The sequence below is a fragment of the Streptomyces longispororuber genome (assembly GCF_024448165.1).
Classification (GTDB): domain Bacteria; phylum Actinomycetota; class Actinomycetes; order Streptomycetales; family Streptomycetaceae; genus Streptomyces; species Streptomyces longispororuber_A.
The window spans coordinates 57,672-113,475 of record NZ_JAMOLN010000003.1; the positions used below are offsets into that span (position 1 = coordinate 57,672).

52 protein-coding genes (2 of these 52 only partly in view) are annotated in these 55,804 nt (G+C 72.8%); 29 read left to right on the forward strand and 23 right to left on the reverse strand.

Features of this window, described 5'->3' with window-relative positions; all coding sequences use genetic code 11:
- The 4 genes from M4J07_RS47790 to M4J07_RS01725 form a co-directional block, all read left to right on the forward strand.
- Window positions 1-1,216 carry the 3' portion of a LuxR C-terminal-related transcriptional regulator gene (locus M4J07_RS47790; RefSeq protein WP_308284722.1) on the forward strand. It extends 833 nt beyond the left edge of the window, so the window shows 1,216 of its 2,049 coding nt (coding positions 834-2,049); the start codon falls outside the window, past its left edge; it ends in the stop codon at window positions 1,214-1,216.
- 132 nt (window positions 1,217-1,348) lie between these two features.
- Window positions 1,349-2,581: a PucR family transcriptional regulator gene (locus M4J07_RS01715; protein WP_255966274.1), complete on the forward strand. Its 1,233-nt coding sequence runs from the start codon at window positions 1,349-1,351 to the stop codon at window positions 2,579-2,581.
- Between the two features lie 90 nt (window positions 2,582-2,671).
- Window positions 2,672-3,274 (forward strand): ArsR/SmtB family transcription factor, encoded by a 603-nt coding sequence (locus M4J07_RS01720; RefSeq protein ID WP_255966275.1) that lies wholly within the window; start codon window positions 2,672-2,674, stop codon window positions 3,272-3,274.
- 10 nt (window positions 3,275-3,284) lie between these two features.
- Complete coding sequence (locus M4J07_RS01725; protein WP_255966277.1) at window positions 3,285-4,529, forward strand: MFS transporter; 1,245 nt, start codon at window positions 3,285-3,287, stop codon at window positions 4,527-4,529.
- A gap of 8 nt (window positions 4,530-4,537) precedes the next feature.
- Here M4J07_RS01725 and M4J07_RS01730 read toward each other — a convergent pair whose 3' ends face one another.
- Together M4J07_RS01730 and M4J07_RS01735 are read right to left on the reverse strand one after the other, a co-directional pair.
- On the reverse strand, window positions 4,538-4,933 hold the full coding sequence (locus M4J07_RS01730) for a VOC family protein (protein ID WP_255966279.1): 396 nt from the start codon (window positions 4,931-4,933) through the stop codon (window positions 4,538-4,540).
- A 30-nt stretch (window positions 4,934-4,963) separates the two neighbouring features.
- Window positions 4,964-5,599 carry a TIGR03085 family metal-binding protein gene (locus M4J07_RS01735; RefSeq protein ID WP_255966281.1) on the reverse strand — a complete coding sequence of 212 codons (636 nt, stop codon included), beginning with the start codon at window positions 5,597-5,599 and terminating at the stop codon, window positions 4,964-4,966.
- Window positions 5,600-5,682: 83 nt separating this feature from the next.
- On the opposite strand from M4J07_RS01735, the gene hisI reads away from it, so the two are divergent.
- The 11 genes from hisI to lgt all read left to right on the forward strand — a co-directional run bounded on the left by hisI (window position 5,683) and on the right by lgt (window position 14,393).
- Window positions 5,683-6,069, forward strand: coding sequence for a phosphoribosyl-AMP cyclohydrolase (gene hisI / locus M4J07_RS01740; protein ID WP_255966283.1), 387 nt, complete (start codon window positions 5,683-5,685; stop codon window positions 6,067-6,069).
- A gap of 19 nt (window positions 6,070-6,088) precedes the next feature.
- Window positions 6,089-7,570 (forward strand): anthranilate synthase component I, encoded by a 1,482-nt coding sequence (locus tag M4J07_RS01745; RefSeq protein ID WP_255966285.1) that lies wholly within the window; start codon window positions 6,089-6,091, stop codon window positions 7,568-7,570.
- Between the two features lie 64 nt (window positions 7,571-7,634).
- Entirely contained in the window at window positions 7,635-8,288 is a 654-nt protein-coding gene (locus M4J07_RS01750) for a TIGR02234 family membrane protein (protein WP_255966287.1), read from the forward strand.
- A 95-nt stretch (window positions 8,289-8,383) separates the two neighbouring features.
- Entirely contained in the window at window positions 8,384-8,635 is a 252-nt protein-coding gene (locus M4J07_RS01755; RefSeq protein WP_255966289.1) for an HGxxPAAW family protein, read from the forward strand.
- 175 nt (window positions 8,636-8,810) lie between these two features.
- Window positions 8,811-9,203 carry a DUF2752 domain-containing protein gene (locus tag M4J07_RS01760; protein WP_255966413.1) on the forward strand — a complete coding sequence of 131 codons (393 nt, stop codon included), beginning with the start codon at window positions 8,811-8,813 and terminating at the stop codon, window positions 9,201-9,203.
- Window positions 9,204-9,333: 130 nt separating this feature from the next.
- Entirely contained in the window at window positions 9,334-10,143 is an 810-nt protein-coding gene (trpC, locus tag M4J07_RS01765) for an indole-3-glycerol phosphate synthase TrpC (RefSeq protein ID WP_255966291.1), read from the forward strand.
- A gap of 8 nt (window positions 10,144-10,151) precedes the next feature.
- Complete coding sequence (gene trpM / locus M4J07_RS48425; RefSeq protein WP_372343283.1) at window positions 10,152-10,340, forward strand: tryptophan biosynthesis modulator TrpM; 189 nt, start codon at window positions 10,152-10,154, stop codon at window positions 10,338-10,340.
- 63 nt (window positions 10,341-10,403) lie between these two features.
- Complete coding sequence (trpB, locus tag M4J07_RS01770; RefSeq protein WP_255966293.1) at window positions 10,404-11,693, forward strand: tryptophan synthase subunit beta; 1,290 nt, start codon at window positions 10,404-10,406, stop codon at window positions 11,691-11,693.
- Complete coding sequence (gene trpA, locus M4J07_RS01775; RefSeq protein ID WP_255966295.1) at window positions 11,690-12,505, forward strand: tryptophan synthase subunit alpha; 816 nt, start codon at window positions 11,690-11,692, stop codon at window positions 12,503-12,505. The genes trpB and trpA overlap by 4 nt, the downstream gene beginning before the upstream one ends.
- A 72-nt stretch (window positions 12,506-12,577) precedes the next feature.
- The gene (locus M4J07_RS01780; RefSeq protein WP_255966298.1) at window positions 12,578-13,354 is read left to right on the forward strand and encodes a thioredoxin domain-containing protein; all 777 of its coding nucleotides are present in this window, start codon (window positions 12,578-12,580) and stop codon (window positions 13,352-13,354) included.
- A gap of 61 nt (window positions 13,355-13,415) precedes the next feature.
- Complete coding sequence (lgt, locus tag M4J07_RS01785; RefSeq protein WP_255966300.1) at window positions 13,416-14,393, forward strand: prolipoprotein diacylglyceryl transferase; 978 nt, start codon at window positions 13,416-13,418, stop codon at window positions 14,391-14,393.
- Between the two features lie 91 nt (window positions 14,394-14,484).
- Here the strand turns inward: lgt and M4J07_RS01790 are convergent, their stop codons facing one another.
- The 10 genes from M4J07_RS01790 to M4J07_RS01835 are packed head-to-tail and all read right to left on the reverse strand — an operon-like array spanning window position 14,485 to window position 25,618.
- Window positions 14,485-15,369: an HpcH/HpaI aldolase/citrate lyase family protein gene (locus M4J07_RS01790; RefSeq protein WP_255966302.1), complete on the reverse strand. Its 885-nt coding sequence runs from the start codon at window positions 15,367-15,369 to the stop codon at window positions 14,485-14,487.
- A complete protein-coding gene (locus tag M4J07_RS01795; RefSeq protein ID WP_255966304.1) occupies window positions 15,366-16,577 on the reverse strand; it encodes a CaiB/BaiF CoA transferase family protein in 1,212 nt (403 codons plus the stop codon). The genes M4J07_RS01790 and M4J07_RS01795 overlap by 4 nt, the downstream gene beginning before the upstream one ends.
- Window positions 16,574-17,932: an ADP-ribosylglycohydrolase family protein gene (locus tag M4J07_RS01800; protein ID WP_374214977.1), complete on the reverse strand. Its 1,359-nt coding sequence runs from the start codon at window positions 17,930-17,932 to the stop codon at window positions 16,574-16,576. The genes M4J07_RS01795 and M4J07_RS01800 overlap by 4 nt, the downstream gene beginning before the upstream one ends.
- Window positions 17,929-19,077, reverse strand: coding sequence for an ADP-ribosylglycohydrolase family protein (locus M4J07_RS01805; protein WP_255966308.1), 1,149 nt, complete (start codon window positions 19,075-19,077; stop codon window positions 17,929-17,931). Before M4J07_RS01805 ends, M4J07_RS01800 begins: the two co-directional genes overlap by 4 nt.
- Window positions 19,074-20,318 (reverse strand): ADP-ribosylglycohydrolase family protein, encoded by a 1,245-nt coding sequence (locus M4J07_RS01810; protein WP_255966310.1) that lies wholly within the window; start codon window positions 20,316-20,318, stop codon window positions 19,074-19,076. The genes M4J07_RS01805 and M4J07_RS01810 overlap by 4 nt, the downstream gene beginning before the upstream one ends.
- Window positions 20,315-21,415, reverse strand: coding sequence for an ADP-ribosylglycohydrolase family protein (locus tag M4J07_RS01815; RefSeq protein WP_255966312.1), 1,101 nt, complete (start codon window positions 21,413-21,415; stop codon window positions 20,315-20,317). Before M4J07_RS01815 ends, M4J07_RS01810 begins: the two co-directional genes overlap by 4 nt.
- Window positions 21,416-21,464: 49 nt before the next feature.
- Complete coding sequence (locus M4J07_RS01820) at window positions 21,465-22,778, reverse strand: ABC transporter substrate-binding protein (RefSeq protein WP_255966314.1); 1,314 nt, start codon at window positions 22,776-22,778, stop codon at window positions 21,465-21,467.
- Window positions 22,778-23,626 carry a carbohydrate ABC transporter permease gene (locus M4J07_RS01825; RefSeq protein WP_255966316.1) on the reverse strand — a complete coding sequence of 283 codons (849 nt, stop codon included), beginning with the start codon at window positions 23,624-23,626 and terminating at the stop codon, window positions 22,778-22,780. The genes M4J07_RS01820 and M4J07_RS01825 overlap by 1 nt, the downstream gene beginning before the upstream one ends.
- The gene (locus M4J07_RS01830) at window positions 23,623-24,582 is read right to left on the reverse strand and encodes a carbohydrate ABC transporter permease (protein ID WP_255966319.1); all 960 of its coding nucleotides are present in this window, start codon (window positions 24,580-24,582) and stop codon (window positions 23,623-23,625) included. Before M4J07_RS01830 ends, M4J07_RS01825 begins: the two co-directional genes overlap by 4 nt.
- Before the next feature lie 19 nt (window positions 24,583-24,601).
- Entirely contained in the window at window positions 24,602-25,618 is a 1,017-nt protein-coding gene (locus M4J07_RS01835) for a LacI family DNA-binding transcriptional regulator (RefSeq protein ID WP_255966329.1), read from the reverse strand.
- Window positions 25,619-25,904: 286 nt separating this feature from the next.
- On the opposite strand from M4J07_RS01835, the gene M4J07_RS01840 reads away from it, so the two are divergent.
- From M4J07_RS01840 to M4J07_RS01850, 3 genes are all read left to right on the forward strand, one after another.
- On the forward strand, window positions 25,905-26,636 hold the full coding sequence (locus M4J07_RS01840) for a VIT1/CCC1 transporter family protein (protein WP_255966331.1): 732 nt from the start codon (window positions 25,905-25,907) through the stop codon (window positions 26,634-26,636).
- A 342-nt stretch (window positions 26,637-26,978) separates the two neighbouring features.
- Window positions 26,979-31,592 (forward strand): glutamate synthase large subunit, encoded by a 4,614-nt coding sequence (gltB, locus tag M4J07_RS01845; protein ID WP_255966333.1) that lies wholly within the window; start codon window positions 26,979-26,981, stop codon window positions 31,590-31,592.
- A complete protein-coding gene (locus tag M4J07_RS01850) occupies window positions 31,585-33,048 on the forward strand; it encodes a glutamate synthase subunit beta (RefSeq protein WP_255966335.1) in 1,464 nt (487 codons plus the stop codon). Before gltB ends, M4J07_RS01850 begins: the two co-directional genes overlap by 8 nt.
- 126 nt (window positions 33,049-33,174) lie before the next feature.
- On the opposite strand, the gene M4J07_RS01855 is transcribed toward M4J07_RS01850, so the two are convergent.
- The 5 genes from M4J07_RS01855 to M4J07_RS01875 form a co-directional block, all read right to left on the reverse strand.
- A complete protein-coding gene (locus M4J07_RS01855; RefSeq protein WP_255966338.1) occupies window positions 33,175-34,179 on the reverse strand; it encodes a hypothetical protein in 1,005 nt (334 codons plus the stop codon).
- Window positions 34,180-34,215: 36 nt separating this feature from the next.
- Window positions 34,216-38,925 (reverse strand): DUF6531 domain-containing protein, encoded by a 4,710-nt coding sequence (locus tag M4J07_RS01860; protein WP_255966340.1) that lies wholly within the window; start codon window positions 38,923-38,925, stop codon window positions 34,216-34,218.
- A 147-nt stretch (window positions 38,926-39,072) separates the two neighbouring features.
- Window positions 39,073-39,582 carry a lamin tail domain-containing protein gene (locus tag M4J07_RS01865; protein WP_255966342.1) on the reverse strand — a complete coding sequence of 170 codons (510 nt, stop codon included), beginning with the start codon at window positions 39,580-39,582 and terminating at the stop codon, window positions 39,073-39,075.
- A gap of 103 nt (window positions 39,583-39,685) precedes the next feature.
- Complete coding sequence (locus tag M4J07_RS01870) at window positions 39,686-40,591, reverse strand: chitosanase (RefSeq protein WP_255966344.1); 906 nt, start codon at window positions 40,589-40,591, stop codon at window positions 39,686-39,688.
- 70 nt (window positions 40,592-40,661) lie between these two features.
- Complete coding sequence (locus M4J07_RS01875; protein WP_255966346.1) at window positions 40,662-41,576, reverse strand: rhomboid family intramembrane serine protease; 915 nt, start codon at window positions 41,574-41,576, stop codon at window positions 40,662-40,664.
- A gap of 140 nt (window positions 41,577-41,716) precedes the next feature.
- Here M4J07_RS01875 and M4J07_RS01880 point away from each other — a divergent pair, with 140 nt between their 5' ends.
- The 3 genes from M4J07_RS01880 (at window position 41,717) to M4J07_RS01890 (ending at window position 44,252) form a co-directional block, all read left to right on the forward strand.
- Window positions 41,717-42,268, forward strand: coding sequence for a HutD/Ves family protein (locus M4J07_RS01880; RefSeq protein ID WP_255966348.1), 552 nt, complete (start codon window positions 41,717-41,719; stop codon window positions 42,266-42,268).
- Window positions 42,269-42,355: 87 nt separating this feature from the next.
- The gene (locus tag M4J07_RS01885; protein ID WP_255966350.1) at window positions 42,356-43,279 is read left to right on the forward strand and encodes an NAD-dependent epimerase/dehydratase family protein; all 924 of its coding nucleotides are present in this window, start codon (window positions 42,356-42,358) and stop codon (window positions 43,277-43,279) included.
- Between the two features lie 43 nt (window positions 43,280-43,322).
- Entirely contained in the window at window positions 43,323-44,252 is a 930-nt protein-coding gene (locus M4J07_RS01890) for an RNA polymerase sigma-70 factor (protein ID WP_255966415.1), read from the forward strand.
- On the opposite strand, the gene M4J07_RS01895 is transcribed toward M4J07_RS01890, so the two are convergent.
- The gene (locus M4J07_RS01895) at window positions 44,233-45,129 is read right to left on the reverse strand and encodes an aldo/keto reductase (protein WP_255966352.1); all 897 of its coding nucleotides are present in this window, start codon (window positions 45,127-45,129) and stop codon (window positions 44,233-44,235) included. The genes M4J07_RS01890 and M4J07_RS01895 overlap by 20 nt on opposite strands.
- A 76-nt stretch (window positions 45,130-45,205) precedes the next feature.
- Here M4J07_RS01895 and M4J07_RS01900 point away from each other — a divergent pair, with 76 nt between their 5' ends.
- Window positions 45,206-45,607: a MerR family transcriptional regulator gene (locus M4J07_RS01900; protein WP_255966355.1), complete on the forward strand. Its 402-nt coding sequence runs from the start codon at window positions 45,206-45,208 to the stop codon at window positions 45,605-45,607.
- Here M4J07_RS01900 and M4J07_RS01905 read toward each other — a convergent pair.
- From M4J07_RS01905 to M4J07_RS01915, 3 genes are read right to left on the reverse strand one after another with little or no spacing between them, the layout of a single operon-like run.
- The gene (locus M4J07_RS01905; RefSeq protein ID WP_255966357.1) at window positions 45,531-46,496 is read right to left on the reverse strand and encodes an acyl-CoA dehydrogenase; all 966 of its coding nucleotides are present in this window, start codon (window positions 46,494-46,496) and stop codon (window positions 45,531-45,533) included. The genes M4J07_RS01900 and M4J07_RS01905 overlap by 77 nt on opposite strands.
- Entirely contained in the window at window positions 46,496-47,635 is a 1,140-nt protein-coding gene (locus M4J07_RS01910) for an acyl-CoA dehydrogenase family protein (protein WP_255966359.1), read from the reverse strand. Before M4J07_RS01910 ends, M4J07_RS01905 begins: the two co-directional genes overlap by 1 nt.
- The gene (locus tag M4J07_RS01915) at window positions 47,632-48,489 is read right to left on the reverse strand and encodes an enoyl-CoA hydratase (protein WP_255966362.1); all 858 of its coding nucleotides are present in this window, start codon (window positions 48,487-48,489) and stop codon (window positions 47,632-47,634) included. Before M4J07_RS01915 ends, M4J07_RS01910 begins: the two co-directional genes overlap by 4 nt.
- A 142-nt stretch (window positions 48,490-48,631) precedes the next feature.
- On the opposite strand from M4J07_RS01915, the gene M4J07_RS01920 reads away from it, so the two are divergent.
- From M4J07_RS01920 to M4J07_RS01950, 7 genes are all read left to right on the forward strand, one after another.
- Window positions 48,632-49,423 (forward strand): SDR family oxidoreductase, encoded by a 792-nt coding sequence (locus tag M4J07_RS01920; protein ID WP_255966364.1) that lies wholly within the window; start codon window positions 48,632-48,634, stop codon window positions 49,421-49,423.
- Window positions 49,420-50,028, forward strand: coding sequence for a TetR/AcrR family transcriptional regulator (locus M4J07_RS01925; RefSeq protein WP_255966366.1), 609 nt, complete (start codon window positions 49,420-49,422; stop codon window positions 50,026-50,028). Before M4J07_RS01920 ends, M4J07_RS01925 begins: the two co-directional genes overlap by 4 nt.
- A 6-nt stretch (window positions 50,029-50,034) precedes the next feature.
- Entirely contained in the window at window positions 50,035-51,192 is a 1,158-nt protein-coding gene (locus M4J07_RS01930) for an acetyl-CoA C-acetyltransferase (RefSeq protein ID WP_255966368.1), read from the forward strand.
- 49 nt (window positions 51,193-51,241) lie between these two features.
- Window positions 51,242-52,036 carry a glucose 1-dehydrogenase gene (locus tag M4J07_RS01935; RefSeq protein WP_255966371.1) on the forward strand — a complete coding sequence of 265 codons (795 nt, stop codon included), beginning with the start codon at window positions 51,242-51,244 and terminating at the stop codon, window positions 52,034-52,036.
- A 46-nt stretch (window positions 52,037-52,082) separates the two neighbouring features.
- Window positions 52,083-52,712 (forward strand): TetR/AcrR family transcriptional regulator, encoded by a 630-nt coding sequence (locus M4J07_RS01940; protein ID WP_255966374.1) that lies wholly within the window; start codon window positions 52,083-52,085, stop codon window positions 52,710-52,712.
- 144 nt (window positions 52,713-52,856) lie between these two features.
- Window positions 52,857-53,060, forward strand: coding sequence for a cold-shock protein (locus M4J07_RS01945; RefSeq protein ID WP_005318814.1), 204 nt, complete (start codon window positions 52,857-52,859; stop codon window positions 53,058-53,060).
- Between the two features lie 94 nt (window positions 53,061-53,154).
- A complete protein-coding gene (locus tag M4J07_RS01950) occupies window positions 53,155-54,741 on the forward strand; it encodes a DEAD/DEAH box helicase (protein WP_255966377.1) in 1,587 nt (528 codons plus the stop codon).
- 1 nt (window position 54,742) lies between these two features.
- Here M4J07_RS01950 and M4J07_RS01955 read toward each other — a convergent pair whose 3' ends face one another.
- Window positions 54,743-55,711: an SDR family NAD(P)-dependent oxidoreductase gene (locus M4J07_RS01955; protein ID WP_255966379.1), complete on the reverse strand. Its 969-nt coding sequence runs from the start codon at window positions 55,709-55,711 to the stop codon at window positions 54,743-54,745.
- Between the two features lie 50 nt (window positions 55,712-55,761).
- Window positions 55,762-55,804, reverse strand: the 3' portion of a protein-coding gene (locus tag M4J07_RS01960; protein WP_255966382.1) for a tyrosine-protein phosphatase. 875 nt of this gene lie beyond the right edge of the window; 43 of the gene's 918 nt are visible here — the last part of the coding sequence; its start codon lies off the right edge, out of view — the gene reads right to left on this strand; the stop codon is at window positions 55,762-55,764.

A 55,804-nucleotide genomic window follows, 5' to 3' on the forward strand; every position in this document is an offset into this window, starting at 1 on the left:
GGACGTCCGGGACTACCGGCTCGGCATGTCCGCCGCCCTCGGGGACCGGTTCGGGGCCGGGCGGGCGGCGCTGGCCAGGGTGGTCGAGCGGGCTGCCGGGGAAGGGCGTCCCGACGCGCTGCTGCGGGCCGGCGCCGCCGCCCTCGTCGGCGGGGACGTGGACGCCGCCTGCCGGCTGGGCAGCCGCGCCCTGGCCGCCGCCCGCGCCCACGACGCGGGGCCCGAACCGCCCCGGGCCCTGGAACTCCTCGCCTACGCGGAACTGCGCTCGGGCCGCCACGCCCGCGCCCGGGCCCACGCCGAGGAGGGGCTGCGCTGCGCGCACGACACAGGGCAGCGCAACGTCCTCGCCCACCTGCACGCCGTCCTCGCCCTCGTCGCCTCCCTGGACTGCGCCGCCGACACCGTCGCCCGGCACGCCCGCGCCGCCCAGGATGTCGCCGCCCGGCACGGCCTCGCCCAGGCCGCGACCCTCGCCGAGTGGGCCCTCGCCCGCGCCGACCTGGCCCGCGGCCGGGCACCGGAGGCCGCGTCCCGGCTCGGCCCGCTCGTCCGCCCCGGCCCGGGCCGCGGCCACTTCGCCGTCCGCCTGCTCGCCGTACCGGACTTCGTGGAGGCCGTCGTCCTCGCGGGCGAACCCGGCGCGGCCCGCACCGCCGTCACCGAGTTCACGGCCTGGGCCGAGCGCGGCCACGACCCGCAGGCCCCGGCCCAACTGGCCCGCTGCCAGGCCCTGTCCGCCACCGGCGACCCGGCCGGCGCCGACGCCCGCTACGCCGAGGCCCTGGCCCGCCACGACCGGGCGGGCGGCGACTACGAGCGGGCCCGCACCGCCGCCCTGTACGGCAAGTGGCTGCGCCGCTCCCGCAGACCGGCCAGGGCCAGGGCACTGCTGCGCGACGCCCTGGTCGCCTTCGAGCGGTGCGGCGCCACGGTCTGGGCCGCGCAGACGGCGGCCGAACTGCGGGCCACCGGCGAGGCCCCAGGGCAGGCCGAACCCCCGGGCAGACTGGCGGAGTTGACACCGCAGCAGCTGCGGATCGCCCGCTGCGTCGCCGAGGGCGACACCAATCGCGAGGTGGCCCGCCGCCTGTCGGTGAGCCCGCGCACCGTCGACCACCACCTGCGCAACGTCTTCGCCCAGCTCGGTGTCCGCTCCCGGACCGAACTGGCCCGCCTGGTGGACCGCGCGGAGCGGGCCACGGCGCCCTCCTGACCCCGACCGGGCGGTAACGGGCTGAGCACGGCTTCGTCCGAAGGCTGGAGACCGACCAGACGGTATGCCATTCTTCGGGCTCCGGGGCGGGTCCGTCGTGCCCCGGCGCGAGCCGACCCGTGGAGGACCGTGATGCCCGCCCACCTGGCACGTCCCCGCCCCCGTCCCCGTGCCGCCGGCGCCCCCGCCGGGTCCGCGGCGGTCGCCGTGCTGCGCCGTGCCGCGTCACCGCTGCGGAGTCAACTCCCCGTGCTCGCCGACCGGTTGATGGCCGAGCTGTACGAGCAGGAGCCGGCCTACCGCGCCGCGATCGACGCCGATCCCGGCGACGTACGGGACGAGGTGCGCAGATCGCTGCGGCACAGCGTCGGCTCGCTGCTCGACCCCGGACCCGCCCGCGCCGCCGCCCGGGCCTGCTCGGCGCGGATCGGTGCCGAACGGGCGGCCCGCGGCCTGCCGCTCGACGCCGTGCTGCACGCCTTCCGGCTCGGCGGCGCCCTGGTCTGGCAGGCGCTCGTCGACGAGGTGACCCTGCGCCACCCCGAGGACGCCCACCTCCTCGTCCACCTCGCCTCCGACGTCTGGAACTTCGTCGACGAGCACTGCACCTGTGTCGCCGAGGCCTACCGGGACGCGGAGCGCGAGCTGACCTGGCGACGCGAGAACCGGCGTCGCCTGATGGCCGCCGCGCTCCTCGACGGCGCCACCCGCATCGCCGACCTGCCCGACGTCGCCGCCGCACTCGGCCTGCCCGAGCGCGGCCGGTACGCGGTGGTGCTCGTCGCGGACGGCCGGGGCACCGCGCCGCCGCGCACCCCGGCCGGGGTGCGGGCCGTGTGGCAGCCGGGGCCCGGCGCCGCGCGCGGGATCGTCCACCTCGGTGACCTCACGCCCGCCCGGCTGGCGGAGGCGCTGGGCGCGTCGGGCGGTTGTCCGGCCGGGGCGCGGATCGGCGTCAGTCCGGCCGTCGACGGGCTCGCCGCGGTCGGCGGCGCCCGGCGGCTCGCCGAGACCGCGCTGCGCATCTGCCCGGCGGCCGGCGGCACCGTGCTCCTCGACGAGGAGCTGCCCGCGGCCCTCGTCGCGGCGGCCCCGGTGCTCGGCGGACTCCTCGCCGACCAGGTCCTCGGGCCCCTGCTCGCCCTGCCGCCCGCCGACCGGACGCTGCTGCTCGACACCCTGGACGTCTGGCTGGACTGCGACGGCTCGGCCCAGCGCGCCGCGGCCCGCCTCTACTGCCACCGCAACACCGTCCTCAATCGCCTGCGCCGCTGCGAACAGCTCACCGGCCGCAGCCTCACCCGCCCCACCGATCTGGTGGAGCTCGCCCTCGCCCTGAGCGCGCACCGGCTGCGACACGGCTGACCTGCGCCGTTCGCGGAGCCGTCGAAGACCCGAAAGAAAGGTTGCGCAATTTATATTGCGCAACTTTTCTTTTCTGTCTACGGTCGAGACATGGCAGGCACAGAGGCAGGCAAAGAGAGAGACCGGCGCATCACCGACGTGGGCACGCTCAAGGCGCTCGCCCACCCCGTCCGCGCCCAGCTCTACCGCGAGCTGACCCTGCGCCGCGTCGCGACCGCGTCGCAGCTCGCCGACCGGGTCGACGAGGCCGTCGCCCTGGTCAGCTACCACCTGCGCAAACTCGCCGAGCACGGCCTCATCGAGGAGGCCGAGCCGCAGGGCACCGACGGCCGCGAGCGCTGGTGGCAGCCCGCGTCCGACGGCGTGCAGATCCGCGACGCGGACTTCCGCGACGCCCCCGAGAAGGCCGCCGCCCACACCGCGGCCAGCCGCCTCTTCCTGGAGCAGCGCGTCGCCATGTACCGCCGCTTCCTGGACGAGCGGATCACCTGGACCGACGCCTGGGCCACGGCCCACGAGTCCTCCGAGTCGATGCTGCGCCTGACCGCGGGCGAACTCACCGAACTGGTGGGGGAGATGCGCGAACTGCTGCGCCGCTACGACGAGCGGGGCCGGGCCGCCGAAGCCGCCGGGGACACCGACGGCCGGGAGAACGTCGCGGTGCACACGTACGCGTTCCCCTTCCACGACTGAGGAGCCGACCATGGCGGCAACCGTCGTACGGGGAAGGACCACCGGGCCTCCCGCCCCCGCCCACCGGGACGGCAACGTCCTGCGCTGGCTCGGCGCCTACACCTCCTCCGCGGTCGGCGACAACGTCTACTACTTCGCCCTGTCCTGGGCCGCCGTGCAGAGCGGCACCCCCGCCCAGGCCGGCGTCGTCACCGCCGTCAGCGCCGTGCCGCGCGCCGTCCTCATGCTCGGCGGCGGCGTGCTCGCCGACCGGTACGGGCCGCGCCGGGTGGTCATCGGCAGCAGCGCCGTGCGCGCCCTGCTCGTCGTCGCGGCCGCCACCCTGCTCCTCGCGACCAGCCCGGGACTGTGGGCACTCGGCGCCGTGGCCGTCGTCTTCGGCGTCGTCGACGCCGTCTTCCTGCCGGCCGCCGGAGCGCTGCCCGCCCGCATCACCGCACCCGGCCAACTCGCCCGCGTCCAGGGCCTGCGCGCCCTCGCGACCCGGCTCGCCAACGTACTGGGCGGACCGCTCGGCGGCCTCGGCATCGCGCTCGGCGGCACCGCGGGCGCCTTCGGCTGCGCGGCCCTCCTGATCGGGATCTCGCTGCCCCTGCTGCTCGCCGTCCGGGTGGGGGAGCTGCCGCCTGACCAGCGGCAGGAGCGCGGCGCCGTCGTCGCCGAACTCCGGGACGGACTGCGGCACATCGCCCGCCACCCCGTCCTGCGCCCCCTCGTGCTCTGCATCGCCCTCGGCGACCTCGGCTTCGTCGGCCCGATGAACCTCGGCCTCACCCTCCTCGCCCGGGACCGCGGCTGGGGCTCCGCCGGGATGGGCCTGGTCCTCGCCGGATTCGGCGCCGGCGCCGGACTCGCCGCCCTGCTGCTCACCGTGCGCGGCCGGGTGCCCAGGGCGGGCCTGGTCACCGGCTGCGTGGCCGTCGCCGGGTCGGTGGCGATCGGGGCGCTCGCCCGGGTGCCGTCCATGGCGGGCGCCGCCGCGGTGGCCCTCGCGATCGGCCTGCTCGTCGGGCTCGCCGGGACGCTGAGCGGGGCCCTGCTCCAGGCGCACGCGGGCCCCGCCTACATCGGCCGGGTCACCTCCGCCGCCACCCTGGTCAGCTTCGGCGTCGCACCGCTGACCTTCCCGGTGGTCGGGTGGGCGGTGCAGCAGTGGGGGACGGGGCCGGTGTTCGCGGTGTGCGCGGCGGTCTGTGCCTCGGGCGGCGCGGTGGCCCTCGCCTCCCGCGCCCTGCGCACCGCCGAACTCCCGTAGCCGGAGAGCTACTTGACCGGCTGCATCAGCTGCACGTAGTTGCCCACGGTGTCGTCGAGCACCGCCGTGATCACCGGCCCCTCCTCCTGCGGGCCCTGCGTGAACCGCACCCCCGCCGCGACCAGCCGCTCGTGCTCGGCCGCCACGTCGTCCACCGAGAAGACGACCACCGGCAGCCCCGCCTCGCGCAGGGCCGCACGGTACGGTTCCGCGATCGGGCCCTGGCCCGGCTCCAGGAGGAGCTCCACGTCCTCCTGGGCCCCGGCCGCACCCACCGTCACGAAGAGCGTGCCGTCGCCCAGGTCGATGTGCGTACGGGTCTCGAAGCCGAGCAGGTCCGTGTAGAACGCGTGGGCCCCGGCCACGTCGTCGACGTACACGCTGGTCATGGCGAGCTTGATCATGTGGGCCTTTCCGTGGTGCGTGCGCCGGGCCTACAGGCCCAGCGCCCGGGTCTCGCTGAGCCGCTCGATCGCGGCCTTGTCGCCTTCCATCTCCACGTTCGCCGCGTCCTGCCGGCCGAACGCGAACATCAGCAGCTCCGCCGGCTCACCGGTGACCGTGACCACCGGGGCGCCGCGATGGGCCACCGCCGTCTGTCCGTCGGGCCGGCGGAGCACCAGGCCGACGGGCGCCTTGCGGCCCATCACCCGCGCCATCCGCTCCAGCCGCGACCACAGCACGTCGGAGAAGACCGGATCGAGCTCGCGCGGCGTCCAGTCGGGCTGCGCGCGCCGCACGTCCTCCGTGTGGACGTAGAACTCGACGGTGTTCGCCGCCTCGTCCAGCTGCTTCAGGGAGAACGGCGAGAACCGCGGCGGACCGGTACGGATCAGCTGGATCAGCTCTTCGTAGGGCTTGTCGGCGAACTCGCCCTGCACTCGCTCCAGACGTCCGGCGAGCTGCTTGACGAGGGTGCCGCCCGCCGCGTCCGGGCGGCGCTCGCGCACCACCACGTGGGCCGCGAGGTCGCGGGTGGTCCAGCCCTCGCACAGAGTGGGGGCCTCAGGGCCCGTCGCCTCCAGGAGGTCGGCGAGGAGAAGTCGTTCACGCTTGGCATGGGTCGACATGGCCGCCAGCCTACGACCGCCCTCCCCGTCCGGACAGTGGACACCGGCCGAAGCGGCCCGACCGGCGCGGCACAATGGCACCCATGACCAGCGCGCCCCCGCCCTCCTCCGCCGACAGCAGCCTCGACCCGGCCGTCGCCGCCCGCCTCAAGCGCGGCGCCGACGGTCTGATCCCCGCCGTCGCCCAGCAGTACGACACCGGCGAGGTGCTCATGCTCGGCTGGATGGACGACGAGGCGCTGCACCGCACCCTCACCACGGGCCGCTGCACCTACTGGTCGCGCAGCCGCCAGGAGTACTGGGTCAAGGGCGACACCTCCGGCCACTTCCAGTACGTGAAGTCGGTCGCCCTCGACTGCGACGCGGACACGCTGCTCGTGAAGGTCGACCAGATCGGTCCCGCCTGCCACACCGGCACCCGGACCTGCTTCGACGCCGACCAGCTGCCCGTCACCGGCCCCGCCGCCTGAACCCCTAGGCTTCCTCCCCATGGATCTCGAGACCTTCCGCAAGCTCGCGACCGACCGCCGAGTGATCCCCGTCAGCCGCAAGCTCCTCGCGGACGGTGACACCCCCGTCGGTCTGTACCGCAAGCTCGCCGCCGAGCGGCCCGGCACGTTCCTCCTGGAGTCCGCGGAGAACGGCCGCTCCTGGTCCCGGTACTCGTTCGTCGGCGTCCGCTCCGCCGGCACCCTCACCGAGCGCGACGGACAGGCCCACTGGCTGGGCACCCCGCCGGTCGGTGTCCCCGTCGACGGCGACCCGCTCGCCGCCCTGCGCGCCACCGTCGAGACGCTGCACACCCCGCGCTACGAGGGCCTGCCGCCGTTCACCGGCGGCATGGTCGGCTACCTCGGCTACGACATCGTGCGTCGCCTGGAGAAGATCGGCCCCGGCGAGCGGGACGACCTGAAGCTGCCCGAGCTGACGATGCTGCTCACCAGCGACCTCGCCGTCCTCGACCACTGGGACGGCTCGGTCCTCCTCATCGCCAACGCGATCAACCACAACGACCTCGACACCGGCGTCGACGAGGCGTACGCCGACGCCGTGGCGCGGCTGGACGCCATGGAGGCGGACCTCGCCAAGCCGGTCCAGTCCGCCCCGGCCGCGCTCCCGCCGTCCGAACTCCCGGAATTCACCGCCCTGTGGGGCGGCAAGGACTACCAGGTCGCCGTCGACGACATCAAGGAGCGCATCCGCGCGGGCGAGGCCTTCCAGGTCGTCCCCTCCCAGCGCTTCGAAACCCCTTGCGGCGCAAGCGCGTTGGACGTCTACCGGGTGCTGCGGGCCACCAACCCGTCCCCGTACATGTACCTCTTCCGCTTCGACGGCTTCGACGTCGTCGGCTCGTCCCCCGAGGCCCTCGTCAAGGTCGAGGACGGGCACGCCATGGTCCACCCCATCGCGGGCACCCGGCCGCGCGGCGCCACCCCGCAGGAGGACCAGGCCCTCGCCGACGAACTCCTCGCCGACCCCAAGGAGCGCGCCGAGCACCTCATGCTCGTCGACCTCGGGCGCAACGACCTGGGCCGGGTCTGCGAACCGGGCTCCGTCGAGGTCGTCGACTTCATGTCCGTCGAGAAGTACTCGCACGTCATGCACATCGTCTCGACCGTCACCGGCCGGGTCGCCGAGGGCAGGACCGCGTACGACGTGCTCACCGCCTGCTTCCCCGCCGGCACCCTCTCAGGGGCGCCCAAGCCCCGCGCGATGCAGATCATCGACGAGCTGGAGCCGTCCCGGCGCGGCCTGTACGGCGGCTGCGTCGGCTACCTCGACTTCGCCGGGGACTCCGACACCGCCATCGCCATCCGCACGGCGCTGCTGCGCGACGGCACCGCGTACGTGCAGGCGGGCGCGGGCGTCGTCGCCGACTCCGACCCGGTCGCCGAGGACACCGAGTGCCGCAACAAGGCGGCCGCGGTGCTGCGCGCCGTCCACACGGCGAACCGGCTGCGGACGACGTGACGCACTGTGAAGTGACGCACGCCTCCGGCCCCCGGGGCACACACACCTGTACAGACAGGCGATAGTGGAGTACGTGACTGCCGTACCGCACCCCCGTACCGATGCCGCCGCCGACTCCGCCGGTTCCGCCAAGGGCGGCCGGCGCAGCCTCGCCGTCGCCCTGTTCTTCGGGGCCGTGGGAGCCGCGGTCGCGCTGCTCGCGTCCCGCCAGGAGTGGTGCTCGGGCGTCGCCGCCGTCGCGGGCGGCAAGCTGCCGCTGACCGCGAAGGGCAGCGACGTCACGGGCGTCCCCGCCGCCCTCGCCATAGTGGGCCTCGCGGCCCTCGTCGCCGTGTTCGCGGTGCGCAGGGCCGGCCGGATCCTGGTCGCCGCACTGCTCGCGCTCAGCGGCGCGGGCGCCGTCGCCGCCGCCGTGCTCGGCGCGGGCGACAGCGCCGCCCTCGACGAGAAGGCGGCCGAGGCCTCCGGCGACGCGGCCACCACCATCGACGCGCTCACCCACACCGCCTGGCCGTACGTCGCGGCCGCCGGCGGCGCGCTGATCCTGATCGCCGGGATCCTCGCCGTCATCTACGGCGCCGCCTGGCCCTCCATGGGCGGCCGCTACGAGCGCTCCGGCGCCCCGCGCACCCCCCGGGCCAAGCCCGTCGACCCGGACCGTCCTGAGGACCTGTGGAAGGCCCTCGACCGCGGCGAGGACCCGACAGGCACCGCCTGACCCCGGGTTCATCGCTGACGAGCGAGTACGGGACAATGGAAACGAACGTCGTACGCCGTGCGTACGCATAGGCCATAAGCAACGAGGAGCAAGCCATGGCGGACAGCAGCCACGGACACACCCCGGCCGCCTGGACCGGTGTCATCATCGCCTTCATCGGGTTCATCGTCGCGGGCGCCTTCATGGTGATGGTGGAGCCGGTCGGCTTCTGGGTCGGCATGGCTCTGCTCGCCATCGCCCCGATCGTCGGCGGCGCCATGAGCGCGGCCGGCCTCGGCAAGCCGAAGCGCGCCGAGCTGAAGCTGCCGGCCAAGGCGACCGCGCAGACGGTCGGCTCGGAGGCCTGACCCGTCCCGGTACGGACCGCGTGAGAGGGGCGGGGCGGCGACAGGATCGCCGCCCCGCCCCTTTCGCGCGCCTGGGAGGGCGGAGCGGGCGGCACCGGGGGAGAATCCACGGGTGACCGTCGAGACGACCGACACCGCCCCCACGGCCCCCGCCGCACCCCCGGCCAGGTCCGGCCTGCTGCGCCGGACCGCCGTCCCGCTCGGTGTTCTCGGCGGCGTCGCGGCCGCCTTCGCCTACGTCGGCGCCGTCGACCCGAACGAACCGGGCCACTACCCCGCCTGCCCCCTGCTGCGCGTGACCGGCCTGTACTGCCCCGGCTGCGGCGGACTGCGCAGCGCCCACGCGATCGTGCACGGCGACCTCACGGCGGCGCTCGGCGCCAACGCCCTCGCGGTCGTCGGCTACGCGCTCTTCGCGGTGCTGTGGACGGTGTGGGCGGTCCGCGCGGCGCGCGGCAGACCGCTCGGCGCCGGCCCGGGACGCGCCCACCTGTGGGTGCTCGGCGCGGTCGTCCTGACCTTCACCGTCGTCCGGAACCTGCCCTTCGGTGGCTTCCTGCACCCTTGACCGGCGGACCCGGCGGCTGTCCACGGAATGGGATCACCGTCAACCGGATGCGGAGCCTTCGCCCACCTCCGGATACCATCACAGTGACCAGTCGGTTGCCCAGTGAACTGTCAGAAGGGAGTCCGCTCGCGTGAGTGTGCTCGACGAGATCATCGACGGAGTCCGTGCCGACCTCGCGGAACGGCAGGCGCGCGTCAGCCTCGACGAGCTCAAGGAGCGCGCGGCCAAGGCTCCCGCGGCCAAGGACGGGGTCGCGGCCCTGCGCGGCGACGGCGTCAAGGTCATCTGCGAGGTCAAGCGGTCCAGCCCCTCCAAGGGCGCCCTCGCCATGATCGCCGACCCCGCCGCCCTCGCCGCGGACTACGAGGCGGGCGGCGCCGCCGTCATCTCGGTCCTGACCGAGCAGCGCCGGTTCGGCGGCTCCCTCGCCGACCTCGAAGCGGTCCGCGCCAAGGTCGACATCCCGGTCCTGCGCAAGGACTTCATCGTCACCTCGTACCAGCTGTGGGAGGCCCGCGCGTACGGCGCCGACCTCGCCCTGCTGATCGTGGCCGCCCTGGACCAGCCCGCCCTGGAGTCCCTCATCGAGCGCGCCGAGTCCATCGGCCTCACGCCGCTCGTGGAGGCGCACGACGAGGACGAGGTGGAGCGCGCGGTCGACGCCGGGGCCAAGGTCATCGGCGTCAACACCCGCAACCTCAAGGACCTCACGGTCGACCGCGGTACCTTCGAGCGCGTCGCCCCGGACATCCCGGACCACATCGTCAAGGTCGCCGAGTCCGGCGTGCGCGGCCCGCACGACCTGATCGCGTACGCCAACGCGGGCGCGGACGCCGTCCTCGTCGGCGAGTCCCTCGTCACCGGCCGCGACCCGAAGTCGGCCGTCTCCGACCTGGTCGCCGCGGGCGCCCACCCGGCGCTGCGCCACGGACGGAGCTGACCCGAGCCATGCCGATCTCCGCCCGCCTCGCCCCCGGCTGCCGCCCCCGCGGCTGCCGGGCTCCGGCGCGGCGCGTGCGGGGTCGCAGGGTGCGGTACCACATCGGCGCGGAGCCGGGCCAGATCAACGGCATGCGATGGCAAGCGCCCCTTCAGGGGGCGCGGAGCACGGCGCGAGCGACCACACCCAGCTGGTAGCCGCGTCACCACAGGCGCCCCACGGCGATGAGTCATCACCCGATCCCACCGTGAGGTTCACGCATGCCCAGCGACTACTTCATCCCTGACCCGGACGGTCAGATCCCCAGCGCCGAGGGCTACTTCGGCGCGTTCGGCGGCACGTTCATCCCGGAGGCCCTGGTCGCCGCCGTGGACGAGGTCGCCGTCGAGTACGACAAGGCCAAGAACGACCCCGAGTTCGCCCGCGAGCTCGACGACCTCCTGGTCCACTACACCGGCCGCCCCAGCAGCCTCACCGAGGTGCCCCGGTTCGCCGAGCACGCCGGCGGCGCCCGGATCTTCCTCAAGCGCGAGGACCTGAACCACACCGGCTCGCACAAGATCAACAACGTGCTCGGGCAGGCCCTGCTCACCAAGCGCATGGGCAAGACCCGCGTCATCGCCGAGACCGGCGCGGGCCAGCACGGCGTCGCCACGGCCACGGCCTGCGCGCTGTTCGGCCTCGACTGCACCATCTACATGGGCGAGATCGACACCCAGCGCCAGGCCCTGAACGTGGCCCGGATGCGGATGCTGGGCGCCGAGGTCATCGCCGTGAAGTCCGGCAGCCGCACCCTCAAGGACGCCATCAACGAGGCGTTCCGCGACTGGGTCGCCAACGTGGACAGGACCCACTACCTGTTCGGCACGGTGGCCGGGCCGCACCCCTTCCCGGCCATGGTCCGCGACTTCCACCGGGTCATCGGCGTCGAGGCCCGCCGGCAGGTCCTGGAGCGCGCCGGGCGGCTGCCCGACGCGGCGATCGCCTGTGTCGGCGGCGGCTCGAACGCCATCGGCCTGTTCCACGCGTTCATCCCGGACGCCGACGTCCGCCTCGTCGGCTGCGAGCCGGCCGGCCACGGCATCGAGACCGGCGAGCACGCCGCCACGCTGAGCGCGGGCACCCCGGGCATCCTGCACGGCTCCCGCTCCTACGTCCTCCAGGACGAGGAGGGCCAGATCACCGAGCCGTACTCGATCTCGGCCGGCCTCGACTACCCGGGCATCGGCCCCGAGCACGCCTACCTCAAGGACAGCGGCCGCGGCGAGTACCGGGCGGTCACCGACGACGCGGCGATGCAGGCCCTGCGCCTGCTCTCCCGCACGGAGGGCATCATCCCGGCGATCGAGTCGGCGCACGCCCTCGCGGGTGCGCTGGAGGTCGGCAAGGAGCTGGGCAGGGACGGGCTGATCGTCGTCAACCTGTCCGGGCGCGGCGACAAGGACATGGACACGGCCGCGCGCTACTTCGGCCTGTACGACGAGGGCACCGACGCCGAGGTGGCGGCCGACTCCGCCGACCTCGCCGAGATCGAGGGGGACGCCAAGTGAGCGGCAACATCCAGCTGTTGAACGACACCCTGGCGAACGCCAGGGCCGAGGGCCGCGCCGCCCTCATCGCCTACCTGCCCGCGGGCTTCCCGTCCGTGGACGGCGGCATCGAGGCCGTCAAGGCCGCTTTCGACGGCGGCGCCGACGTCGTCGAGGTGGGCCTGCCGCACTCCGACCCCGTCCTCGACGGCCCGGTCATCCAGACCGCCGACGACATCGCGCTGCGCGGCGGCCTGAAGATCAAGGACGTCATGCGCACGGTGCGCGAGGCGCACGAGGCCACCGGCAAGCCGGTCCTCGTCATGACGTACTGGAACCCGATCTACATCTACGGCGTCGAGCGGTTCACCACCGAGCTGGCCGAGGCCGGCGGCGCGGGCTGCATCCTGCCCGACCTGCCGGTGCAGGAGTCCGCCGAGTGGCGGCAGCACGCCGAGAAGAACGGCCTGGGGACGGTCTTCGTCGTCGCCCCCAGCAGCAAGGACGAGCGTCTGGCCACCATCACGGCGGCCGGTTCCGGCTTCGTCTACGCCGCGTCCCTGATGGGCGTCACCGGCACCCGCGAGTCCGTCGGCAACCAGGCGCAGGACCTCGTCCGCCGCACCAAGGCCACCACGGACCTGCCGGTCTGCGTCGGCCTCGGCGTCTCGAACGCCGTGCAGGCCAAGGAGGTCGCGGGCTTCGCGGACGGCGTCATCGTCGGCTCCGCGTTCGTGAAGCGGATCCTGGACGCCGAGGACGCGGAGGCGGGCCTCGCCGGCGTCCGCGAGCTCGCCGCCGAACTGGCCCAAGGGGTCAGGGGTAACGCTTAGTCACGTAACCCATATGGGTGGTATGTGGACCGGGGAGGCACGCTCGTGCCTCCCCGGTTCGTTGGCGCGGGTGTGAGTGAGAAGAACCGTGAGGGAAAGCGCGCGGCCCGCGAGCGGCTTGCCGTGGAGCGCGAGAAGCAGAAGGCCGCGGAGAAGCGGCGCCGGACACTGATCGTGGGCGCGGCCGTCGTCTGCGTGCTCGGCCTGGCCGCCGTGATCGGCGTCGTCGCGGCCAATTCCGGCGACGACAGTTCCAGCGAAACGTCGGGCGAGGTCGTCCCCCCGAAGGGAGCGACCGGCAAGGACGACCTGGCGATCCCCGTCGGCAAGGACAGCGCCAAGTCGACGCTCACGGTGTGGGAGGACTTCCGCTGCCCCGCGTGCAAGTCCTTCGAGGACACGTACCGGTCGACGATCCACGAGCTGACCGACTCCGGAGCGCTGCGCGTCGAGTACCACACGGTCACCCTCATCGACGGGAACATGGGCGGCAGCGGCTCCCTGCACGCGGGGAACGCGGCGGCGTGCGCGCAGACCGCCGGCAAGTTCCGCGACTACCACGACGTGCTGTTCGAGAACCAGCCGGAGGAGACGGACGACGCCTTCGCCAAGAACAGCAAGCTGATCGAGCTCGCAGGGAAGGTCGACGGGCTCGTCACCGACACCTTTAAGTCGTGCGTCGACGACGGCACGCACAACAGCTGGATCGCCAAGTCCTACAAGGCGTTCCAGGACGCCGGCTTCTCGGGCACGCCGACCGTCCTGCTCAACGGGAAGAACATCCTGGGCGACAACACCCTGACCCCGGACAAGCTGAAGAAGATGGTGGAGGACGCGAACAAGTCGTAATGGAGCCGTTGCCGGGCTGCCCGTCGTCCCCGTGGCCCGGCACGGTAGCGTCGACCCTGCCATGGAACTTGCCTACATTCCCAGCCCGTCGCGCGGGGTCATCCATCTCGGACCGATCCCGCTGCGCGGCTACGCGTTCTGCATCATCATCGGCGTCTTCGTGGCCGTCTGGCTCGGCAACAAGCGCTGGATCGCCCGCGGCGGGCGAGCGGGCACGGTCGCCGACATCGCGGTCTGGGCGGTGCCGTTCGGCTTGGTCGGCGGCCGGCTCTACCACGTGATCACGGACTACGAGCTGTACTTCAGCGCGGGCCGTGACTGGGTGGACGCCTTCAAGATCTGGGAGGGCGGCCTCGGCATCTGGGGCGCCATCGCGCTCGGCGCGGTCGGCGCCTGGATCGGCTGCCGCCGGCGCGGCATCCCGCTGCCGGCGTGGGCCGACGCGCTGGCGCCCGGCATCGCCCTCGCGCAGGCCGTGGGCCGCTGGGGCAACTGGTTCAACCAGGAGCTGTACGGCCGCGAGACCGACGTGCCGTGGGCGCTGAAGATCACCTCGGACACGGACGGGCGGGTGCCGGGCCTCTACCACCCGACCTTCCTGTACGAGTCGCTGTGGTGCATCGGCGTCGCGCTGCTGGTCATCTGGGCGGACCGCAGGTTCAAGCTGGGGCACGGACGGGCCTTCGCGCTGTACGTCGCGTCGTACTGCGCGGGCCGGTTCTGGATCGAGTACATGCGCGTCGACGACGCGCACCACATCCTCGGCCTGCGGCTGAACAACTGGACGGCGCTGCTGGTCTTCGTGCTCGCCGTGGTCTACCTGGTGGTGTCGGCGAAGGTGCGGCCGGGCCGCGAGGAGATCGTGGAGCCGGTCCCCGCCGGGGAGGCGCAGGAGGAATCCGCCGCGGCGAAGGACGGTTCCGGTGACGGTGAGGATGACGGTGCCGTGAAGCTGGACAAGTCCGAGGACGCGGATACCGAGGCCAAGGACGAGGCCAAGGACGAGGCCAAGGACGAGGCCGGGGCCAAGAAGACCTGAGGGTTTGTGGTCGTACGGGGACGAGGGCGCTGAACCGGTCGGTTCGGCGCCCTCGTTTCGTCCGGCGGTCAGGAGGTGCCGCTCGGGGCCGTCAGCCGACCGCGAGTCCGTCGTGACTGGTCGCGCAGTTCCCCGCGCCCCTGGTCGGCCCACCCGGCCTGGACGCCAGCGCCAGCGTCCGCTCGGCGCCCGCGACCACGGCCGCGTCCACGAAGCGGCCGTCCGACAGCGCCAGCGCACCCGCGTCGGTGGACGCCGCGGCGACGATCTCCTCGGCCGCCGTGATCTCGGCCGCCGTCGGGCGGAACGCCTCCTCGATCACCGGGAGCTGGCGCGGGTGGATCGCCGTGCGGCCCAGGAAGCCCAGGGCGCGGCCCTCGGCGCAGGAGCGGGCCAGGCCCGCCGTGTCGCGGACGTCCGGGTAGACGGACTGCGGCGGCGGAGGCAGCCGGGCCGCACGGGCGGCGACCACCGCGCGGCCGCGCACCCAGGCGAGGCCCGCCGCGTCCGCGATGCCGAGATCGGCCCGGAGGTCCGCCTCGCCGAGCGCGATGCCGTGCACGGACGGGTGGGAGGCGATCGCATAGGCCTGCTCGACGCCGAGGGCCGACTCCAGCAGGGCGTACAGGGGCGGCACTTCGACGGCCCAGTCGGCGACCCTGGCCAGGTCGGCCGGGTCGTGGACCTTGGGCAGGCGCAGCGCGTCGAGGCCCGGGAGCGGGGCGAGGCGGCGTACCTCGTGCTCGGCGAGGGGGCCGTCGAGCGCGTTCACCCGGACGTGCACCGGCACTCCGTGCCGGTCGGCGAGCAGTTCGGCCGTCGCGTCGAGCGCGTACGCCTTGCGGTCGGGGGCGACCGCGTCCTCCAGGTCGACCAGCACCACGTCGGCGCCCGAGCCCAGGGCCTTGGCGACCACGTCGGGGCGGTCCCCGGGCACGTACAGCCAGGTGACCCGCACAGCGTCCAAGGTGCTCATACCGCACCAGCCTCCCTCAGCGAGGCGATGTCCGCCTCCGACAGACCCAGGCCGTGGAGGATCTCGTCGGTGTCGGCGCCGTGCGGGCGGCCGGTCCAGGCGATGGCGCCCGGGGTCTCGGAGAGGCGGAAGAGCACGTTCTGCATCTTTACCGTGCCGAAGTCGGGGTCGGGGACCTCGGTGACCGAGTCCAGGGCCCGGTACTGCTCGTCGCGCAGCACGTCCCGGATGTCGTAGACCGGGGCGATGGCCGCCTCCGCCTGCTCGAAGGCCGTCACCACCTCGTCCCGGGTGTGGGCCGCGATCCAGCTGCCGACCGCCTCGTCCAGCTCGTCCGCGTGACCGGCCCGGCCCGAGCCCGTCGCGAACCACTCCTCGGCGATGAACTCGGGGCGCCCCACCAGGTGCATCACCCGCTCCGCGATCGACTGGGCCGAGGTGGAGACGGCGACCCACTTGCCGTCGGCGGTGCGGTACGTGTTGCGGGGCGCGTTGTTCGTGGAGCGGTTGCCGGTGCGCGGCTGGACGTAGCCGAGCTGGTCGTACCAGGTGGCCTGCGGGCCGAGGATCGCGAGCATCGGCTCGATGATCGCCATGTCGACGACCTGGCCGCGGCCCGTCGTGTCCCGGCCGCGCAGGGCCGCCATCACCGCGTACGACGTGGCCAGGGCCGCGATGGAGTCGGCCAGTCCGAACGGCGGCAGCGTCGGCGGCCCGTCGGGCTGGCCGGTGATCGCGGCGAACCCGCTCATCGCCTCGGCGAGCGTGCCGAACCCGGGGCGGTGCGCGTACGGGCCGAACTGGCCGAACCCGGTGATCCGGGCCAGCACGAGCCGGGGGTTGGCGGCGCTCAGCTCGTCCCAGCCGAGGCCCCACTTCTCCAGGGTGCCGGGGCGGAAGTTCTCGATGACGACGTCCGCGTCCGCCACCAGCTTGAGCAGGACGTCACGGCCGCCGGGGGAGGAGAGGTCGAGCGTGAGGTTCTTCTTGTTGCGGCCGAGCGTCTTCCACCACAGGCCGACGCCGTCCTTCGACGGGCCGTGGCCGCGGGACGGGTCGGGCCTGCGCGGGTGCTCGACCTTGACGACCTCGGCGCCGAAGTCACCGAGCATCGTGGCGCAGAGCGGGCCCGCGAAGAGGGTGGCCAGGTCGAGGACGCGCAGCCCGGTCAGAGGGCCCTGCGGTGGGCTTGATTGAGGGGTCGTCATGTGCGGGCCTCCAGGGTGAGCCGGGCCAGTTCGTCGAAGCCGATGCCGTCGAAGCCGGCCACGGTCGTGGCGAGCCGGTTCTTCAGCGGAGCCGTCCACCGCTCGCCCAGCGCGTCCGGGTGTCCGGCGAGCAGACCGGCGATCGAGCCCGCCGTCGCCCCGTTGGAGTCGGTGTCCCAGCCGCCGCTCACCGCCCGGCAGACGGAGCCGGAGAAGTCGCCGTCGGCGTGGGTGAGGGCGGCGGCCAGCAGCGCCGCGTTGGGCAGCACGTGCACCCAGTGGTGGTCGGCGTACTCGGCGTGCAGGGCGTCGACGACAGTGTCGAAGTCCTCGTGCGCACGGGCCAGTTCGACGCCGAGCCCGACGGCCCTGGCATAGCGCGAGCCGGGCGGTACGACGGTCAGGCCCGCCTCGATCGCACCGTGCACGTCCACCGTGCCGGAGGCGGCGGCCGCGACGGCGGCGGCCGTGAACATCTCCCCGTACACGCCGTTGGCGGTGTGGGTGAGCACGGCGTCGTGGTGGGCCTGCTCCGCGGCGCGCGCCGGGTCGCCCGGGTTGGTCCAGCCGAACACATCGGCGCGGATCTGCGCGCCGATCCACTCCCGGAACGGGTTGCGGTGCACGGCCGCCGCGGGCGGCTCCAGGCCGTCGAGCAGATTGCGGTACGCGACCCGCTCGGCGGTGAAGGTGCGGCCGGCGGGCAGCTCGTCGAGCCAGAGCCGCGCCACGTCCTCGGTGGTGAAGCCGGGGCCGTACCGCTGGAGCAGCAGCAGGGCGAGCAGCGGGTAGTTGAGGTCGTCGTCCTCCGGCATCCCGTCGATGTTCTCGGCGAGCGAGGTGGGTGCGCTGCGCCGGTTCCACGGGTAGGCGGCGGCGAGTTCCGGGTCGAGGCCGACCTCCGTGAACCAGCCGTCGAGCGGCCAGTTGCCGGTCGACCGGGCGAGGGCGCGGATGCCGGCGAGGGGCAGCTTCTCGACCGGCTTGCCGAGGAGGCAGCCGGCGGCCCGGCCCAGCCACGCCGCGTGCAGGGCGTCGTACGCGGCGGGGCGCGGCGTGGTGGCGTGCTGCGGCCAGGTCGCCCTGATCGCGGCCAGACCGGTGGGCTCGTCGGCGGCGAGCGGGGACGGCAGCGCCGCCAGCTCGTCCAGCAACTCCCCGGCCAGCGCCCGCAGTTCGGGCGTCGCCGGTGTCGCCGACGCCCCGGCCCGGTCCGGCGCCAGATGGCCGCCCGCGGTCACCCAGCGCCGCTCGACCGCACCGACCGCCGCCGCGTCGCGGCCGTCCTGGGCCGCCTGCCGCAGCTCGTGGCCGATCAGGTCCTCGGCCTGGACCCAGGTCAGACGCAGCATCACAGCCCCGCGACCGACGCGAACGCGGTCTCGTGGGCACGCCGGCGCTCCAGATCGCGGCCGTACACCTCGCGCGTGACCTGCGCGAGCGACGTCGCGGGGCCGTGCAGATCCAGCTTGCTGGCCCGAGCGATCTCGGCGCTCCACTCCTTGGGCACCGCGCCCTCCCCGTACAGCGCTCCCACGATCGCGCCGCTCATCGTGGCGATCGAGTCGCAGTCGCGGCCGTAGTTGACCGAGCCGAGCACCGTGTGCCGGAAGTCGCCGCGGCCCACGAGCAGCATGCCGAGGGCGACCGGGAGCTCCTCGATGGAGTGCAGCCGCGAGGGGCGGCGGGCGCCCAGCGACGGCTTGCGGTACTCCGGGCCGACCGTGTCGAAGGGGGCCACCGCCTCGCGCAGCGGCTTGAGGGCGTCCTCGAAGTCGTCGTAACGGGCGGCCACTTCGCAGACCGCCTCGATCGCCGCCTTCGTGCCGTCCTTGGCCAGCTCCAGCACGTCGTCGACGACCGACTCGGGCGTGGCACCCGGCTTGTACGCCGCCGCGACCGCCGCCGCGAACACTCCTGCGGCCTCCCGGCCGTACGAGCTCTGGTGCGCGCCGGCCACGTCCAGGGCCTCTTCGTACGCCTTGAGCGGGTTGCCCGCGTTGACCGCGCCGACCGGCGCCATGTACATCGCCGCACCGCAGTTGACGATGTTGCCGACGCCCGCCTCGCGCGGATCGACGTGCCCGTAGTGGATCCGGGCGACGATCCACTTCTCGGCGAGGAAGATCCGCTGCAGGGGCAGGGCCTCCGCCTCCAGCTCCGGGATCCAGCGTGGGGTCGTGATCAGGTCGGGGACCAGGTGGTCGGCGACGGAGTACGCGTCGAGGTGGTCGCGGACCTTCTCGTAGACGCGGACCAGCGCGTGCGTCATGAGGGTGTCGTCGGTGACGTGCCCGTCGCCCTTGTGGTACGGCGCGATCGGGCGGGCCGTCTTCCAGTCGTCCTTGTAGAACGGCTCCACGATGCCGCGGACCCGGCCGCCGTGCCGCTCCGCGATGGCCTCCGGCGTCCAGCCCTCGACCGGTCCGCCCAGCGCGTCGCCCACGGCCGCGCCGACCAGGGCGCCGGTGGTGCGGTCTTCCAGTGAAACGGTGCTCATGCCGAAGTTCCTTCCGGGGCGGGGGAGTTCGAGGTGGTGCGGGCGAGCCGGTCGGCCAGCTCGGTGAGGTCGGTGCCGGCCAGCCGCGGCAGGGCGCAGCCCGCGAGGGTCCGGCAGGCGTCCCGCCAGGTCTGCGGGAGGGCCTCCGCGCCGCCGAGCGCGCCGGTCAGCGCGCCGGCCAGGGCGGGGGCGCTGTCCGCGACGCGGGAGAGGCAGGCCGCGGTGGGCACCGCCTCGGTGACGGCGCCCGCGGCGGCCGTCGCCACGGCGAGCGCCACGGGCACGGTCTCCGCCGCCGCGATGCCGTAGCTGTAGACGTGGTCGACGATCTCGTGCTCCAGGACGGGCACGAGGGCGAACGCGTTGCCCGGCAGGCCGGGGCGGGCCGCGGCCGTGGTGCGGCCGAGCTCCACCGCGCGGTGCGCGTTGCGGTGGATCTCCGTGCCGGGCGGGAGCTGGGCGAGCGCCGCGTCCACGCACGCGTCGACCGGAGCCCCGCCGAGCGCCGCGGCGACCGCCGCCGCCATCGCCCGCGCGCCGTGCACACCGTCGCCGTCCTGGGTGTAGCGGGCGTCGAACTCGGCCAGTTCCGCGGCGAGTTCGGGCTGTCCGGGGTGGACGACCGCGAGCACGGCGGCCCGTACGCAGGCGGCGTCGTCGAAGTAGTGCGGGTTGTCGTGGCCGGTCGCGGGCGGGCGCAGGCCCGCCGCGAGGTTGCCGAGGCCCGCGCGTACGGAGATCCGGGCGCGCAGCGGGATCTGGGCGGACTCGATCTCGTCGGCGCGGGCCGCGGCCGCGGCGATCTCGTCGGCCAGGGTGTTCCAGGCGAGTGCGAGGGCCGAGCGGACGCGCTGGTCAGGGGGGAGGTCGCCGAGGCCGTCGGCGTAGGCGTCGAGCACGGCGTGCGCGGTGAACGCGGCCCACTCGGCGTCGTCGGACGGGCCGAGGCGCAGCGGCTCCGGCGGCTGGTTCAGGGCGATCGGGACGGGGAGGGTGGTCGTCGCGTTCTGCTCGGCGAACGTGTCCAGTTCGCGGGTGAGGCGACGGGTCCAGTCGGGGAGGCGGGCCGCGCGGTGTCGTCCCGACGGCCAGCCGGCCGCGTCTCCCGCGGCGATTCCCAGGAGGAGGCCCTCGATGCGGGTGGGGGGTGCCGTTGCCGTTGCGGCGGATGGTGTTGCGGTCGCGGGGCTCTGCCCCGGGCCCCGCTCCTCCATCGCCGGAGGGGCTTGGATCTCGCTCATGCGACCGCTCCCGTTCGGTCCGGCGGTGGAGGTGTCAGGCAGTCCGCCACGTCCAGGACGTGGCGGCCCGCCATGGAGGGGAGGCAGCTGCCCCTGACCGGGCCGATCGCCGAGGCCCAGGCCCCGGGGATCGCCGTCTCGCCGCACAGCGCTCCCGCCAGGGCGCCCGCGACCGCCGCCGTCGTGTCCGCGTCGCGGCCCATGTTGACCGCGGTGAGGACCGATTCGCGGAAGTCGCCGCGGGCCACCGCGAACGCGCCGAACGCCAGGCCGACCGCCTCGGGCGCCAGGTCCGTCCACGGGTAGCCGCCGATCACGACCGCCTTGCGGACCGCGCGCTCCATCGAGAGCTGGGTGCCGTCGGGGTCGCGGCGGGCGAGCCGGGCCGCCGACACCGCGCGGTGCAGGGAGCGCGCCGTCCAGGAGTCGTCGGGCACCACGGACAGCGCGGCCTGGACGACCGCGTCCGGGTTGTGGCTGACCATCGCGGCCGCCACTCCCGCGGCCACCGCCCGGCCGCCGTGGATGCCCTCGCCGTCGTGCGACACGGTGCCGTCGATCGCGACGAGCCGGGCCGCCTCGGCGGGGCGTCCGGCCGCGTGGACCCCGAAGGGCGCCGCGCGCATGGCGAGTCCGTCGCTCCAGGCGTGGCGGTGCTGGGCGGAGATGGGGGCGGCGAGGCCGCGGCGGAGGTTCTCCAGGGTGCCGCGTTCACTGAAGCCGGCGCCCTTGAACGGGCCCTCGTCGCGGTCGGCGATCCAGGTGTGCCAGGCCGACTCGACGTGCTCGACCGTCAGGGCGGCGCCGTGCTCCGCGAGCAGCAGGCCGGAGAAGATCGCGTACTCGGTGTCGTCCGTGCCGGCCGGGTCGGCGGAGACGAACCCCTCGATGCGGCCCCACCGTTCACGGATCTGGGACGGCTTCATGTTCTCGGCGGGCGCGCCGAGCGCGTCGCCGACGGCGAGTCCGAGGAGCGCGCCGCGGGCGCGGTCCCGCAGGGAGATCGCGCCCGGCGGCTGGGGGCACGGGACCGTGCGGAGTCTGCGGGGGCCCGCGGTGCCGTCCGCGGGAGGATCCGGGTCGACGCTGACGCTCATGGTGTGCTCGTGCTCTTTTCTGGGGTTGTGCTTGGGGCTCGCGCCCGGTTCAGCGCTGGTAGCGGTCGAGGATGCGGTTGCCGTCGCCCGCGAGCCGCTTGCGGAGTTCGGTGACGCCGAACGCGCCGTTGTAGTACTCCTGGTAGGCCGGAGTGGCGATCTTGTCCTTCCACTCCGCGTAGCCGCGCACCCCGAGCACGGGGGACGGGCGCAGCGCCGCCGCTATGTCGGCGCCGGTCTTCCAGCCGTACGTGTCCGTGGTGAGGGACGGGTCCTTCAGGGCTTTGGTGCTGGTGGGCAACAGCCAGTCGCCGCGCGCCAGTTGCACCTGGTGCTCGGCCTGGGTGAGGAACGCGACGAAGTCGGCCGCCTGCTGCTTGTGCCGGCTGTCCTGGGACACCGAGAGGGTCTGCGGGGCGGTGCCCTGCGCCGATCCGCCGGCGCCCGACGGCATCGGCAGGACCGACCACTCGAAGCCCTTGGGTGCCTGCTGCCGCACCTGCTGGCGGTAGGAGAAGTTGAGCGGCAGCATGGCGTAGCGGCCCGCGAAGAAGCCGGGCAGGGTGTCCGACCCCGACATGCCCAGGCCGGACTTGGGGGCGGTGCGGTCCTTGTTGACCTGCCGGTTGATGAGCTGCGCCACCGCGGAGTCCGCGGCGCCGTACCGGATGTCGTTCTTGCCGTCGGCGTCCTTGTAGAAGATCCGGCCGCCGGTCGACAGGGACAGGTTCACCGACTGGCTCACCGGTTCCTTCATCGACCAGGCGACGCCGTACTGATCGGTCCTGCCGTCCTTGTCCTTGTCCCGCGTCAGCTTCTTGCTGACGCGCTCGAACTCGTCCCAGGACCACGGGTGTCCGGCCGTCGGGATGCGGACGCCGGCCGCGTCGAGCAGCTTGGTGTCGGCGATGAGGACCCGCGGCTCCTGGAGGAAGGGGACGCCGTACGTCTTCCCCTCGTACGCCGTGGTGTCCCACGACGCCTTCGGGATGTCCGCCTTCAGGGACGCGGGCAGGTACGGGGAGAGGTCGGCGAGGTAGCCGCCGTTGGCGAAGTCCGTGAGGTCGGAGGCGTCGTCGTGGAAGATGTCCGGCGCCTCACCGCCCTCGAAGGAGGTGAGGAGCTGGTCGTGGATGTTGTCCCAGCTCCCCTGCACGTACTTGACCTTCACGTGGGGATGGGTGTCGTTCCACTGCTTCACCAGCGCCTTGTTGGCGTCGACGGACTCCTTCTGCCAGGCGAGGCTGAGGAATTCGAGGGTGACCGTGCCGTCGGCGGCGTCGGAGTCCGGGCCGCCGCAGCCCGCGACGAGGGCGAGGGAGAGTGCCGCGGCGGCGCTCGCGACGATTCGGCGGGTGCGCATCAGCCCTTCACCGCCCCGCTGAGCATGCCGCCCACCAGCCGGCGCTGGAGCAGCGCGAAGAAGACGAGGCTGGGGATCGTGGCGAGGACCGAGGCGGCCGCGAGCGGGCCCAGGTCGGCGACGCCCTCGGCGCCGAGGAAGCGGGTGAGGATGACCGACATCGTCTGGTTCTCCGGGGACTTGAGGAGGACGAGGGCGAAGAAGAACTCGTTCCAGGCCGTCACGAAGCTGAACATCAGGGTCGCCACCAGGCCGGGCGCGAGGAGCGGCAGCACCACGCTGGTGAGCGTGCGCAGCCGGCCCGCGCCGTCCATCGCCGCGGCCTCCTCCAGGGAGCGCGGCACCGACTTGACGTAGCCCTGGAGCATCCAGAGGGAGAAGGGCAGGTTCCAGACGACGTACACGATGATCAGGCCGAGCAGGCTGTCGATCATGTGCAGGTTCTTCAGGACCAGGAACAGCGGGATGATCACCAGGACGAACGGGAACATCTGGCTGACCAGGATCCAGACCGTGCCCGCCTGGCTGACCCGCGACCGGTAGCGGACCATCACGTACGCCGCGGGGACCGCGATCGCCACCGAGATCACCGAGGCGCTGACCGCGACGACCAGGCTGTTGAGCGCCGAGTGGAGCAGGGGCTGCGCGTCGAAGGCCGCCCGGTAGTTGTCCAGGCTCGGGTGCCGGGGCAGCCACGTCGGATCGATCGAGCCGAGCTCCTGCGGGGACTTGAACGACGTCGAGACCAGCCACAGGAGCGGGAAGGCCAGGAAGACCAGGTAGCCCAGGAGCGCCAGGTACTGGCCCGCCCGGCCCGCGGCGCGGGGGAGTGCGGTGCTCGCGCTCATGCGGCGTCCTCCTTGAGCTTGTTGCGCAGGAACAGCGTCAGCAGGACCGCGATCACCGCGACCATGACGAGACCCATCGCGGCGGCGTACCCGAACTGTCCGTACTTGAAGGCCTCTTCGTACGCGAAGAGCATCGGGAGCCGGGTCTGGCCGCCGGGGCCGCCCTGCGTGAGGACGTAGACCAGGCCGAAGGAATTGAAGTTCCAGATGAAGTTGAGCGCGGTGACGGCCAGGACCACCGGCTTCAGCGCCGGCCAGGTGACCGTCGTGAAGCGCCGCCACAGTCCCGCGCCGTCCAGCTGGGCGGCCTCGCGCAGCTCGTGCGGCACGTTCTGCAGCCCGGCCAGCAGCACCACCGTGGTCTGCGGCATGCCCGCCCAGACGCCGACGACGATGACCGCGGGCAGCGCGTAGGACAGGTCCGCGAGCCAGTCGACGTTCTCGTGGAGGACACCGAGCTGGGTCAGCGTCTTGTTCAGGATGCCCGCGTCCGAGTGGTAGACGAGCCGCCACATGATGCCGACGACGACCTCGGGCATCGCCCACGGGACGAGGGCGAGGGTGCGGGCCAGCCAGCGGAAGCGCAGGTTCTCGTTGAGCAGCAGGGCGAGGCCGAGCGCGAGCACGAACTGCAGCGCCGTCACGCACACCGCCCAGACGAGCCCGATCCGGAACGACTCCCAGAACAGCGAGTCGTGGCGCAGGTCCAGGAAGTTGTCCGCGCCGACGAACTGCGTGGGTGACGTGCGGCCCGCCTGCGAGTCCGTGAACGCCAGCGCGACTCCGTACAGGAGCGGACCCACGCTGAGGACCAGGATCGGGATCAGGGCGGGCAGCAGCAGGAACCACGCGCCCCGGTCCAGGCCCAGCGCGCGCTTGCGCTGTCCCGGTGTACGGGGCGGCGGTGTGCCGCGGTCGCCCGGGACGGCTCTGTCCCGGGAGGCGGTGAGACTCATGGTGCGAACCTCGTGACTCTCAACTGTCGGTCGCCGCCGGGCCGGTGGAGGCGCGGACGACGAGGCGGGGAGGGGCGGTGGTGCTGCTGGGCGTGGCGGCCTCCGGCGTGTCCAGACGCCGGAGCAGGAGGTCGGCGGCGCGCCGGCCGCGCTCGGTGGAGCCGAGGTCGACGCTGGTCAGTGGGGGCCAGCCGGCCTGCGCGAGCACGCTGTCGTCCATTCCCGCGACGGCGACGTCCTCGGGTATCCGCAGGCCGCGGGCGTGCAGGGCGCGGGCGGCGCCGAGCGCCAGCTGGTCGTTGGCGCAGAAGACGGCGTCGGGCCGGGCGGCCAGGAGCCGGTCGGTGGCCTCGGCCCCCGACTCGATGCCGAAGTCGGTGTGCACGACGAGGTCCGGGTCGTATACGAGGCCGCAGTCGTCGAGGGCGGCCCGGTAGCCCGCGTCGCGGTTGCCGCCGGGGACCGTGTCGGAGGGGCCGTTGACGAAGGCGATCCGGCGGCGCCCGGTCTCGTGCAAGTGGCGTACGGCGAGCGCGGCACCCGCGACCGAGTCGGCACGCACGCTGTCCACCGGGACTCCGTCGGGCAGCGAACCTATGACCACGACCGGGCCCGCCGCGGTGCGCAGCGCCTCGACGTGGGCGTCGGTGATGCGGATGGGGCAGATGATCAGGCCGTCGCTGGTGCGGTCGCCGAGGCTGCGCAGCACGGCCAGCTCGTCCTCGACGACGGCGTCGGTGGAGTGCAGCAGCAGCCGGTAGCCGGCGGCCTTCGTGACGGCCTGGATGGCGCGGACCATCGCCACGTACACCGGGTTGCCGATGTCGGGCATCGCGAAGGTGAGCTGGCGGGTGCGGCCGCCCTTGAGGGAGCGGGCCACCGCGTTCGGCACGTAGCCCAGCTCGGCGGCGGCGCGCTCGACCCGCTCGACGGTGTCGCGGCGGGCCCCCACGCCGTTCAGCACCCGCGAGACCGAGGCGATCGAGACCCCCGCGCGCTCGGCGATGGAGAAGATCGTCGGCTGACCCGCGCCCATCCTTTTACCCCCATGCATCCGTGAAGGTCCGCTTTCTGTAAACGTTTCCCGGAACTGGAAACGTTTACGGATGTTGCAGCCATGTTTCCCAGGTCGTCAACGGACCGATCGCGTGATCCATCTCACGGGTGAGTTCGGGAAGGTCCAGGTCAGCCTCCGCCGTGGTCGTTGCGCAGGGCGCAAAACCGCAGGTAAGTACGGCCTTCCTTGCTAGCGGCGGTGATTTTCCGCGCGTAATTTCGAGGGCGTAGGAAGCGACACCGCACAGGGGACGGGGATCACCGGCATGGCCATCATCGAGACCGAGGCGACACTCCACGACGCGCACCGGGACAACCACACCCACCGCGACGTCAACGGGGGCTGGCTGCGCCCGGCGGTGTTCGGGGCCATGGACGGACTCGTCTCCAACTTCGCCCTCATGGCCGGTGTCGCGGGCGGTGCCGTCTCGCAGCAGACCGTGATCATCACCGGTCTGTCGGGGCTGGCCGCGGGCGCCTTCTCCATGGCCGCGGGCGAGTACACCTCCGTCGCCTCCCAGCGCGAGCTGGTCGAGGCCGAACTGGACGTCGAGCGCCGGGAGTTGAGGAAGCACCCGGCCGACGAGGAGCGCGAGCTCGCCGAGCTGTACGCGTCCCGCGGCGTCGAGCCCGGGCTGGCCCGCGAGGTCGCCCGGCAGCTGTCCAAGGACCCCGAGCAGGCCCTGGAGATCCACGCCCGCGAGGAGCTCGGCATCGACCCGGGCGATCTGCCGTCGCCGACCGTGGCCGCCGTCTCCTCCTTCGGGTCGTTCGCGCTCGGCGCGCTGATCCCCGTCCTGCCCTATCTGCTCGGCGCCAGCGCGCTGTGGCCGGCCGTGATCCTGGCGCTCATCGGGCTCTTCGCCTGCGGTGCCGTGGTGGCCAAGGTGACGGCGCGGTCGTGGTGGTTCAGCGGATTGCGGCAGTTGGCCCTCGGTGGTGCCGCGGCGGGTGTGACGTATCTCCTGGGCAGCATCTTCGGCACGGCGATAGGTTGACGGCCCGCCGGTCACGGCCGGATGATGGCTATACAGGGCCTTGCATAAGTAGTCGTTACTGGACGGTTTCGATTACTTGACCACGGGGCATGAGCCGTAAGCGCTGTGGGCAATGAGGCCCGCGGCGCACACCCGCAGCACCCCGCCCCCCGGTCACCGATCTGCCCGGCGAGGCCTCTTCCGCCGCCACCCGCGGTGTCCGCATGTTGGAACGAAGTATCCGGTTCCCGAGAATCGCTCCATCATGTAACCTGCACGAAATTTTGCCGCAGCACGTATTTCGCAGAGGGCCAACGTCGTCCCTCGGCATGCACCTTTGCCACGACGACGACGGGAGAGCCGATGCGTACGCCGCGCCAGCCGTCCCAGCACTCCAACAGCGGCCAGAACTGGTCGCACATGGATGCTCGCCCTGCCGCCCAGGGCATGTACGACCCGCGCAACGAGCACGACGCCTGTGGCGTCGGCTTCGTGGCCACCCTCACCGGTGAGGCGAGCCACACGCTGGTCGAGCAGGCGCTCACAGTCCTGCGCAACCTGGAGCACCGCGGTGCCACCGGCTCCGAGCCCGACTCGGGTGACGGCGCCGGCATCCTGTCCCAGGTTCCGGACGCGTTCCTGCGCGAGGCGGTCGACTTCGACCTGCCCGAGGCCGGTGCGTACGCCGTCGGTATCGCCTTCCTGCCCGGGGCCGACGCCACCGAGGAGGCCGAGAACGCGGTCTCGCAGATCGAGACGATCGCCGCCGAAGAGGGCCTGGACGTCCTCGGCTGGCGCGAGGTCCCGGTCGCCCCCGAGCTGCTCGGTGCCACCGCCCGCTCGACGATGCCGGCCTTCCGGCAGATCTTCGTGGCCGACGGCGCGTCGAAGGACATCGTCCTCGACCGCAAGGCGTTCGTGCTGCGCAAGCGTGCCGAGCGCGAGGCCGGGGTGTACTTCCCCTCGCTCTCCGCCCGCACCATCGTCTACAAGGGCATGCTGACCACCGGCCAGCTGGAGCCCTTCTTCCCCGACCTGTCCGACCGCCGCTTCACGTCGGCCGTCGCGCTCGTCCACTCGCGCTTCTCCACGAACACCTTCCCGTCGTGGCCACTCGCGCACCCGTACCGCTTCGTCGCGCACAACGGTGAGATCAACACCGTCAAGGGCAACCGCAACTGGATGCGGGCCCGCGAGTCGCAGCTCGCCTCCGAGCTGTTCGGCACGGAGAAGCTGGAGCGGATCTTCCCGATCTGTACGCCGGACGCCTCGGACTCCGCGTCCTTCGACGAGGTGCTCGAACTGCTGCACCTCGGCGGGCGTTCGCTTCCGCACAGCGTCCTGATGATGATCCCGGAGGCGTGGGAGAACCACGACTCCATGGACCCGGCCCGGCGCGCCTTCTACCAGTACCACTCCACGATGATGGAGCCCTGGGACGGCCCGGCCTGTGTCACCTTCACCGACGGCACCCAGGTCGGCGCCGTTCTCGACCGCAACGGTCTGCGCCCCGGTCGCTACTGGGTGACCGACGACGGCCTCGTCGTCCTCGGCTCCGAGGTCGGCGTCCTGGACATCGACCCGGCGAAGGTCGTCCGCAAGGGCCGCCTCCAGCCCGGCAAGATGTTCCTCGTCGACACCGCCGAGCACCGCATCATCGAGGACGACGAGATCAAGGCCGGCCTCTCCGCGGAGCAGCCGTACGCCGACTGGCTCGAAGCCGGTGAGATCGAGCTCTCCGACCTGCCCGAGCGCGAGCACATCGTGCACACGCACGCGTCCGTCACGCGCCGCCAGCAGACCTTCGGCTACACCGAGGAAGAGCTGCGCATCATCCTCGCGCCGATGGCCAAGGCCGGTGCCGAGCCGATCGGTTCGATGGGCACGGACACCCCGATCGCGGCCCTCTCGCAGCGCCCGCGCCTGCTCTTCGACTACTTCACCCAGCTGTTCGCGCAGGTCACGAACCCGCCGCTGGACGCGATCCGCGAGGAGCTCGTCACCTCGCTGCGCTCCTCGCTCGGCCCGGGCAGCAACCTGCTGGAGCCGACGGCCGCTTCCTGCCGGTCCGTGACCCTGCCGTTCCCGGTCATCGACAACGACGAGCTGGCCAAGCTCATCCACATCAACGCCGACGGCGACATGCCCGGCATGAAGGCCGTGACCCTGTCCGGCCTGTACCGGGTCTCCGGCGGCGGCGACGCGCTCGCCGCCCGGATCGAGGAGATCTGCGCCGAGGCCGACGCCGCCCTGGAGGCCGGCGCCCGGCTGATCGTCCTCTCGGACCGGCACTCGGACGCCGAGCACGCGCCGATCCCGTCGCTGCTGCTCACCGCGGCCGTCCACCACCACCTCATCCGCACGAAGCAGCGCACCGAGGTGGGCCTGCTCGTCGAGGCCGGTGACGTGCGCGAGGTGCACCACGTCGCGCTCCTGATCGGCTTCGGTGCCGCGGCCGTCAACCCGTACCTGGCGATGGAGTCGGTGGAGGACCTGGTCCGCGCCGGCACGTTCCTGCCGGCCGACGAGGACGGCGGCGCCGAGACGGCGATCCGCAACCTGATCTACGCGCTCGGCAAGGGCGTCCTCAAGGTCATGTCCAAGATGGGCATCTCGACCGTCGCCTCCTACCGCGGCGCGCAGGTCTTCGAGGCCGTCGGCCTCGACGAGGCCTTCGTCGAGAAGTACTTCAACGGCACGGCCACCAAGATCGGCGGCGCCGGTCTCGACGTCGTCGCCGAGGAGGTCGCCGCCCGGCACGCCAAGGCGTACCCCGCTTCCGGCATCGCGCCCGCGCACCGTGCCCTCGACATCGGCGGCGAGTACCAGTGGCGCCGCGAGGGCGAGCCGCACCTGTTCGACCCGGAGACGGTCTTCCGCCTCCAGCACGCGACGCGCTCGCGCCGCTACGACATCTTCAAGAAGTACACGGGCCGGGTGAACGAGCAGTCGGAGCGTCTGATGACGCTGCGCGGCCTGTTCGGCTTCAAGAGCGACCGCGAGCCCATCTCGATCGACGAGGTCGAGTCGGTCTCCGAGATCGTCAAGCGGTTCTCGACCGGCGCCATGTCGTACGGCTCCATCTCGCGCGAGGCCCACGAGACCCTCGCCATCGCCATGAACCAGCTGGGCGGCAAGTCCAACACCGGTGAGGGCGGCGAGGACCCGGAGCGCCTGTACGACCCGGCGCGCCGCTCGTCGATCAAGCAGGTCGCCTCCGGCCGCTTCGGCGTGACCTCGGAGTACCTGGTCAACGCCGACGACATCCAGATCAAGATGGCCCAGGGCGCCAAGCCCGGCGAGGGCGGCCAGCTGCCCGGCCACAAGGTCTACCCGTGGGTCGCCAAGACGCGTCACTCGACGCCGGGCGTGGGCCTCATCTCCCCGCCGCCGCACCACGACATCTACTCCATCGAGGATCTCGCCCAGCTGATCCACGACCTCAAGAACGCCAACCCGTCGGCCCGCATCCACGTGAAGCTGGTCTCCGAGGTCGGCGTGGGCACGGTCGCCGCGGGTGTCTCCAAGGCGCACGCGGACGTCGTCCTCATCTCGGGTCACGACGGCGGCACGGGCGCCTCGCCGCTCACGTCGCTGAAGCACGCGGGCGGTCCCTGGGAGCTCGGCCTCGCCGAGACCCAGCAGACGCTGCTGCTCAACGGCCTGCGCGACCGCATCGTCGTGCAGACCGACGGCCAGCTGAAGACCGGCCGCGACGTCGTCATCGCCGCGCTGCTCGGCGCCGAGGAGTTCGGTTTCGCGACCGCGCCGCTCGTCGTCTCCGGCTGCGTCATGATGCGCGTCTGCCACCTGGACACCTGCCCGGTCGGCATCGCCACGCAGAACCCGACGCTGCGCGACCGCTTCGCCGGCAAGCCCGAGTTCATCGTGAACTTCTTCGAGTTCATCGCCGAAGAGGTCCGCGAGCTCCTCGCGGAGCTGGGCTTCCGCACCATCGAGGAGGCCGTCGGCCACGCCGAACTCCTCGACACCGAGCGGGCCGTGGACCACTGGAAGGCGCAGGGCCTCGACCTGGAGCCGCTCTTCTACGTCCCCGAGCTGCCGGACGGCGCCGTCCGCCACCAGCTGATCACGCAGGACCACGGCCTGGAGAAGGCGCTCGACAACGAGCTGATCAAGCTCGCCGCCGACGCCCTCGCCGCCGGTGACCAGGCCGACGCCCAGCCGGTGCGCGCCCAGGTCGCCATCCGCAACATCAACCGCACGGTCGGCACGATGCTCGGCCACGAGGTGACGAAGAAGTTCGGTGGCGCGGGCCTGCCCGACGACACGATCGACATCACCTTCACGGGCTCGGCGGGCCAGTCGTTCGGCGCGTTCGTGCCGCGCGGTGTGACGCTGCGCCTGGAGGGCGACGCCAACGACTACGTCGGCAAGGGCCTCTCCGGCGGCCGGATCATCGTCCGCCCGGACCGCGGCGCCGACCACCTCGCCGAGTACTCGACGATCGCCGGCAACACCATCGCGTACGGCGCGACGGGCGGCGAGCTGTTCCTGCGCGGCCGCACCGGCGAGCGCTTCTGCGTCCGCAACTCCGGCGCCACGGTCGTCTCGGAGGGCGTGGGCGACCACGGCTGCGAGTACATGACCGGTGGCCACGCGGTGGTCCTCGGCGAGACGGGCCGCAACTTCGCGGCCGGCATGTCGGGCGGCATCGCGTACGTCATCGACCTCGACCCCCACAACGTCAACGTCGCCAGCCAGGCGGCGGTCGGGGCCCTCGACGACACCGACAAGCAGTGGCTGCACGACGTCGTGCGCCGCCACGCGGAGGAGACCGGCTCCACGGTCGCCGAGAAGCTCCTCGCCGAGTGGTCCACCGCGGTGGAGCGCTTCAGCAAGATCATTCCCAGTACGTACGAGGCAGTGCTCGCCGCCAAGGACGCCGCCGAGCGAGCCGGTCTCTCGGAGACCGAGATCACCGAGAAGATGATGGAGGCGGCGACCAATGGCTGATCCCAAGGGCTTTCTCAACCACGGGCGCGAGGTCGCCACGACCCGTCCGGTCGGCGAGCGGCTCAGGGACTGGAACGAGGTCTACGTTCCGGGCTCCCTGCTCCCCATCATCAGCAAGCAGGCGTCCCGCTGCATGGACTGCGGCATCCCGTTCTGTCACAACGGCTGCCCGCTGGGGAACCTGATCCCCGAGTGGAACGACTTCGCGTACCGCGAGGACTGGTCCGCCGCGCAGGAGCGCCTGCACGCGACGAACAACTTCCCGGAGTTCACCGGGCGGCTCTGCCCGGCTCCGTGCGAGTCGGCGTGCGTGCTCGGCATCAACCAGCCGGCCGTGACCATCAAGAACGTCGAGGTCTCGATCATCGACAAGGCGTGGGACGCGGGCGACGTCGCCCCGCAGGCCCCGGAGCGCCTGTCCGGCAAGACGGTCGCGGTCATCGGTTCGGGCCCGGCCGGTCTGGCCGCCGCCCAGCAGCTGACGCGGGCCGGTCACACGGTCGCCGTGTACGAGCGCGCGGACCGCATCGGCGGTCTGCTCCGCTACGGCATCCCCGAGTTCAAGATGGAGAAGCGCCACATCAACCGCCGCATCGAGCAGATGCGCGCGGAGGGCACCAAGTTCCGTACGGGTGTGGAGATCGGCCGCGACATCGACGCCGCGAAGCTGCGCAAGCGCTACGACGCGGTCGTCGTCGCCGCCGGTGCCACCATCTCCCGCGACCTGCCGGTCCCCGGCCGCGAGCTGAACGGCATCCACTTCGCGATGGAGTACCTGCCGCTCTCCAACAAGGTGCAGGAGGGCGACTTCGTGCAGCCCCCCATCACCGCCGAGGGCAAGCACGTCGTCGTCATCGGCGGCGGTGACACCGGCGCGGACTGCGTGGGCACCGCCCACCGCCAGGGCGCGGCCTCGGTCACGCAGCTGGAGATCATGCCGCGGCCGAACGACGACCGGAACCCGGTCTCGCAGCCGTGGCCGACCTTCCCGATGCTCTACAAGGTCACCTCGGCCCACGAGGAGGGCGGCGAGCGCGTCTACTCCGTCTCGACGACCCACTTCGAGGGCGACGAGGACGGCAACGTCCAGTGGCTGCACCTCACCGAGGTCGAGTTCGTCGACGGCAAGCTGACGCCGCAGCCGGGCACGGAGCGCAAGATCCCCGCCCAGCTGGTCACCCTCGCCATGGGCTTCACCGGCACCGACCAGGAGAACGGTCTCGTCTCCCAGTTCGGCCTGGACCTCGACGAGCGCGGCAACATCGCCCGCGACGCCGACTTCCAGACCAACGTCCCCGGTGTCTTCGTCGCCGGTGACGCGGGCCGCGGCCAGTCGCTCATCGTCTGGGCGATCGCCGAGGGCCGCTCGGCCGCCCGCGGCGTCGACGCCTTCCTGAGCGGAGCCTCCGAGCTCCCGGCCCCGATCCGCCCGACGGACCGCGCCCTGGCGGTCTGACACCACGGTCCTGACGGACCGTCAAAAGACGTCCCGTACAACGGCGTACGGAACTGAGCGCGACGCTCGCCCCAACTGTCCCCGACCGGACGCGTGGGCGGGCGTCGCGGTGCGTCCGGGCCCGGTTCAGGCCGGCCGCCACCGGCGCAGCGTGTCGTCCTCCACCGTCAGCCACGTGCCGTCGCCGAGGGCGAGCGGGTCGTACGCGACCGTGCCGGGATAGTCGAGCTCGGCGACCGGCGCCAGCGTGCGGCCGTCCAGGAGCAGATGGCTGTTCTCGTCCGAGTCCTCCTCCTCGGCCGCCGCGGCGAGCACCCGGCCCTCGTCGAGGAATCCCGTGCGGTAGCCGACGAACCGGAAGTCCTCCGGCAGCACGTCCTCGGCATCGACCCGGACCTCCGGCTGCCCGGCCTCGTACCGGCTGAGCCACTCGCCGCCCACGTCCAGGTGGAGGAAGGCGCCGCCGAGCCCGACCCCCGCGGCCAGTTCGGTCGGCAGACCGGTCCGGTCCGCCGAGAGTCCGCCGCCCGCCGCGCCGATCGCCAGCGTGAAGAACGTGTCGCCCTGCGCCGCGTCGAGGAGGAGCTGCGCCGGGTGCGTCAGGGACTGCTTGAAGGCGTAGCCCGCCGACGCGGACGGCAACTGGGCCCGGCCGACGGGCCGGCCGTCGGCCAGGTCGAGCGCCACGCACAGGTCACCGGGGTAGGGGCGGGCCGTCAGATCCCCCGGCGTGGTGACGAGGAGGCGCCGGCCGGCCGGGTCGGCGACGCAGGCCGGACTCGCCCCGGTACCGGCCGTCCACGGCGTGAACTCATGGGTCCAGCGCACCCGGGCGTCCGCCTCGTACACGGTGACCAGTCCGTCGCCGACCACCGCGAGGCCGCCGTCCGGCAGCGGCGAGGCGTACGCGCGGCCGCCGTCCGGCCGGAGGCGCGGCCAGCGCCGGACCTCGTCCAGGACCCGCCCGGTATCGGCGGCGACGCGGGCCACCGCGATGGTGTCCCCGGTCCGGGCGACCAGCCAGTTCGCGCCGTCACGGGTGAGGAACGAGTCGTACCCGGAGGAGCACTCGCCGTACCCGGCGAACTCCTCCTCGGCCAGCAGGTCGACCGTGGGGCGGGACGGTGCCATGTGTGCGTCTCTCCTGGGTTCTGGTGCGGTGCCGGGTCAGGGGGTGTGCCGGGCCGGCCAGTAGAACTGCATCTGCTGCGTCCCCTGGGTCCCCGGATACACCTGCCCAAACATAGCCCCGAAGGTCTTGCGGATGATCGGCGAGCAGAACTTGTCGCACACGACGTTCGACGCGGCGCCGTGGGAGGGGAGCCAGCCGGCGTCGCCGCCCGCCGCCAGGTTCCTGCGGTGCAGGAAGTGCAGGATGTTCTGCTCGGCGTGGCCCCCCTCCTCGCCCTTGGGGATCTTCAGGTACTCGTCGTTGGGCAGGGGCACGAGTCCCATCTTCTTGGCCAGCGCGATCTGGTCCTTGGTGAGCTTGCTCTTGCTCGTGCCCGCCACGAACGTGACCGGGCCGTTCGGCGTCTGCGCGTGGATGACCGCGACGGTCTGCCGGTCGCGCGCGATGCCCTCCTTCTTCAGGTTGTTGATCTTCTGGGCCATGTCCTGCATGGACTGCATGCAGGGGGCCAGACCCATCGGGTCTGCCATGGTGGCCGGATTGTCCACGTACCCGGCCGGGTTGGGCGCGGGGTCCAGGCCCAGCGGGTCGGGCGTGACGTAGCGGCCCGGCTCGGGGTCGTAGTGGCGGAAGTGGTTGTAGTGGAGGCCGGTCTCGGGGTCCGCGTACTGGCCGGGGTGGCGCAGCGGTGTGTACGCGCTGGACCCGCGGCTCCACGCGGTGGCGCCCCACTGGACGGTGCGGCTGTGCCAGGCGATCTCGCCGGTGTCGTCGACGAGTTCGGTCGGGGTGCCGATGAGATCGGTGACGATGGCGAAGAACCGGGAGTCGATCTCGTCCTGGGCCGCGCCCGCGGCCGGCCGGGACTCCATCTGCGCCAACGGCCGGATGCCGTCGTACTCCCAGGTCAGCGTCGTCTGCGTGGTGCTGTCGGTCTGCTCGGAGAGCCGGCCGCCGTCCCAGGAGAAGACGGTCTCCTCGGCCACCGTCCCGTCGGCGGCGTGCCGGCGCTTCGCGGTGCGGCGGGCGAAGGCGTCGTACGCGTACGTCCACAGCGTGCCGTCCGGCGTGGTGCAGGAGGTCAGCCGGTCCTCGGCGTCCCAGGCGTAGCGCCAGACGTCGGGCTTGTGGGACAGCCGCTTGCGGCGGCGCTCGACGACGCGGCCCGCCGCGTCGTACGTGTAGTGCAGGGCGCCGGCGAAGCGCAGCCGGTTCCCGTCGTAGCCGCGGGAGCCGCGCGCGTCCGGGTGCGGCGCCTTGTCGGGCCAGTCGGCCTCCGTCTGGTTGCCCTCGCTGTCGTAGAGGTAGCGCTCGCTCCAGCCGTGCGCGTCGACGCCGGTGGGGCGGCCGTCGGCGTCGAGGGTGAACCGCCGCTCCCCGCCGCCGGTGCGGTCGGTGACGGCGAGGAGATGGTGGTCGGGCCGGTAGGTGTACGCGCGGGCGCGCACGGCCCCGCCCCGGGCGGTGAGGCTCTGCTCGCTGACCCGGCCGAGGGCGTCCCAGGAGGTGGCCAGCGTGACGGCGTGGTCCTGCGGACCGAAGGCCCGGGTGACCTCCCGGCCGACCGCGTCATGGGTGAACCGCAGTGCGCGGCCGGCGAGTTCCAGGTCGGTGCGGTTGCCCGCGGGGTCGTACGTCTGCCGCGTCGCCGCGCCGCTCGGCGTGGTGCGGCCGGTGCGCCGGCCGACCGCGTCGTAGGCGTAGCGGTGGGTGCGGCCGTCGACCGTCTCGGCGGTGAGCCGGCCCTGCGCGTCCCACTCCATCTCCAGGGAGGAGTGCGCGGAGCGGGCCCGCAGCAGCCGGCCTGCCGCGTCGTAGTCGAAGTCGGTGCGCTCCCCGTCGACGTCCTTCGCGGTGAGGCGGCCCAGTGCGTCGCGGTACTGGGTGACGCTCTGCCCGAGCGGGTTGGTGCGGGTGACCGTGCGGCCGGTGGCGTCGTGGCGGTAGCTGAGGGTGCGGCCGTCGAAGTCCGTCTCGCCGACCACCCGGCCCGCCGGGTCGTAGTCGTAACTCCACGTCAGTGAAGCCGAGTTGTGCACCTTCAGGAGGCGCATCTCGGTGTCGTAGGCGAAGGTGTGCCGGGCGCCGCCGGGCCGGACGCGGGCGGCCAGCAGCCCGAAGTGGGTGTACTCGAAGCGGGTGGTGCCGACCCCGGCCGTGGTCTCGGTCAGCCGGTTCCCCTCGCCGTCGTACGTCCACAGCTGCTCGCTGCCGTCCGGTTCCACCCGGCGCACGAGCCGGCCCTCGGCGCTCCATTCCATCCGGGTGACCGCGCCCAGCGGATCGGTCATGGACGTGGGGCGGCGGAACGCGTCCCGGGTGAACGTCCAGGTGTTGCCGAGGGCGTCGGTGCGGGCCATCGGCAGGCCCGCCGGGTCGGGCCGGAAGGCCTCCGTGGACCCGAGCGCGTCGGTGATCGAGGTGATGGCGCCGCGCTCGTCGTGCGTGTACCGGGTGGCCGTGCCGTCCGGGGCGAGCACCGCCGTGTTGTTCCCCGCGGTGTCGTACTCGCAGCGCCACACGGCGCCGTCGGGGGCGGTCATGACGAGCGGCAGGCCCCGCTCGTCGTACTCGGCGGTGGTGACCGTGCCGTCGGCCTCGTGGGCGGCCGTGAGGTTGCCGGCGTCGTCCCAGGTCCACCGCGTGGTGTGGCCGTCCGGGTCGGTGCGGCTGAGCAGCCGGTCGCGGCTGTCCCAGGTCTGGGTGGCGGTGTGGCCGAGGGGGTCGGTGGTCGCGACGATCTGGCCGAGGTGGTTGGCCCGGTAGACCGTGGCGTGGCCGAGGGAGTCGGTGTACGTGACGGTGGTCGTGCCGTCGGCCTGCCGGTCCCCGTACGTGATGCGGGAGTCGAGGATGCCGTCGCTGCCGTGCGTCTCCACCGCGCGGCCGAGGGCGTCGTAGACGTAGCGGAACTCGGTGTCGTTGCTGTCGCGCCAGCCGGTGATGCGGTGCGCGTCGTCGTAACCGAAGCGGGTGGCGGCGTCGACGGCGTTGCGGACCTCGACGAGGTCGCCCGACGTGTCGTCGTAGGCGAATCCGCGCAGCCGCAGCGGGCCGTCCTCGGTGACCAGCAGCAGTCCGGTGACGGCGGGCCCGTCGTCGGCGGTGTCGACGCGGATGCGGTAGCCGCCGGAGTGCGCCACGTCCACCAGCGTGTCGTTCTCGTCGCGCTCGATGACGACGTGGTTGTGGTTGCGGTCCTCGGTGCGGGTGAGCCACCACGTCCCCTCGCCGGTCGCGGCGGGTTCGAAGTGCCGGGTCAGGTCCGTGTACGGGTCCTCGACGACGAGGACGTACGAGGTGCCGTGGGAGAGGTACGTCAGGGGCAGGGGTTCGCCGGCGACCGGGTCGACGCGGTCGCCGACGATGTCCGGGGTACGCGGGTAGTAGAGGCTGGAGCCGTCCTCGCGACGCCACCACACACCGGTCCCGGACGGGTCGGCCTCCAGGCGCTCGTCGAGGGTGGAGGCCCAGGACGGGCCGAAGGCGATCCCGTGCGCGTAGCCGGTGAGATGGGTGCGGCGCAGCACGAGGGGGAGCACGCCGGCCAGTTCGACGTCGGTCTGCGCCATGGCCATCTGACCGGACGCCATGTCGATGGGGTCGCCGCAGAACTCCTTGTCCCGGAACGCGCGGGCGTCCTTGGCGCGGTCGACGAGATCGGGGTCGTTCTTGCGGGCGGCGTCGATCTTCAGCGGGGAGCCGGAGTCGGACTTCCCGCCCCGGCCGCCCTTGCCGTCGCCCTTCTTGCCGCCGTCGATCGCGTCGACCTTGTCGCGGACGTCGTGGTCCTTGCCCTTGTGGGTGCGCGAGGCGCCCTTGACCCGTTCGGGGACGGTCTCCGTGATGTGCTTGCTGATCTTCTTCAGGGCCTTCTCGGACCCCTTGAGCGCGCCGTGCAGCACGCTGTCGAAGGTCTGCGTGAACGGGTCGCGGCCCTTGCTGCGGCCGAACGCGCCCCTGACCCGGCCCAGCGGGTCGGAGGAGGCGGTGTGCAGGTCGGTGCCGTGCCGGGAGACCTTGCCCGCGCCGTCCTCGAACTCGAAGTGGTCGATACGGGTCCGCTTCTGCGCCCCGCCACCGCCCCCGCCGCCGGCCGAGGCGAGGTTCATCCCGCCGTGCCCGCCCTTGCCCTCGTGTCCGCCGCCGCTGCCGTCGGCGGGCGGCATGGTGAACGCGCCCTCGGCCAGGTCCAGGACCATGTCCTCGACCATCGCCTCCAGCTTGGCGTTGACCGGCTCGGTCAGCTTGGCGATGACCTCCTCGACGATCCGGTCCACCGCCTCGTCGATGATGCGCTTGACGACCTGGCGCATCGCGGCGATCTCGGCCGCGCCCAGGATCGCGGACAGACCGCCGGTGACCCAGGCCAGACCGATGGACAGGCCCACCGAGCCCGCCATGATGGCGAGTTCGGCCTCGGCCTTGTGCTTCATCCACTCGATGATCTCGGCCAGGACGTCACAGGCGTCCGCGAACAGCCGTGCCAGCTCCGGGAGTTTCTCCAGATGGCTGGCCTTGATCTGGTTCCAGTGCTTCTCCATGGAGTCGACGGCCCAGCCCTCGGAGGAGGACAGGATCCGGGCGAACGCCTTGTGCGCGTCACCGCCGTGACCCTCGAACTTCTCCGCGAACTCCCGCATGGCGTCGGCCATTTCGCGGTAGTCGTCCTCATCCACGTTCGGGAAGTTGATCCCGATGAACTCCAGGATCTCGTCCAGCCAGCCCGGAATCGTGTAGCCCATCCCCCGTGCACCCTTCGTCCCGCCGCAACTGCCCTGATCTTGTCCGCGCGTTCGAGATTAGTGGGCGTGTGTGACACCCGTGTACGGGGACGTCGACGGGTGCGGTGCAGGTTGCACGGGGCGGGCCGGGCGTGCGGCCCGGACGGGTCAGGCGTGGAAGCCGATGTACCCGTTGCCGTCGCGGTCGTTGGCGGACTTCGTGTACTTGTGCGTGTCCGCGTGGCTGCCGGCCGGCTTGTAGAGGTAGATCGTGTCGCCCGCGTTGTTCCAGAGGAAGTTGCAGTTGTTGCGGTAGACCACGTTCTTCGCGTCCGAGTCCGTGCCCCGGCCGCCGCGCAGGCGCACGTAGTCGCCGGGCTGGAGGCTGTGGCTCTTGGTGAAGGTGAACGTGTTGCCGGTCGCGTCCTTGACCACGTACCCCTTGAGGTTCACCGTCGCGGTCCTGGAGTAGTTCTTGATCGTCAGGTACTCCTGCGCGGTGTTGCCGCCGGAGCACCGGTTGTCGTCGCGCCCCGGCGCGTCGTACTGGACCCCGCGGACCTTCAGGGCCGAGCTGTACTCGGTCGCGTACGCGGGGGCCGCTCCCAGCAGGGCCACGGCCGCCACCACGGTGACGGAGAGCGCGGAGGCGGCGGCCAAGGTGGGGCGTATGGTCATGTGTTGTCCCCTTTTGGGCATGGTGGTGCACACGAGAGCACCGTGAATTCGACACGTCATCTTCACAGATGAGGTGGCGGTCACGGGGCGGAATGCTCGTGAACTACGGCACGCGGAACGTTTCGCCGTAGACCTGCCACGTGAGCGGCGTCTTGAGGGCGAGGTTCCCGTCGTAGAGGAAGCGGCGCTGGGCGGTGTCGATGCGGCTGGTGTCGATGTCCGCCTTCCGCTCCTTCATCGCCTTGCGGCGCAGGTCGAGGAAGATGTCGAGGTACGTCTTCTCCTTGCCGCCCTGTGACGGGGTGTCGGCTTCCTTGATCGCCGCTTCGCGCAGGCCGTAGAAGCCGGTGGGGCCGGTGCCGGGCCCGTGGAAGACCATCGCGTCGTAGTAGACGAACTGACCGAGCGTGCCCAGGCCGTCGAGCTTGGCGAGGCGGACCGCCGGGTTGAAGTAGACGCGATCGCGCTCGGTGTTCTGGGCGTCGCGGAAGGCCTTGACGCCGGCCTCCTTCTTCCAGGCCGCGGTGAAGCCGGGGTCGAGGCCCTCGTGGGAGTCGGAGCCGTCGACCTCGCGCAGGGCGGGGAGGTACTTCTTCAGGCCGTTGTCGGGGTGGGCCTTCGTGTAGCGCTCGACCAGGGTCAGCAGGTCGTGGGTGCCGGTGCAGAACCCGATGATGCCCGCCGTGTAGCCCTGGCCGTCGGCTATGTCCTCGATGTAGCCGTACTGGCCGCGCCAGTCGAGCGTGGAGTTCTCGGCACTGGCGACGATCTGCTGGGCCAGCTCCTTCTTCTCCGTGGCCGCGAGGCCGGGCGGCAGGCTCGCGATCAGCTTGTCGTCGGCCTCGCGCTCCGTGGCCGACTTGCCGTCGTCGTAGCCGGCACTGGCCGACGACTTCGGGAGGGCCGGGGAACCGTCGTTCTCGCCGTCGGGGGACAGGAAGAAGACCGCCGCTGTGGCCAGGGGGGCCGCGGCGATGAAGGAGAGGACCAGACATCCTGCGCGTTTCATGCGGGACAGAGTAAGGGGACGGACGTGCGGGGCTGCTACGGGTGTCCGGTCCTCGAGTCGTCCGTGGGGCCTAGGTGAGGGCCGCCACCTTGAGTGCCGCCAGGAGCAGCGCCAGGGCCACCACGCCCACGCACGCGACCGCCTGCACCGCGTCCCGCCGTCGGCGCGGCGCGTACACGAGGGCCGCCGTCACCAGACCGCCCGTCAGCAATCCGCCCAGGTGTCCCTGCCACGACGTGAATCCGGCCGAGATCAGCATCCACAACAGGAAGTACGCCATGAACCGGTTGACGCCGCGCATGTCCGCGCCGAGCCGCCGCGCGATCACGTAGTACGCCGCGCCGAGCCCGAAGATGGCGCCCGACGCGCCGACCGTCGGGGCCTCCGGGGCGATCAGCAGCACCAGGACCGAGCTGCCGAGCGCCGAGATCAGGTACAGCGCGAGATAGCGGACGCGGCCCAGCTGGGACTCGACGACCCGGCCCAGGTTCCACAGCGTCCACATGTTCAGGGCGATGTGCAGGACGCCGAACAGGCCCTCGGTGGGCGGCAGGTGGAGGAACGCGCCGGTCAGCAGCCGGTACCACTCGCCGGTCGCGACCCCGTCGGTGTGGAAGTCCGGGGGGAACGCGTCCTGGGGGACGTACCGCCCGCCGTCCGGTCCGACGAGGCCGATGCCCACCATCCGGAGGCGCTCGACGATGCCGGGGTAGACCGTCTCGCCGAGGTAGGCGAGGACGTTCACCGCCATCAGCGCGTACGTCACCAGCGGCACGGCCGAGATCCGGCCGCCGGCCACCGTGCGGGCCTGGCGCACCGAGCGGCTGCCCTCGTGCACGCACTCCGGGCACTGGAAGCCGACGGCCGCGTCCCGCATGCACTGCGGGCATATCGGACGCTCGCAGCGCGTGCAGTTGATGTGCGTCTCGGTGTCGGCGTGCCGATAGCACGTCGGCGTCGTGGCGGACTGGGGCGTGGGCTCCACGGCCGGCTCCTGGAGGTCGTCAAGTGCGAGATCGTCACGTACACGCGAGATCGTCACGTACATGGGGCGGCGAACAAAATAGCGAAGCGGGCGGGGCCGGGTCGGCCCGGGTGGGTCACGGTCGCGTAGCGTCTGCGCCCATGAACCACGAGGTCGTCGTCCGTCTGCTGCCCGCCGCGGCCCGTACCGCGATGCCCTGGAAGAACGGCGGCGGGGTGACGCGTGAGATCGCCGGTGCGCCCGAGGGCGCGGGCACGGCCGACTTCCGGTGGCGGGTCAGCCTCGCCGAGGTGGCGGGGGACGGACCGTTCTCCGCGTTCCCCGGCGTCGACCGGACGCTCACCATGGTCGAGGGCGGCGGGATGGAGCTGACCGTCGCAGGCCGGCCCCATCTCGTCGAATCGCCTTACGAGCCACGGGACTTCGCCGGTGACGTGGCCACCGACTGCCGGCTGCTCGGCGGGCCCGTCGTCAACTTCAACGTCATGTGGCGCCGGGACGCCGTCGCCGCGCCGCCCGCCGTCGCCGTCGTCCGCGGCGCCCTGCCCGTGGAGGCCGCGCTCGTCGTCGCCCTGTCCGACGCGGGCGCGGAGCTCGGGGGCCGGACTCTCGGGCGGTACGACGCCGCGCTGGTCGACGGCCGTGCGCACCTGCTGGCGAAGGGGCCGGTCGCCGTGGTCACCGGCGTGTGACGCGGGTCACTCCGAGGTGTGTCACGTTCCGGGCGGCCCGGCAGTCCCATGGCCGACCGCACGGACCGACGGACTCTGGAGGACACCATGAAGGTTCTGCTCGCGGGCGGCAGCGGCACCCTCGGCACCCTCGCCACCGACGCGCTGCGCGCCGACGGCCACGAGGTGACCAGGCTCGGCCGGGGCGCCGCCAACGACGCCCGCGCCGACCTCCTCGACCGGGAAGCCGTCCTGCGCGCCGTCGACGGACGCGGCTTCGACGTCGTCGTGCACGCCGCTACCGCCATCGGCGGCAAGTCCATGACGCGCCATCAGGACATGTATCCCACCGACGAGTTGCGCACGACCGGCACCGTCAACCTGCTCGCCGCCGCCCGCGCCACCGGCGCCCGCCGCTTCGTCGCCGAGTCGATGATGTTCGGCTACGGCTACGGGGACCACGGCGGCGCCCCCGTCACCGAGGACGGCACCCCCTTCGGGCCGCGCGGGCGCACCGCCCCGCTGGAGCGCCACGTCGGCGCCATGCGGACCAAGGAGGAACTCACCTTCACCGCCGACGGCATCGAGGGGATCGCCCTGCGCTTCGGCCTCTTCTACGGCGGCGGCACCACCGACACCCACATGGTGCCGCTGCTGCGCGCCCGCAGGCTGCCCACCGTCGCCGACCGCGGCCGGGCCCAGTCGTGGGTCGAACTCACCGACGCCGCACGGGCGGTGGCCGCCTCGGTCACCGGCGGCCGGGCGGGGGAGGCGTACAACGTCTGCGAGGACGAGGCCGTCTCCTTCAGCACGCACCTGCGGGCGATCGCCGAGGCGTTCGGCACACCGCGGCCGCCGACCGTCCCGGCCTGGCTGCTGCGCGCCGCGCCGCTCGCGCACAGCATGATGACCACCGACCTGCGCATGGCCAACGCCAAGGCCGCCGAGGGGCTCGGCTGGCGGCCCACGTACCGGAGCAGCGTCGAGGGCGTCCGCGCACTTGCCGCGCGCGCCGGGGCGCTGGCAGCCTGACCGCGTGATCGAGAAATCCGGCGACACGGGCGACGCAGGCGGCATGGGCGACCCGGGCGCCGCCGGCGCCACCGACGACGACGTCTTCGTGACGCACCGCCGGCTGCTGTTCGGCACCGCCTACCGGATGCTCGGCAGCGTCGCCGACACGGAGGACGTCCTCCAGGACGCGTGGATCAAGTGGGCGGCCGTGGACCGGTCGACGGTCGGCAACCCGCGCGCGTATCTCGTCCGGATCGTCACCAACCTCTGCCTGACCAGACTGACGTCGGCCCGTGCCCGGCGCGAGACGTACGTCGGCCCCTGGCTCCCCGAGCCGCTGCTCACCGGCCTCGGCGCCGGCCTCGGTACCGGCCTCGGGAACGAACCGGACGCGGCCGAGGAGGTGGAGACCGCCGAGTCCGTGTCGCTGGCGCTGCTGGTGGTCCTGGAGTCGCTCTCCCCGCTGGAACGCGCCGTGTTCGTGCTCCGCGAGGCGTTCGGCTTCTCTTACGCGGAGATCGCCGACGCCACCGACCGCGCCGAGGCCACCGTGCGGCAGACCGGCCACCGGGCCCGCTCCCATGTCCAGGCACGCCGCCCCCGCTACGACACCGACGACGGGGCGCGCCGCGAGATCACCGAGAAGTTCCTCGCGGCCTGCACCGGCGGCGACCTGAACGCGATGCTGGAGCTGCTCGCCCCCGACGTCACCGCCTGGTCGGACGGCGGCGGCAAGGTGACCGCCGCGCGCCGCCCTCTGTACGGCCCCGACCACGTCGCCCGCTGGTTCCTCGGCGTCCTCGCCAAGCCCGGCCTGGAGGCGGTGCGCGGCGAGGCCGCGGGGATCAACGGGCAGTCCGGCGTGCTGTTCACCGTCGACGGGTACCCGGTCGGCGCGCTCGCCCTGGAGGCGGTCGACGGCCGCATCCAGGAGCTGCGCTTCCAGGTCAACCCCGACAAGCTCGCCGGGCTCACCCGTCGATCTGCCTGAACTGCTCGTCGGACAGGGCGAGTCGGAGAGCGCCGAGGTTCTCCTCCAGGTGGGCGGGGGACGAGGTGCCGGGGATGGGCAGGATGTTCGGGGAGCGGTGCAGCTGCCAGGCCAGCGCCACCTGCGACGGCGTCGCCTCGATCTCCGCGGCCACGGCCGCCACCGGGCTGTCGGCCCCCGCGTGCGCGCCCATCGCGATCGGGAACCACGGGACGAAGGCGATGCCGCGGGCCGCCGTGTGCTCGACGACCGCCTCGTGGTCGCGGGTCTGCAGGTTGTAGAGGTTCTGGACGCTCGCCACCGGCGTGATCGCCTCGGCCTCCTCGATCTGCTCGACGCTCACCTCGGACAGTCCGATGTGCCGCGCCTTCCCCTCCTCCTGGAGCTGCTTGAGCGCGCCGATCTGGTCCGCGAGCGGGTACTGCGGGTCGACGCGGTGCAGCTGGAGCAGGTCGATGCGCTCCACCCGCAGCCGCCGCAGCGCCAGTTCGGCCTGCTGGCGCAGATAGGCCGGGTGGCCGAGCGGCACCCACTCCGTGGGCGAGGGCCGGACGACACCGATCTTCGTGGCCACCGCGACCTGCCCCTCGTACGGGTGCAGCGCCTCGGCGATGAGCTCCTCGCTCGCCCCGAGGGCGTAGGCGTCGGCCGTGTCGAAAAGGGTGACGCCCAGCTCGGCCGCCCGCCGCAGCAGGGCGATCGCGGCGGTCCGGTCGGTGGGCCCGCGCCAGATGGGCGCGCCCGAGCCGTACCGGTCGGCGGGGGCGTCGGCGAGGCGCATCGTGCCGTAGCCGATGCGGGAGACGGGAAGGTCGGAGCCGAGTGCGAAAGTGGTGCTGGTCGTCGTGGCGGTCGTCGTGTTCGCTGTGTTCGTCATGACGGGAACGCTATGAACTCACATGGATGTGAGGTTCAAGGGACTGTGGCGCACATCACTCACAGGGGGATGCGGGATGAAGATCGGTGAGCTGTCGAGGGTGACCGGCGTCGGGGTGCGGCTGCTGCGCTACTACGAGGAGCAGGGCCTGCTCACTCCCGGGCGCACCGCGGGCGGGCAGCGCGTGTACGACGCGGAGGCCCCGCGCACCGTGCGCCGCATCCGCGCGTTCCTCGACGCGGGGCTGCCCACCCGGGTCATCGGCGAGATCCTCACCTGCGTGTGCGGCAGCGAGGCCGAGGTCGAGCCGTGCCTGACGCCGATGCTCCTCGACCAGCTGCGGGACATCGAGGAGCGCATCGACCGGTTGCAGGGATCGCGGGCCTCCCTCACGGACATCCTCACGGCGACCCGGTCACCCGCGCCCGGCACACCGCCGGAGACCACCACGCGTCCCGCAGCGGGCGTGCCTTCCTGAGCCACAGGGACAGGTCGAGCTCCTCCGTGTACCCCACGGCGCCGTGCAGCTGGAGGGCCGCGCGGGCCGCCGCGTACGCCGCGTCGCCCGCCGCCGCCTTGGCCGCCGCGATGTCCGCCGACGTCATCGACAGAGCCGCCCCGAACAGCAGCGGCCGGGCGAACTCCAGCCCGATGAGCGCGTCCGCGAGCCGGTGCTTGACCGCCTGGAACGAGCCGATCGGCACCCCGAACTGCTCCCGCTGCCGGGCGTACTCGACGGTGCGGCGCAGCAGTTCGAGCCCGGTGCCGAGCGCCTGCGCCGCCGTCAGGAACGTCGCCAGGTCCGCCGCCCGTGCCACCGCCGCCCGCACCTCGGGACCGCGCGCCAGCACCTCGCCGTCCTCGGCCGCGAACAGCCGGCGCGCCGGGTCGGCCGACTCCCGCAGCGGCCCGTGTCCGGCGGCGGTCCGCAGCGTGTCGCCCGCCGCCACGAACACCGCGTCGGCCGCGTCCGCGTCCAGTGCGTACGCCCCCGCGGCCAGGGTGACCGCGGCGTCCCCGCCCGCGATCCGGGGCAGCCACTCCTTCGCGACCCCCGAGCCGTCCGGCAGCGCGCCGAGCAGCACCGCGACCGCCGCCGTCTCCACCACCGGACCCGGCATCGCGTGCCGGCCCAACTCCACGTAGGCCACCGCGAGTTCCACCGGGAGCAGGCCGAGGCCCTCGTGCGTCTCGGGGACCGCGAGCGCGAACACCCCGGCCTCCGCGAGCCGCGCCCACAGCGCCCGCCCGGGCCCGAAGTCGCCGCCCGCCCACGCCCGCACCGCCGCCGGGGTGTCCGCCGCGCCCAGCATCCGGTCGAGCGTGCGGCCGAACTCGGCCTGCTCCGTCTCCAGCAGGAACCTCATCAGCGGCGCCCCTTCGGCAGGCCGAGCAGCCGCTCGGCGATGATGTCGCGCTGGATCTCGTTCGTCCCCGCGTAGATGGGGCCCGCGAGCGAGAACACATATCCCTCGGACCAGTCCCCGTCCGCCAACTCGCCGTCCGCGCCGAGCAGTTCGAGCGCCGTCTCGTGCAGTGCGATGTCGTACTCCGACCAGAACACCTTGTTCAGGCTCGACTCCGCGCCGATCCGCTCACCGGCCGCGAACCGGGACGCGTTGGCGTACGTGAACAGCTGGTAGGCCCGGGCGCCGATCAGCGCGTCGGCCACCCGGCCCCGGAGCGCCGGGTCCGCGCCGCGCTCCCGCCACAGCCGCGCGAGCCGGTCCGCCGCGGCGAGGAAGCGGCCGGGGGAGCGCAGGGTCAGCCCCCGCTCGTTGCCCGTCGTCGACATCGCGATCCGCCAGCCGTTGCCCGGCTGTCCGATCACGTCCTCGTCCGGCACGAACACGCCGTCCAGGAACAGCTCCGCGAACGCCGGCTTCCCGTCGAGGCGGCCGATCGGCCGGACCGTGACACCGGGCGCCTTCAGATCGAACATCAGGTACGTCAGCCCGTGGTGCGGCTTCGCCGCCTCCGGGTCCGTACGGAAGATGCCGAACGCCCGGTCCGCGAACGCCGCCCGCGACGACCACGTCTTCTGGCCGTGCAGCAGCCAGCCGCCGTCCGTGCGCACCGCCCGCGCGCGCAGCGACGCCAGGTCGGAGCCCGCCTCCGGCTCCGACCACGCCTGCGCCCAGATCACCTCGCCGCTCGCCATCGACGGCAGCACCCGGGCCCGCTGCTCGTCCGTGGCGTGGTCGAAGAGGGTCGGCGCCAGCAGATTGATGCCGTTCTGCGAGACGCGGCCCGGCGCGCCCGCCGCGTAGTACTCCTCCTCGAAGACCAGCCACCGGAAGATGTCGGCGCCGCGCCCGCCGAACTCCCGCGGCCACGACACCACCGACCAGCGGTCCGCGTGCAGTTCGGCCTCCCACGCGCGGTGCGCGGCGAAGCCCTCGCCGGTCTCCAGGGAGGGCAGCGGCTCGGCCGGCACGTGCGCTGCCAGCCACTGCCTGGCCTCCTCGCGGAAGGCGTCCTCCTCCGGCGTGAAGTCCAGGTTCATCGCGTGCCCGCCTCCTTCATGGCCCGGACGTCCATGCCACCGAGCGGGTCGGCGGCCGTCTCCGCGTTGTGCGCGTGCGCCAGGTGGTGGAGGCCGAAGACCGCGTCCATGCCCGCGTGCAGACCCTGGAGGTCCTCCGCCTGGTTCACCGCGCGCTTGGTGAGCGCCAGGCCGAGGCGCGGCATCTCGGCCACCCGGTCCGCCAGGTCACGGGTGGCGGCCGCCAGTTCGCCGCGCGGCACCACCCGGTTCACCATCCCCACCTCGTACGCGCGGCGCGCGCTCATCCGCTCGCCGGTGAACAGGAACTCCTTCGCGATCCGCGGCGGCATCACCCACGGGTGCGCGAAGTACTCGACGCCCGGTATCCCCATCCGCACGACCGGGTCGGCGAAGAACGCGTCCTCGCTCGCCACGATCAGGTCGCACACCCACGCCAGCATCAACCCGCCCGCCACGCACGCCCCCTGGACCGAGGCGATCACCGGCTTCGGCAGCTCGCGCCAGCGCCGGCACATGCCGAGATAGACCTCCGACTCGCGCGCGAACCGCGACTCGGCGCCCCGCTTGTCGCTGTGGTCCCACCACAGTCCGGCCCGCCGCTCGAACGGCAGGTGCGCGTCGCGCTCCGGCGTCCCGATGTCGTGCCCCGCAGAGAAGTGCTCGCCCGCGCCCGCGAGCACGACGACCTTCACGTCCGCGTCGTCCGCCGCCCGGTAGAAGGCGGAGTCGAGGGCGTACGTCATCGCCGAGTTCTGCGCGTTGCGGTACTCCGGCCGGTTCATCGTCACGTACGCGACCGGGCCCCTGACCTCGTAATGGACGGGCTGCGGTGCGGGCCGTTCTGCGGGCATCGGAATCGTCCTTCCCTAACAAGTGTTTGGTAGGTTAGCTTATGAGCACGGACGGCGTCGAGGACTTCCCGGCCGGCTCCCGCGGCCGGCCGGAGCGGGAACTCCGCGGCGAGCAAGCCGAGTCGAGAGAAGAGGCGCGCGCATGACGAGGTCCACCGCTCCCGAGTACGTCCCCGGCCATCGGCTGCTCGACGGGCGCACCGCCGTCATCACCGCCGCCGCCGGCGCCGGGATCGGCGGCGCCACCGCGCGCCGCTTCCTGGAGGAGGGCGCCCGCGTCGTCATCAGCGACGCGCACGCCCGGCGCCTCAAGGAGAGCGAGCAGGCGCTCGCCACCGAGTTCGGCACCGACCGGGTCGCCGCACTCGCCTGCGACGTGACCGACGAGGAGCAGGTCCAGGCGCTGTTCGCGCACGTCGCCGAGTGCCACGGCGGACTCGACATCGTCGTCAACAACGCGGGACTCGGCGGCACTTCGCCCCTCGCCGACATGACCGACGAGCAGTGGGGGCGCGTCCTGGACGTCACGCTGAACGGCACCTTCCGCTGCCTACGCGCCGCCCTCCGTGCCTTCCGCGACACCGGCCGCGGCGGCGTGATCGTCAACAACGCGTCCGTGATCGGCTGGCGCGCCCAGGCCGGGCAGGCGCACTACGCCGCCGCCAAGGCCGGAGTGATGGCCCTGACCAGGACCGCCGCGATCGAGGCCGCCGCGTACGGCGTACGGGTCAACGCGGTGGCGCCGAGCCTCGCCATGCACCCGCACCTGGTGAAGGTCACCTCCGCCGGACTCCTCGCCGAACTGACGGAGAAGGAGGCGTTCGGCCGGTACGCCGAGCCCTGGGAGGTGGCCAACGTGATGGTCTTCCTCGCCTCCCGCTACTCCTCGTACATGACCGGCGAGGTCGTCTCCGTCAGCAGCCAGCACGCATGAGCCCCTCGCCCGAGCGGCACCGCGAACTCCTCGACACGGCGGCCGAGGTGTTCGCGGCGCACGGCTACGACGCCACCACCGTGCGCCGGATCGCCGACGCCGCAGGCATGCTCGCGGGCAGCCTCTACTACCACTTCGACTCCAAGGACTCGATCGTCGAGGAGATCCTGCGCGGCTTCCTCGACGAACTGTGGGGCCGCTACGACACGGTGCTCGCCGCCGGGCTCGGGCCCCGGGAGACGATGCGGGCCCTGGTCACCGAGTCGTTCCGGGAGATCGACCGGCACGGGCCCGCCGTCGCCATCTACCAGAAGGAGTCGAAGGCCCTCGCGGCCAGGGAGCGGTTCGCGTTCCTCGACGCGTCGCAGCGCAAGTTCGAGCAGACCTGGCTGACCACCCTCCAGGAAGGGGTGGCGGCCGGGGCGTTCCGCGCCGACCTCGACATCCGGCTCACGTACCGCTTCGTCCGCGACACCGTGTGGGTCGCCGCGTCCTGGTACCGGCCGGGCGGCAGACACAGCCCCGAGGAGATCGCCCGCGAATACCTGGCGATGGTCCTCGACGGGATAGCCAAGCCCCCTCACCCCCAGCACGTCAGGAGTTGAAGCACCATGGCCGAGGCCTACATCGTCGACGCGGTCCGCACCCCCGTAGGGCGCCGCAAGGGCGGACTCAGCGCCGTCCACCCCGCCGACCTGGGCGCGCACGTCCTCACGGCGCTCGTCGCCCGTACCGGCATCGACCCGGCCGCCGTCGAGGACGTCGTCTTCGGTTGCCTCGACACCGTCGGCCCGCAGGCCGGCGACATCGCCCGCACCTGCTGGCTCGCCGCCGGTATGCCCGAGGAGGTGCCCGGGGTCACCGTCGACCGGCAGTGCGGCTCGTCCCAGCAGGCGATCCACTTCGCCGCGCAGGGCGTGCTCTCCGGCACGCAGGACCTCGTCGTCGCGGGCGGCACGCAGAACATGTCGATGATCCCGATCGCCTTCGCGTCCCGGCAGGCCGCCGAGCCCCTCGGCCTCACCGCGGGCCCGTACGCGGGCAGCGAGGGCTGGCGCGCCCGCTACGGCGACCAGCCCGTCAACCAGTTCCACGGCGCCGAACTCATCGCGCGGAAGTGGGGCATCACCCGGCAGGACCAGGAGGCGTGGGCGCTGCGCTCCCACCAGCGGGCCCTGCGGGCGATCGACGAGGGCCGGTTCACGAAGGAGACCGTCGCCCACGGGGACGTCACCGTCGACGAAGGACCGCGCCGCGACACGACCCTGGAGAAGATGGCCGGGCTGAAGCCCGTTGTCGAGGGCGGCACCATCACCGCCGCCTGCTCCTCGCAGGTCTCCGACGGCGCGGCCGCGATGCTGATCGCCTCCGAGCGGGCCGTACGGGAACACGGGCTGACGCCCCGCGCCCGCATCCACCACCTCTCCGTACGCGGCGAGGACCCCATCCGGATGCTGTCCGCGCCCATCCCCGCGACCGCGTACGCGCTGAAGAAGACCGGCCTCACCATGGACGACATCGACCTCGTCGAGATCAACGAGGCGTTCGCCCCGGTCGTCCTCGCCTGGCTCAAGGAGACCGGCACCGACCCGGAGAAGGTCAACGTCAACGGCGGAGCCATCGCCCTCGGCCACCCGCTCGGCGCGACCGGCACCAAGCTGATGACGACGCTGCTGCACGAACTGGAGCGCACCGGCGGCCGGTTCGGCCTCCAGACCATGTGCGAGGGAGGCGGCCAGGCCAACGTCACGGTCATCGAGCGCCTGTGACCGAGGCCGCGCGGAGCAGGCGGAGGACACCGAGGGGAGGCGTACGCGGATGAGTGAGGGACAGCGGGCGGGGCGTGCGGGACTGGTGGGAAAGGTCGCCCTGGTGACCGGCGCGGCCCGCGGGATGGGCGAGGCCGTCGCCCGCGAGCTCGTGGCGGGCGGGGCGCGGGTCGTGCTCGGCGACGTGCTCGTCGCGGAAGCGGAGAAGGCCGCCACCGGACTCGGTGACGCGGCGCGCTTCGTGCGGCTGGACGTCACCGACGCGGCGTCCTGGGCGGCCGCGGTCGAGACCGCCGTCAGCACGTTCGGCCGGCTCGACGTGCTCGTCAACAACGCGGCGATCTACACCACCGCACCGATCGTCGACGAGGATCCGGCGCAGTTGGCCCGGATCCTCGAGGTCGACCTCGTCGGCCCGTTCCTCGGCATCCAGGCCGTCGTCCCCGCCATGCGGGCCGGGGCGGCGGGCGGCTCCATCGTCAACATCTCCTCGCAGGCCGGCCTCCAGGGCATCTGGGGGCACGGCTCGTACGGCGCCGCGAAGTGGGGGCTGCGCGGCCTCAGCCGGACGGCCGCCCTCGAACTCGGCGGCGACGGCATCCGCGTCAACGCCGTCTTCCCCGGTGCCATCGACACGGCGATGACCGCGCACCTCGGCACCACCGACCACCCGGCCGCCGCGCTCGGCCGCATCGGAAGGCCCGACGAGGTCGCCCGGCTCGTCGCCTTCCTCGCCTCGGACGACGCCTCCTACCTCACCGGCGCCGAGGTCGCCGCGGACGGCGGCGCGTCGGCCGGCCGGCTGCCTGCGCGCGGGCAGCGCGGCACGGGGGAGCGGAAGTGACCCGCCCTGTGGCTGTGGGCCCGGCCACGGGGACCACAATGGGCCCGTGCCTACGAAGCCTGCGAAGCCCCCGAAGAAGTCCCCGTCGACGACCACCGCCGCCCCGGAGCGGCGCGGCGAGCTCCTGCACACCGCGGCCGAGGTCTTCGCCGAGCAGGGTTACAACGCGACCACCGTGCGTAAGATCGCGGACCACGCGGGCATGCTCGCGGGCAGCCTCTACTACCACTTCGACTCCAAGGAATCGATGCTGGAGGAGATCCTGCGCACGTTCCTCGACGAGCTGTGGTCCGGCTACGACACCGTGCTCGACGCGGACCTCGGCCCGCGCCAGACCCTGGAGGCCCTGGTCACCGAGTCCTTCCGGGAGATCGACCGGCACCGCTCCGCCGTCGCCATCTACCAGCGCGAGGCGCGGGCCCTCGTCGCCCAGGAGCGCTTCGGTTTCCTCGCCGACTCCCAGCGCCGCTTCGAGAGGACCTGGCTGACCACGCTGGAGCGGGGCGTCGCCGACGGCGTCTTCCGCACCGACCTCGACATCCGGCTCACGTACCGGTTCGTGCGCGACACCGTGTGGGTCGCCGCGTCCTGGTACAGGCCCGGTGGCCAGCACAGTCCCGAGGAGATCGCCCGCCAGTACCTGACCATGGTGCTGGACGGAATCGCCGCACGTTGAGAGATCGTGCTAGGCTTGCTGACGTTGCAGTTTTGGTACCCATAGACTTTATGTGCGCCTGACGGGAATGTTCCTCAGGCGCATTATTGTTTTTTGCCGGGGCGTTTCCGGAATGGGGGCTGCTACCTGTTCAAGGAGAATGACATGGCCACCGGTACCGTGAAGTGGTTCAACTCGGAAAAGGGCTTCGGCTTCATCGAGCAGGACGGCGGCGGCGCCGACGTCTTCGCCCACTACTCGAACATCGCCACCTCGGGCTTCCGTGAGCTCCAGGAGGGCCAGAAGGTCACGTTCGACGTGACGCAGGGCCAGAAGGGCCCGCAGGCGGAGAACATCCTCCCCGCCTGATCACAGCATCACCGGGCCGGGGCCCGCACCTTCACGGTGCGGGCCCCGGCTCATGCTGTCCCCTGTCTTTGGAAGTCCCCGGAAGGCATGCCGCATGGCCAGCTCAGCCCGCCCGTCCCGCCGCCGCGCCCCCCGTCCCGCAGAGGGTGGCAAGCGTCGCGCCCCCGAGCAGCGGCGCAGGCAACAGCCCACCCCGCCGCGTGAGTTCACCATGCCGGAGAACACCTCTCCCGCGCTGCCGCCGGTCGACACCTTCGACGCACTCGACATGCCCGCGGCCCTCCTGAAGACCCTGGCCGCGCAGGGCGTCACCGCGCCCTTCCCGATCCAGGCCGCGACGCTGCCCAACTCGCTCGCCGGCCGCGATCTGCTCGGCCGCGGCCGCACCGGCTCCGGCAAGACCCTCGCCTTCGGGCTCTCGATGCTCGCCCGCACCGCCGGTGCCAAGGCCGAGCCGAAGACGCCGCTGGCGCTCGTCCTCGTCCCCACGCGCGAGCTCGCCCAGCAGGTCACCGACGCCCTCACCCCGTACGCCACCTCGCTGCACCTGCGGATGGCGACCGTCGTCGGCGGCATGTCGATCTCCCGGCAGGCGGGCCAGCTGCGCCGCGGTGCCGAGGTCGTCGTCGCCACCCCCGGCCGCCTCAAGGACCTCATCGAGCGGGGTGACTGCGACCTCGCGCAGGTCCGCATCACCGTCCTCGACGAGGCCGACCAGATGGCCGACATGGGCTTCATGCCGCAGGTCACCGCGCTGCTCAAGCAGGTCGCGCAGGGCGGTCAGACGATGCTGTTCTCGGCGACGCTCGACCGGAACGTGGACCGCCTCGTCCGGCAGTTCCTCACCGACCCCGTCGTGCACTCCGTCGACCCGTCCGCGGGCGCCGTCACGACCATGGAGCACCACGTCCTGCACGTCCAGGACGAGACCGACAAGAAGGCCGTCACGGCCCGGATCGCCGCCCGCGACGGCCGCGTCATCCTCTTCGTCGACACCAAGCGCTCCGCCGACCGGCTCGCCAAGCGGCTCCTCGCCGACGGCGTCTACGCGGCCCCGCTGCACGGCGGCCGCAGCCAGCCGCAGCGCAACCGCACCCTGGAGCAGTTCAAGGACGGCCGGGTCACCGCCCTCGTCGCCACGAACGTCGCGGCGCGCGGCATCCACGTCGACGACCTCGACCTCGTCGTGAACGTCGACCCGCCCACCGAGCACAAGGACTACCTGCACCGCGGCGGCCGCACCGCCCGGGCCGGCGAGTCCGGCAGCGTCGTCACGCTGGTCCTGCCCGAGCAGAAGCGCGACGTGCAGCGCCTGATGCGCGACGCCAAGATCCAGCCCCGGACGACGCAGGTCCGCTCCACCGACGAGGAACTGGTGACGATCACCGGGGCCCGTGAGCCGTCCGGTGTGGCCGTCACCATCGCCGTGCCCGAGCCGACCGCTCCGGCCGCCGCCGCGAAGCCGCGCCGCTCGCGCCGCCCCCGCGGGGGCGGCTCCGGCAACGGCGGTACGGGCCGTGCGGCCGGCGGCGAGGGCCAGCAGCGCTCCTCGGCGGCCGGGTCCGGCGGCCGGCGCCGCGCCGGCGGCGGGGCGAACGGTACGGGCGCGGGTTCCGCGGCCGGCACCGGTGGCGCCCGGCGCGGTCGCGGCCCGCGGGGCCCCCGCAAGGCCGCCGCGTAGCTCAGGCGAAGGCGTCCACGCCGGTCAGCTCCGCCGACAGGGTCCACAGCCGGGCCGCGGCCTCCGGGTCGCGGACCCAGGACTTGACCCCGCCGGCGAGCATGTCGTCGGCGTCGTCCGGCACCTGCTCGGCGAGGTCGCAGTCCTGGCAGTAGGCGCCGCCGTACGCGTCGAGCAGGGGTGAGGTGGCCGCCCACACGGTGGTCGCCGCACCCTGCTGCGGCGTCTTGAACCCCGGCCGCGGCGCACCGGTCTCCGAGACCCAGCCGCGCTCCGCACTCTCCTCGCGCGGGATGTGCCGCTGCAGCGGGGTGAGGATCGAGCCCGGGTGCACGGCGTACGCGTGCAGCCCGTGGCCGGCGCCGAGCCGGTCGAGGTGCAGCGCGAACAGGGCGTTGGCCGATTTGGCCTGACCGTAGGCCAGCCAGCGGTCGTACCCGGTGCGGAAGTCGATGTCGTCCCAGCGGACGCCGGTCAGGAAGTGACCGGACGAGGTGAGAGCGACGACCCGGGCGCCGTGCGGCGCGAGCGCCGGGCGCAGCCGGTTGACGAGGGCGAAGTGCCCGAGGTGGTTCGTGGCGAACTGGTACTCGCGGCCGGGCCCGACCCGGGTCTCCGGGGCCGCCATCACCCCCGCGTTGTTGATGACGAGGTCGAGGGTGCGGCCCGTGTCGAGGAGACCCTCGGCGTAGCCGCGCACGCTCTCCAGGTCCGACAGATCGAGCGCACCCACCTCCGTCCCGCTGATCCCGTCGAGCGCCGCGCGCGCCGCGTCGGGGCGGCGCGCGGGCACGAGCACCCGCGCGCCCGCCGCGGCGAGCGCGCGCGTCGTCTCCAGGCCGAGGCCCGAGTAGCCGCCCGTGACGAGGGCCGTCCGGCCGGTGAGGTCCACCCCGGCGATCACGTCGGCGGCCGTGCTGTGCGCCCCGAAACCGCTGCCGATCCTGTGCTGCTGAGCTGTGCTGGTCATGCCGCGGCACGCTAGGCGCTGGAGTGCACACCAAGGCAAACCGACCCGCCTCAGTACACCAGTCGGGCCCGCAGCAGCGCCGCGGTGCGCCGG

Excerpts from the sequence above, each read along its gene's own strand:
- M4J07_RS01855 (WP_255966338.1), bottom strand. The coding sequence starts at position 34,179 with ATGGCACCGTCCCGCCCCACGGTCGACCTGCTGGCCGAGGAGGAGTTC.
- M4J07_RS01935 (WP_255966371.1), top strand. The coding sequence starts at position 51,242 with ATGAGTGAGGGACAGCGGGCGGGGCGTGCGGGACTGGTGGGAAAGGTC.
- M4J07_RS01805 (WP_255966308.1), bottom strand. The coding sequence starts at position 19,077 with ATGAGCACCGTTTCACTGGAAGACCGCACCACCGGCGCCCTGGTCGGC.
- M4J07_RS01745 (WP_255966285.1), top strand. The coding sequence starts at position 6,089 with ATGGATCTCGAGACCTTCCGCAAGCTCGCGACCGACCGCCGAGTGATC.
- M4J07_RS01795 (WP_255966304.1), bottom strand. The coding sequence starts at position 16,577 with ATGACGACCCCTCAATCAAGCCCACCGCAGGGCCCTCTGACCGGGCTG.
- M4J07_RS01755 (WP_255966289.1), top strand. The coding sequence starts at position 8,384 with ATGGCGGACAGCAGCCACGGACACACCCCGGCCGCCTGGACCGGTGTC.
- M4J07_RS01820 (WP_255966314.1), bottom strand. The coding sequence starts at position 22,778 with ATGCGCACCCGCCGAATCGTCGCGAGCGCCGCCGCGGCACTCTCCCTC.
- M4J07_RS01870 (WP_255966344.1), bottom strand. The coding sequence starts at position 40,591 with ATGAAACGCGCAGGATGTCTGGTCCTCTCCTTCATCGCCGCGGCCCCC.
- M4J07_RS01905 (WP_255966357.1), bottom strand. The coding sequence starts at position 46,496 with ATGAGGTTCCTGCTGGAGACGGAGCAGGCCGAGTTCGGCCGCACGCTC.
- M4J07_RS01910 (WP_255966359.1), bottom strand. The coding sequence starts at position 47,635 with ATGAACCTGGACTTCACGCCGGAGGAGGACGCCTTCCGCGAGGAGGCC.
- M4J07_RS01895 (WP_255966352.1), bottom strand. The coding sequence starts at position 45,129 with ATGACGAACACAGCGAACACGACGACCGCCACGACGACCAGCACCACT.
- M4J07_RS01920 (WP_255966364.1), top strand. The coding sequence starts at position 48,632 with ATGACGAGGTCCACCGCTCCCGAGTACGTCCCCGGCCATCGGCTGCTC.
- M4J07_RS01810 (WP_255966310.1), bottom strand. The coding sequence starts at position 20,318 with ATGAGCGAGATCCAAGCCCCTCCGGCGATGGAGGAGCGGGGCCCGGGG.
- hisI (WP_255966283.1), top strand. The coding sequence starts at position 5,683 with ATGACCAGCGCGCCCCCGCCCTCCTCCGCCGACAGCAGCCTCGACCCG.
- M4J07_RS01835 (WP_255966329.1), bottom strand. The coding sequence starts at position 25,618 with ATGGGCGCGGGTCAGCCGACGATCTTCTCCATCGCCGAGCGCGCGGGG.
- M4J07_RS01955 (WP_255966379.1), bottom strand. The coding sequence starts at position 55,711 with ATGACCAGCACAGCTCAGCAGCACAGGATCGGCAGCGGTTTCGGGGCG.
- trpB (WP_255966293.1), top strand. The coding sequence starts at position 10,404 with ATGCCCAGCGACTACTTCATCCCTGACCCGGACGGTCAGATCCCCAGC.
- M4J07_RS01865 (WP_255966342.1), bottom strand. The coding sequence starts at position 39,582 with ATGACCATACGCCCCACCTTGGCCGCCGCCTCCGCGCTCTCCGTCACC.
- gltB (WP_255966333.1), top strand. The coding sequence starts at position 26,979 with ATGCGTACGCCGCGCCAGCCGTCCCAGCACTCCAACAGCGGCCAGAAC.
- M4J07_RS01945 (WP_005318814.1), top strand. The coding sequence starts at position 52,857 with ATGGCCACCGGTACCGTGAAGTGGTTCAACTCGGAAAAGGGCTTCGGC.
- lgt (WP_255966300.1), top strand. The coding sequence starts at position 13,416 with ATGGAACTTGCCTACATTCCCAGCCCGTCGCGCGGGGTCATCCATCTC.
- M4J07_RS01825 (WP_255966316.1), bottom strand. The coding sequence starts at position 23,626 with ATGAGCGCGAGCACCGCACTCCCCCGCGCCGCGGGCCGGGCGGGCCAG.
- M4J07_RS01725 (WP_255966277.1), top strand. The coding sequence starts at position 3,285 with ATGGCGGCAACCGTCGTACGGGGAAGGACCACCGGGCCTCCCGCCCCC.
- M4J07_RS01950 (WP_255966377.1), top strand. The coding sequence starts at position 53,155 with ATGGCCAGCTCAGCCCGCCCGTCCCGCCGCCGCGCCCCCCGTCCCGCA.
- M4J07_RS01840 (WP_255966331.1), top strand. The coding sequence starts at position 25,905 with ATGGCCATCATCGAGACCGAGGCGACACTCCACGACGCGCACCGGGAC.
- M4J07_RS01860 (WP_255966340.1), bottom strand. The coding sequence starts at position 38,925 with ATGGGCTACACGATTCCGGGCTGGCTGGACGAGATCCTGGAGTTCATC.
- M4J07_RS01880 (WP_255966348.1), top strand. The coding sequence starts at position 41,717 with ATGAACCACGAGGTCGTCGTCCGTCTGCTGCCCGCCGCGGCCCGTACC.
- M4J07_RS01815 (WP_255966312.1), bottom strand. The coding sequence starts at position 21,415 with ATGAGCGTCAGCGTCGACCCGGATCCTCCCGCGGACGGCACCGCGGGC.
- M4J07_RS01930 (WP_255966368.1), top strand. The coding sequence starts at position 50,035 with ATGGCCGAGGCCTACATCGTCGACGCGGTCCGCACCCCCGTAGGGCGC.
- M4J07_RS01735 (WP_255966281.1), bottom strand. The coding sequence starts at position 5,599 with ATGTCGACCCATGCCAAGCGTGAACGACTTCTCCTCGCCGACCTCCTG.
- M4J07_RS01885 (WP_255966350.1), top strand. The coding sequence starts at position 42,356 with ATGAAGGTTCTGCTCGCGGGCGGCAGCGGCACCCTCGGCACCCTCGCC.
- trpM (WP_372343283.1), top strand. The coding sequence starts at position 10,152 with ATGCCGATCTCCGCCCGCCTCGCCCCCGGCTGCCGCCCCCGCGGCTGC.
- M4J07_RS01790 (WP_255966302.1), bottom strand. The coding sequence starts at position 15,369 with ATGAGCACCTTGGACGCTGTGCGGGTCACCTGGCTGTACGTGCCCGGG.
- M4J07_RS01850 (WP_255966335.1), top strand. The coding sequence starts at position 31,585 with ATGGCTGATCCCAAGGGCTTTCTCAACCACGGGCGCGAGGTCGCCACG.
- M4J07_RS01730 (WP_255966279.1), bottom strand. The coding sequence starts at position 4,933 with ATGATCAAGCTCGCCATGACCAGCGTGTACGTCGACGACGTGGCCGGG.
- M4J07_RS01715 (WP_255966274.1), top strand. The coding sequence starts at position 1,349 with ATGCCCGCCCACCTGGCACGTCCCCGCCCCCGTCCCCGTGCCGCCGGC.
- M4J07_RS01890 (WP_255966415.1), top strand. The coding sequence starts at position 43,323 with ATGGGCGACCCGGGCGCCGCCGGCGCCACCGACGACGACGTCTTCGTG.
- M4J07_RS01925 (WP_255966366.1), top strand. The coding sequence starts at position 49,420 with ATGAGCCCCTCGCCCGAGCGGCACCGCGAACTCCTCGACACGGCGGCC.
- M4J07_RS01830 (WP_255966319.1), bottom strand. The coding sequence starts at position 24,582 with ATGAGTCTCACCGCCTCCCGGGACAGAGCCGTCCCGGGCGACCGCGGC.
- M4J07_RS01720 (WP_255966275.1), top strand. The coding sequence starts at position 2,672 with ATGGCAGGCACAGAGGCAGGCAAAGAGAGAGACCGGCGCATCACCGAC.
- M4J07_RS01900 (WP_255966355.1), top strand. The coding sequence starts at position 45,206 with ATGAAGATCGGTGAGCTGTCGAGGGTGACCGGCGTCGGGGTGCGGCTG.
- M4J07_RS01915 (WP_255966362.1), bottom strand. The coding sequence starts at position 48,489 with ATGCCCGCAGAACGGCCCGCACCGCAGCCCGTCCATTACGAGGTCAGG.